Source organism: Blastococcus sp. SYSU DS1021, from assembly GCF_054050995.1.
Genome location: NZ_JBJHAL010000027.1, coordinates 1 through 57,671 on the forward strand (window position 1 = coordinate 1; position 57,671 = coordinate 57,671).

General features: G+C 74.3%; 49 protein-coding genes (1 of these 49 running past the window's edge). 14 read left to right on the plus strand and 35 right to left on the minus strand.

Annotation, left to right across the window (positions count from 1 at the left end; genetic code table 11):
* The 8 genes from ACI8AP_RS17520 to ACI8AP_RS17555 all read right to left on the minus strand — a co-directional run.
* On the minus strand, positions 1-1,927 hold a 1,927-nt coding region (locus ACI8AP_RS17520), incomplete at its 3' end, for a reprolysin-like metallopeptidase (RefSeq protein WP_456590639.1).
* A 129-nt stretch (positions 1,928-2,056) separates the two neighbouring features.
* A complete protein-coding gene (locus tag ACI8AP_RS17525; RefSeq protein ID WP_456590640.1) occupies positions 2,057-3,805 on the minus strand; it encodes a reprolysin-like metallopeptidase in 1,749 nt (582 codons plus the stop codon).
* A gap of 108 nt (positions 3,806-3,913) precedes the next feature.
* Complete coding sequence (locus tag ACI8AP_RS17530) at positions 3,914-5,317, minus strand: NAD(P)H-quinone dehydrogenase (RefSeq protein ID WP_456590641.1); 1,404 nt, start codon at positions 5,315-5,317, stop codon at positions 3,914-3,916.
* Positions 5,318-5,909: 592 nt separating this feature from the next.
* On the minus strand, positions 5,910-6,896 hold the full coding sequence (gene meaB, locus ACI8AP_RS17535) for a methylmalonyl Co-A mutase-associated GTPase MeaB (RefSeq protein WP_456590642.1): 987 nt from the start codon (positions 6,894-6,896) through the stop codon (positions 5,910-5,912).
* Positions 6,896-9,103, minus strand: a complete 2,208-nt coding sequence (gene scpA, locus ACI8AP_RS17540; protein WP_456590643.1) for a methylmalonyl-CoA mutase — start codon at positions 9,101-9,103, stop codon at positions 6,896-6,898. Before scpA ends, meaB begins: the two co-directional genes overlap by 1 nt.
* Positions 9,100-11,049: a methylmalonyl-CoA mutase subunit beta gene (locus tag ACI8AP_RS17545; RefSeq protein WP_456590644.1), complete on the minus strand. Its 1,950-nt coding sequence runs from the start codon at positions 11,047-11,049 to the stop codon at positions 9,100-9,102. Before ACI8AP_RS17545 ends, scpA begins: the two co-directional genes overlap by 4 nt.
* The gene (locus tag ACI8AP_RS17550) at positions 10,997-12,340 is read right to left on the minus strand and encodes an amidohydrolase (protein ID WP_456590645.1); all 1,344 of its coding nucleotides are present in this window, start codon (positions 12,338-12,340) and stop codon (positions 10,997-10,999) included. Before ACI8AP_RS17550 ends, ACI8AP_RS17545 begins: the two co-directional genes overlap by 53 nt.
* Complete coding sequence (locus tag ACI8AP_RS17555; protein WP_456590646.1) at positions 12,337-13,542, minus strand: glutamate--cysteine ligase; 1,206 nt, start codon at positions 13,540-13,542, stop codon at positions 12,337-12,339. Before ACI8AP_RS17555 ends, ACI8AP_RS17550 begins: the two co-directional genes overlap by 4 nt.
* Before the next feature lie 134 nt (positions 13,543-13,676).
* On the opposite strand from ACI8AP_RS17555, the gene ACI8AP_RS17560 reads away from it, so the two are divergent.
* From ACI8AP_RS17560 to ACI8AP_RS17585, 6 genes are all read left to right on the plus strand, one after another.
* Positions 13,677-14,486: a purine-nucleoside phosphorylase gene (locus ACI8AP_RS17560; RefSeq protein ID WP_456590647.1), complete on the plus strand. Its 810-nt coding sequence runs from the start codon at positions 13,677-13,679 to the stop codon at positions 14,484-14,486.
* On the plus strand, positions 14,483-15,301 hold the full coding sequence (locus tag ACI8AP_RS17565) for an NAD-dependent epimerase/dehydratase family protein (RefSeq protein WP_456590648.1): 819 nt from the start codon (positions 14,483-14,485) through the stop codon (positions 15,299-15,301). Before ACI8AP_RS17560 ends, ACI8AP_RS17565 begins: the two co-directional genes overlap by 4 nt.
* On the plus strand, positions 15,298-16,932 hold the full coding sequence (locus ACI8AP_RS17570; protein ID WP_456590649.1) for a phospho-sugar mutase: 1,635 nt from the start codon (positions 15,298-15,300) through the stop codon (positions 16,930-16,932). Before ACI8AP_RS17565 ends, ACI8AP_RS17570 begins: the two co-directional genes overlap by 4 nt.
* A gap of 147 nt (positions 16,933-17,079) precedes the next feature.
* Positions 17,080-17,535, plus strand: coding sequence for a DedA family protein (locus ACI8AP_RS17575; RefSeq protein ID WP_456590686.1), 456 nt, complete (start codon positions 17,080-17,082; stop codon positions 17,533-17,535).
* Positions 17,536-17,725: 190 nt separating this feature from the next.
* The gene (tatC, locus tag ACI8AP_RS17580) at positions 17,726-18,568 is read left to right on the plus strand and encodes a twin-arginine translocase subunit TatC (RefSeq protein ID WP_456590650.1); all 843 of its coding nucleotides are present in this window, start codon (positions 17,726-17,728) and stop codon (positions 18,566-18,568) included.
* A 248-nt stretch (positions 18,569-18,816) separates the two neighbouring features.
* Positions 18,817-20,889, plus strand: a complete 2,073-nt coding sequence (locus tag ACI8AP_RS17585; protein WP_456590651.1) for an acyltransferase family protein — start codon at positions 18,817-18,819, stop codon at positions 20,887-20,889.
* Positions 20,890-20,902: 13 nt separating this feature from the next.
* Here the strand turns inward: ACI8AP_RS17585 and ACI8AP_RS17590 are convergent, their stop codons facing one another.
* From ACI8AP_RS17590 to ACI8AP_RS17605, 4 genes are all read right to left on the minus strand, one after another.
* The gene (locus ACI8AP_RS17590; protein ID WP_456590652.1) at positions 20,903-21,328 is read right to left on the minus strand and encodes a DUF805 domain-containing protein; all 426 of its coding nucleotides are present in this window, start codon (positions 21,326-21,328) and stop codon (positions 20,903-20,905) included.
* Positions 21,325-22,215: a Gfo/Idh/MocA family protein gene (locus tag ACI8AP_RS17595; protein ID WP_456590653.1), complete on the minus strand. Its 891-nt coding sequence runs from the start codon at positions 22,213-22,215 to the stop codon at positions 21,325-21,327. The genes ACI8AP_RS17590 and ACI8AP_RS17595 overlap by 4 nt, the downstream gene beginning before the upstream one ends.
* Positions 22,216-22,217: 2 nt before the next feature.
* Positions 22,218-22,841: a uracil phosphoribosyltransferase gene (gene upp, locus ACI8AP_RS17600; protein WP_456590654.1), complete on the minus strand. Its 624-nt coding sequence runs from the start codon at positions 22,839-22,841 to the stop codon at positions 22,218-22,220.
* A 68-nt stretch (positions 22,842-22,909) separates the two neighbouring features.
* A complete protein-coding gene (locus ACI8AP_RS17605) occupies positions 22,910-24,421 on the minus strand; it encodes a DUF222 domain-containing protein (protein WP_456590655.1) in 1,512 nt (503 codons plus the stop codon).
* A 337-nt stretch (positions 24,422-24,758) separates the two neighbouring features.
* On the opposite strand from ACI8AP_RS17605, the gene deoC reads away from it, so the two are divergent.
* From deoC to ACI8AP_RS17625, 4 genes are all read left to right on the plus strand, one after another.
* On the plus strand, positions 24,759-25,754 hold the full coding sequence (gene deoC / locus ACI8AP_RS17610) for a deoxyribose-phosphate aldolase (RefSeq protein WP_456590656.1): 996 nt from the start codon (positions 24,759-24,761) through the stop codon (positions 25,752-25,754).
* A gap of 5 nt (positions 25,755-25,759) precedes the next feature.
* Positions 25,760-27,205 carry an aldehyde dehydrogenase family protein gene (locus ACI8AP_RS17615; RefSeq protein WP_456590657.1) on the plus strand — a complete coding sequence of 482 codons (1,446 nt, stop codon included), beginning with the start codon at positions 25,760-25,762 and terminating at the stop codon, positions 27,203-27,205.
* A complete protein-coding gene (locus ACI8AP_RS17620; RefSeq protein WP_456590658.1) occupies positions 27,202-28,071 on the plus strand; it encodes an aldehyde dehydrogenase family protein in 870 nt (289 codons plus the stop codon). The genes ACI8AP_RS17615 and ACI8AP_RS17620 overlap by 4 nt, the downstream gene beginning before the upstream one ends.
* A 108-nt stretch (positions 28,072-28,179) precedes the next feature.
* Positions 28,180-29,544, plus strand: coding sequence for a hypothetical protein (locus ACI8AP_RS17625; protein ID WP_456590659.1), 1,365 nt, complete (start codon positions 28,180-28,182; stop codon positions 29,542-29,544).
* A gap of 95 nt (positions 29,545-29,639) precedes the next feature.
* Here the strand turns inward: ACI8AP_RS17625 and ACI8AP_RS17630 are convergent, their stop codons facing one another.
* The 11 genes from ACI8AP_RS17630 to ACI8AP_RS17680 all read right to left on the minus strand — a co-directional run bounded on the left by ACI8AP_RS17630 (position 29,640) and on the right by ACI8AP_RS17680 (position 42,085).
* The gene (locus ACI8AP_RS17630; protein WP_456590660.1) at positions 29,640-31,136 is read right to left on the minus strand and encodes a DEAD/DEAH box helicase; all 1,497 of its coding nucleotides are present in this window, start codon (positions 31,134-31,136) and stop codon (positions 29,640-29,642) included.
* A 264-nt stretch (positions 31,137-31,400) separates the two neighbouring features.
* Positions 31,401-32,096: an MgtC/SapB family protein gene (locus ACI8AP_RS17635; RefSeq protein WP_456590661.1), complete on the minus strand. Its 696-nt coding sequence runs from the start codon at positions 32,094-32,096 to the stop codon at positions 31,401-31,403.
* Positions 32,097-32,101: 5 nt separating this feature from the next.
* Positions 32,102-33,175 (minus strand): adenosine deaminase, encoded by a 1,074-nt coding sequence (locus ACI8AP_RS17640; protein WP_456590662.1) that lies wholly within the window; start codon positions 33,173-33,175, stop codon positions 32,102-32,104.
* 13 nt (positions 33,176-33,188) lie between these two features.
* The gene (locus ACI8AP_RS17645; RefSeq protein ID WP_456590663.1) at positions 33,189-34,010 is read right to left on the minus strand and encodes an ABC transporter permease; all 822 of its coding nucleotides are present in this window, start codon (positions 34,008-34,010) and stop codon (positions 33,189-33,191) included.
* A complete protein-coding gene (locus tag ACI8AP_RS17650) occupies positions 34,007-34,918 on the minus strand; it encodes an ABC transporter ATP-binding protein (RefSeq protein ID WP_456590664.1) in 912 nt (303 codons plus the stop codon). The genes ACI8AP_RS17645 and ACI8AP_RS17650 overlap by 4 nt, the downstream gene beginning before the upstream one ends.
* Before the next feature lie 16 nt (positions 34,919-34,934).
* Positions 34,935-36,221, minus strand: coding sequence for a thymidine phosphorylase (locus ACI8AP_RS17655; RefSeq protein WP_456590665.1), 1,287 nt, complete (start codon positions 36,219-36,221; stop codon positions 34,935-34,937).
* Complete coding sequence (locus ACI8AP_RS17660; RefSeq protein ID WP_456590666.1) at positions 36,221-36,646, minus strand: cytidine deaminase; 426 nt, start codon at positions 36,644-36,646, stop codon at positions 36,221-36,223. Before ACI8AP_RS17660 ends, ACI8AP_RS17655 begins: the two co-directional genes overlap by 1 nt.
* Positions 36,646-37,932, minus strand: a complete 1,287-nt coding sequence (locus tag ACI8AP_RS17665) for an ABC transporter permease (RefSeq protein WP_456590667.1) — start codon at positions 37,930-37,932, stop codon at positions 36,646-36,648. Before ACI8AP_RS17665 ends, ACI8AP_RS17660 begins: the two co-directional genes overlap by 1 nt.
* Entirely contained in the window at positions 37,929-39,149 is a 1,221-nt protein-coding gene (locus ACI8AP_RS17670) for an ABC transporter permease (protein ID WP_456590668.1), read from the minus strand. Before ACI8AP_RS17670 ends, ACI8AP_RS17665 begins: the two co-directional genes overlap by 4 nt.
* Entirely contained in the window at positions 39,146-40,720 is a 1,575-nt protein-coding gene (locus ACI8AP_RS17675) for an ABC transporter ATP-binding protein (RefSeq protein WP_456590669.1), read from the minus strand. Before ACI8AP_RS17675 ends, ACI8AP_RS17670 begins: the two co-directional genes overlap by 4 nt.
* A gap of 300 nt (positions 40,721-41,020) precedes the next feature.
* Positions 41,021-42,085 carry a BMP family lipoprotein gene (locus ACI8AP_RS17680; protein ID WP_456590670.1) on the minus strand — a complete coding sequence of 355 codons (1,065 nt, stop codon included), beginning with the start codon at positions 42,083-42,085 and terminating at the stop codon, positions 41,021-41,023.
* Between the two features lie 298 nt (positions 42,086-42,383).
* Here ACI8AP_RS17680 and ACI8AP_RS17685 point away from each other — a divergent pair, with 298 nt between their 5' ends.
* Positions 42,384-43,640: a D-alanyl-D-alanine carboxypeptidase family protein gene (locus ACI8AP_RS17685; RefSeq protein WP_456590671.1), complete on the plus strand. Its 1,257-nt coding sequence runs from the start codon at positions 42,384-42,386 to the stop codon at positions 43,638-43,640.
* Here the strand turns inward: ACI8AP_RS17685 and ACI8AP_RS17690 are convergent.
* The 4 genes from ACI8AP_RS17690 to hisC all read right to left on the minus strand — a co-directional run bounded on the left by ACI8AP_RS17690 (position 43,543) and on the right by hisC (position 47,342).
* Complete coding sequence (locus ACI8AP_RS17690) at positions 43,543-44,523, minus strand: YihY/virulence factor BrkB family protein (protein ID WP_456590672.1); 981 nt, start codon at positions 44,521-44,523, stop codon at positions 43,543-43,545. The two genes, ACI8AP_RS17685 and ACI8AP_RS17690, sit on opposite strands and share 98 nt — an antisense overlap.
* A 37-nt stretch (positions 44,524-44,560) precedes the next feature.
* Positions 44,561-45,127: a 2'-5' RNA ligase family protein gene (locus ACI8AP_RS17695; RefSeq protein ID WP_456590673.1), complete on the minus strand. Its 567-nt coding sequence runs from the start codon at positions 45,125-45,127 to the stop codon at positions 44,561-44,563.
* Positions 45,124-46,149 (minus strand): tryptophan--tRNA ligase, encoded by a 1,026-nt coding sequence (gene trpS, locus ACI8AP_RS17700; protein WP_456590674.1) that lies wholly within the window; start codon positions 46,147-46,149, stop codon positions 45,124-45,126. The genes ACI8AP_RS17695 and trpS overlap by 4 nt, the downstream gene beginning before the upstream one ends.
* Before the next feature lie 83 nt (positions 46,150-46,232).
* Positions 46,233-47,342 carry a histidinol-phosphate transaminase gene (gene hisC / locus ACI8AP_RS17705; protein ID WP_456590675.1) on the minus strand — a complete coding sequence of 370 codons (1,110 nt, stop codon included), beginning with the start codon at positions 47,340-47,342 and terminating at the stop codon, positions 46,233-46,235.
* A 43-nt stretch (positions 47,343-47,385) separates the two neighbouring features.
* Here hisC and galE point away from each other — a divergent pair, with 43 nt between their 5' ends.
* Entirely contained in the window at positions 47,386-48,339 is a 954-nt protein-coding gene (gene galE / locus ACI8AP_RS17710; RefSeq protein ID WP_456590676.1) for a UDP-glucose 4-epimerase GalE, read from the plus strand.
* Positions 48,340-48,361: 22 nt separating this feature from the next.
* Here galE and ACI8AP_RS17715 read toward each other — a convergent pair whose 3' ends face one another.
* A complete protein-coding gene (locus ACI8AP_RS17715) occupies positions 48,362-49,696 on the minus strand; it encodes a hemolysin family protein (RefSeq protein WP_456590677.1) in 1,335 nt (444 codons plus the stop codon).
* 198 nt (positions 49,697-49,894) lie between these two features.
* Between ACI8AP_RS17715 and ACI8AP_RS17720 the strand changes: the two genes are divergently transcribed.
* Positions 49,895-50,698 carry a CAP domain-containing protein gene (locus ACI8AP_RS17720; RefSeq protein ID WP_456590678.1) on the plus strand — a complete coding sequence of 268 codons (804 nt, stop codon included), beginning with the start codon at positions 49,895-49,897 and terminating at the stop codon, positions 50,696-50,698.
* A 206-nt stretch (positions 50,699-50,904) separates the two neighbouring features.
* On the opposite strand, the gene ACI8AP_RS17725 is transcribed toward ACI8AP_RS17720, so the two are convergent.
* The 4 genes from ACI8AP_RS17725 to ACI8AP_RS17740 form a co-directional block, all read right to left on the minus strand.
* A complete protein-coding gene (locus tag ACI8AP_RS17725; protein ID WP_456590679.1) occupies positions 50,905-52,119 on the minus strand; it encodes an NADP-dependent isocitrate dehydrogenase in 1,215 nt (404 codons plus the stop codon).
* An 85-nt stretch (positions 52,120-52,204) separates the two neighbouring features.
* Positions 52,205-53,158: a malate dehydrogenase gene (gene mdh / locus ACI8AP_RS17730; protein ID WP_456590680.1), complete on the minus strand. Its 954-nt coding sequence runs from the start codon at positions 53,156-53,158 to the stop codon at positions 52,205-52,207.
* Positions 53,159-53,206: 48 nt separating this feature from the next.
* Positions 53,207-53,506, minus strand: a complete 300-nt coding sequence (locus ACI8AP_RS17735; RefSeq protein WP_456590681.1) for a DUF3017 domain-containing protein — start codon at positions 53,504-53,506, stop codon at positions 53,207-53,209.
* A 3-nt stretch (positions 53,507-53,509) separates the two neighbouring features.
* A complete protein-coding gene (locus ACI8AP_RS17740; protein ID WP_456590682.1) occupies positions 53,510-54,379 on the minus strand; it encodes a bifunctional methylenetetrahydrofolate dehydrogenase/methenyltetrahydrofolate cyclohydrolase in 870 nt (289 codons plus the stop codon).
* 98 nt (positions 54,380-54,477) lie between these two features.
* Here ACI8AP_RS17740 and ACI8AP_RS17745 point away from each other — a divergent pair, with 98 nt between their 5' ends.
* A complete protein-coding gene (locus ACI8AP_RS17745; protein ID WP_456590683.1) occupies positions 54,478-55,005 on the plus strand; it encodes a hypothetical protein in 528 nt (175 codons plus the stop codon).
* Between the two features lie 3 nt (positions 55,006-55,008).
* Here the strand turns inward: ACI8AP_RS17745 and ACI8AP_RS17750 are convergent, their stop codons facing one another.
* The 3 genes from ACI8AP_RS17750 to purN form a co-directional block, all read right to left on the minus strand.
* Positions 55,009-55,644, minus strand: coding sequence for a pentapeptide repeat-containing protein (locus ACI8AP_RS17750; protein WP_456590684.1), 636 nt, complete (start codon positions 55,642-55,644; stop codon positions 55,009-55,011).
* Positions 55,645-55,730: 86 nt separating this feature from the next.
* On the minus strand, positions 55,731-57,281 hold the full coding sequence (purH, locus tag ACI8AP_RS17755) for a bifunctional phosphoribosylaminoimidazolecarboxamide formyltransferase/IMP cyclohydrolase (RefSeq protein WP_456590685.1): 1,551 nt from the start codon (positions 57,279-57,281) through the stop codon (positions 55,731-55,733).
* Positions 57,278-57,671, minus strand: partial view of a phosphoribosylglycinamide formyltransferase gene (purN, locus tag ACI8AP_RS17760; protein WP_456590687.1) — the 3' portion only. It continues 80 nt past the right edge of the window; only the last 394 of its 474 coding nucleotides appear in the window; its start codon lies off the right edge, out of view; the stop codon is at positions 57,278-57,280. The genes purH and purN overlap by 4 nt, the downstream gene beginning before the upstream one ends.

Consider the following 57,671-nt stretch of genomic DNA (forward strand, 5'->3'; position numbering starts at 1 on the left):
CCAGCTCCCAGCCCAGCTGCCCCCACCGCGTACGGATGTCACCGTCGATCGCCCGGGCACCGGCGAACGGCGTCCAGTAGATCGACCCACCCTGGAAGTGCTGCAGACACCCACCGTCGCGCAGCCCACAGCGGGCATCGGCCACCGGATAGCCGTAGCGCCCCAGCTCCCAGCCCAGCTGCCCCCACCGCGTACGGATGTCACCGTCGATCGCCCGGGCACCGGCGAACGGCGTCCAGTAGATCGACCCACCCTGGAAGTGCTGCAGACACCCACCGTCGCGCAGCCCGCAGCGGGCATCGGCCACCGGATAGCCGTAGCGCCCCAGCTCCAAGCCCAGCTGCCCCCACCGCGTACGGATGTCACCGTCGATCGCCCGGGCACCGGCGAACGGCGTCCAGTAGATCGACCCACCCTGGAAGTGCTGCAGACAGCCGCCGTCGCGCAGCCCGCAGCGCACGGCGCTGGTCGGCTCGCCGAGCCGGCCGGCCGACCCGCCGAGCGACTGGTGCTTGGTCGTGATGGGCCCCTCGCCGACCGGTCCGTCGGCGGCCGTCCAGACGGTGACCGTCGCGCCCGAGTCCGTGGCCTCCGTCAGGCCGACAGTGAAGCCGCCGCCCAGCGTGATCGATCCGCCGGGCGTCAGCACCGTCTGCTGGTCCTGGTCCCACGAGGACTGCGCCGTCGGCGTGGCGTCCAGCAACAGCGAGGTGTCGCTGGTCGGCCCTGGTCCGTCGACGCGGACCAGGACCCCGGGGCGGAGGTCGAAGTTCGCCGCGGGGTCGGCGAGCCAGGCGTCCCGCCCGACCGCGGCGCGGTACTCGACCCAGTAGCGGCCGCTCTCGGTGTCCAGCGCCAGCACCCGGAGTCCGCTGCGGCCGCCCATCGGGGTGAGCGTGAACGTGCCGCCGCTGCCGGAGGCGGGCACCACCTGCGCGGCCGACGACGGCAGGAACCCCAACCGTGCGGCGTGCGGGGCGTTGAGGCTGCCCACCTGGTGCCACGAGGCGCCCATGACGTCGTACAGGTCGTGGTAGGCGACCGTGCGGCAGGGGGCTGCCTCGGGGGTCGCGTCGCACTGGCGCGCCGACGCGTGGCCGAGGCCGAAGTTGTGCCCGAGCTCGTGGGCCATCACCGACGTCGCCGTGTCCTGCACGTACGCGTATCCACCCGAGCCCAGGCCCGAGCCCACCGTGCCGAGACCGTAGGAGCAGTTCGCCGTTCCGCGTGGGACGTAGAGCAGGAGGTGCTTCCCGGCACCGGTGGTCCAGCCGATCGCTGCGGCCGCCTGCCTCCACATGTCCAGCGGCGCGCTGCAGCCCGCCGTCGTGCTGATCCAGTCGCGGCTGCCGGTCACCGCGACGGTGACGGCGCCGTTGCTCTGCTCGTGCCAGAACTGCCGCACCGGTCCGTCGACGGCGGCGACGACGTCGGCCAGCTGCCGGCTGTCCCGCGGCGCGCCCGCCGGCTGGACCATCACGACGGTGACCGCATGGGTGGGCACGACCGTCTCCGCAGGGGCGGTGGCGGCGGCCAGCACCTCGGTCCCGACGACCTCGCGAGCGGGTTCCAGCCCGTGCTCCACGGTCGCCTCGTCGGCGATGTGCTCCCCCACCGTGACCGCGACGGTCGTCCCCACGTCGAGGTGGGCCAGGTCCCCGGTGGGGACGCGGACCGATCCGCCGTCCGGCACCTCGATCCAGCTCAGCAGCCCGTCCTCGCCGTGCTCGGCGTGCGGATCGGTCAGCCCCGACGCCGGCTCGACGTGCTCGGGGTCCGCCCAGGCGCGGACGAGCTCGCCCACGACGGTGTCGGTGGACCCCTCCTCCGCGACGGCGGGGAGGGCCACCAGCAGCGGACCGAGGACGACGGCCGCAGCGGCCGGGGCGAGCAGCCGTGGGAACCACGAGCGGGCAGCGGAGGACAAGGCTCTCTCCTCGTCGAGGGGCAGTCGAGCTGTCATCGGCAGCCCACCCCCCGTTCTGAAGCGGGGTCGCGCTCCCGTCCCCGTCCAGGTGACCGGGTCCCGGACCGCCGGCGCGCCCCGCGACGCGGGTCAGCGACGCCGCGGGGCGCGCCGGAGGGTGCGCACGAGCAGCAGCGTCGCGGCCAGCAGCACGGCGGCGACAGCGGCGACGAGGGGCAGCGACAGCGCGGCGGGCGAATCGGAGGCGTCGGCCACCGGGTCCAGGGCGGTCGGCCGGGTCGACGAGGGGATCCGGACCTCGGGCGCCCAGAAGGCCTCCGGGGCCGGTGCGACGGCGGGCTGCGGCGCGGCCACCGGGGGCGTGCCCGCCCGCGGCGTGGTGGCGACCGCGTCCGCGGCGTCCGCGGCATCCGCGGCCTCCGCCGGCATCGTCGTCCCCTGGGGCAGGTCCGCCGCCGGCCCGGCGGCGCCGCCAGCGGGGCGGGGACCCGGCACGACGTCCAGCACCGCGCCGTCGTCGCCCACCTGCCGCACCGTGATCGTGAGGTCTCCCCCGGAGAGGGCCACGGCCGTCCCCACCGGGAGGGCGGACTGCAGGTCGCCCTCCCAACGGTCGGCCGGGCTGGGCGTCCCGTCCAGGAGCAGGGACGTGTCGGGGAACTGGCCGGCCCGCCGCACCAGCACCCCGGCGTCCAGGCGGTACACGTTGTCCCGGCCGGCCAGCCAGCGGTCCCGGCCGGTCGCGGCGCGGAACTCCACCCAGTAGCTCACGCCCTCGGCATCGACCAGCCGGAGGGCACGCGGCCCCGCTCCCCCGGCCCACGGGGCGAGCGTCACGGACGTCGCCGCGTCACCCACGGCGACGGTGCGCTGCGCCGCGGCCGGGAGGACGCCCAGCGCGGCGGCCTGGACGGCGTTGAGCGAGCCGAGCTGGGCCCAGGAGGCGCCCATGACGTCGTAGAAGTCGCGGTACCCGGCGGTGCGGCAGACCCCCTCCTCCACCGCGCCGTCGCACTGCGCCGCCGAGGAGTGGCCGAGGCCGAAGTTGTGCCCGAGCTCGTGGGCGATGACCGCAGCCCCGTTGTCGCGCACGTAGAGCCGCCCGCCGGATGCGGGGGACGCACCGACCTGGGCGAGGGCGTACGAGCATGCCGGCTGCGTTGCGGTCTCGCCGCTGAGCCGGAGCAGCAGGTGCTTGCCGGGGCCACCGACGAACCCGACCTTCCGGGCGACCTCGTCCCAGAGCGCCTCCGGGTTCGCGCAGCCGGCGGTCGTGCTCAGCCAGTCGTGCCGAGCGGTGACGCCGAGGGTCACGGCGCCACCGGTCTGCTCGGCCCAGAAGCGGGACACCGGTCCGTCGACCGTCGTGACGACGTCGCGGAGCCGTGTCCCGTCGGGCGTGGTCCCGGCCGGCGCCACCAGCACGACCGTGACCTCGTTGGTCAGGCCGCCCCGCGGCGCGGGCAGCGGTTCGGGCGCCGTCGCCGGGGGCGGGGCGAGGACGTCGCTCTCCAGCACGGTGCGGGCGGGCTCGTGGCCGTCCGCGCTGGCCTGGTCCTCGACCGCGCCCCCCACGGTGAGCGCCACGGTGGCGCCCGCCGGCACCCCGGCGACCTGGTCGGCGGGGACGCGGACCGCGCCCTGGGCGGTGGCGACCCAGCTCAGCCGCGTGCCGTCGTCGGCCCCCCCGCCGTGGTGGCCCTCCTGGCCCTCCGCCCACACGTGCACGAGCTCACCGACGAGGGTGGTCGTGCCGCTGTCGGCAGCGGCGACGGCCGGCGCGGCCACGGCGCCGAGGGCGGCGACGAGCAGGGCGCCGGCCAGCCCGAGGAGGCGGGAGGAGCGGCGGCCGCGGCGGAGGTCGTGGTCAGGAGACATCGACTCCTGAATCGGCGGCCGCGCGCCGGATCGGCACGGATCGCCGGATGTTGAGCCGAACTCCCGTCACACCCGCCGCAGGTGCCCCGGGTCCCCCAGGGCACCGGCTCAGGCCAGGTCGTCGGCCCCCATGAGACGGCGCCCGGCCTCGGTGATGGAACCCGACAGCGACGGGTAGATCGCGAAGGTCTGCGCGAGGTCGTCGACGGTGAGCCCCTTGGTCACGGCCAGGGCGATCGGCAGGACGAGCTCCGATGCCCCCGGCGAGACGACGACCCCGCCGACGATCACCCCGGTGGAACGCCGGGCGAACAGCTTCACGAAGCCGTCGTGCAGGTCGCTCATCTTGGCCCGCGCGTTGGTCGCCAGCGGCAGCCGCACCGCCTCGACGTCGGCGTTCTCGGCGAGCGACTTCTCCTGCACGCCGACGGTAGCGATCTCGGGGTGGGTGAAGACGTTGGCGGCCACCGTCTTGAGCTTGATCGGCGCCACGGCCTCGCCCAGCGCGTGCCACATCGCGATCCGGCCCTGCATGGCGGCCACGGAGGCCAGCTGGAAGACGCCGGTGACGTCACCGGCGGCGTAGATGCCCGGTACCGAGGTGCGGGAGACCCGGTCGACGACGACGTGCCCGGCCTCGGTCACCTGCACGCCGGCCCGCTCGAGCCCGAGGCCGGCGGTGTTGGGCACGGTGCCGACGGTCATGAGCGCGTGCGAGGCCTCGACGCAGCGCCCGTCGGTGAGCTCGACGGCGATGCCCTTCTCGGTGCGCCGCACGCCGGCGGCCCGGCCGCGCTCGAGGCGGCCGCCGCGGGACTGGAAGACCTGCTCGAGCACCTCGGCGGCGTCGGAGTCCTCCCCCGGGAGCACCCGGTCGCGGGAGGAGACGAGGGTCACCGGCACGCCGGCCTCCAGGTAGCCAGAGGCGAACTCGGCCCCGGTGACGCCCGACCCGACGACGACCAGGTGCTCCGGCGGCTCCTGGAGGTCGTAGACGTCGCGCCAGTCCAGGATCCGCTCGCCGTCGGGCTCCGCACCGGGCAGCACCCGAGGGTCGGCGCCGGTGGCGATGAGGACCACGTCGCCCTCGACCGTGTCCACGACCCTGCCGTTCCGGTCGAGGACCTCGACCTCGTGGGCGGCCAGACCGGGTTCGTCATCGGCGAGCCGGCCCTGCCCGGCGACGATCCGGACGCCTTCGGCCTCGAGCCGGGCGTGGATGTCGGCCGACTGGGCCATCGACAGGTTCTTCACCCGCTGGTTGGCCGCGAGCAGGTCCAGGCTCACGGTGGCGAGCTCCGCGCCGTGCACGCCGAGGACGGCGGAGTCGCGCACCGACGTCATGGCGCCGGCTGCCGCGATGAGGGCCTTGGAGGGCACGCAGTCGGTGAGCACGCTGGCCCCGCCGATGCCGTCGCGCTCGATCACGGTGACCTGCGCGCCGAGCTGCGCGGCAACCAGCGCAGCCTCGTAGCCGGCCGGGCCACCACCGATGATGACGATGCGGGTCATGGGTCCATCTTCCGTTGCCGGTCGGTCCGTCGCCGCCATTGTCCCCGGTGCGGCCCGGCTCGGCGTCACCGCCCGCTCCCGGCCGGGCGGATCGGCTGGTTAGGCGCGTCCGGATGGACCTCTACGCCGCCTACGGGTCGAACATGGAGCCGGCCCAGATGCTGCGCCGGTACCGTCGTCCCCGCACACCGGCACCGGCTGGATCCGCGGCTGGCGGCTGACGTTTGGCGGCGAAGAGCTGGGCTGGGAGGGTGCCCTGGCCACCCTGGTGCCCGCGGACGACGGCCCGGGCGAGGAGACGGCCGGCGTGTTCGTCGCCCTCTACGACCTGACCGAGGCCGACGAGAGGGCGCTCGACGCCTGGGAGGGCGCCGACTCGGGCCTCTACCGCCGGGGGCACACCTCGATGGCGATGTCGTCGCCTACGTCTACGTGCTCGACGCGTTCGAGGGCGGGCTGCCTTCGGCGCGCCGCCTGGGGCGATCGCCGACGCGGCGGAGGCCACCGGCGCACCCGACGACTACGTCCGCGAGCTGCGCGCCCGCGAGTGCCGTTCCATCTTCTGACCCGCCCGCTCCGCCGGGCCGCCTGCTCAGGCGGTGCGGAAGGTGTCCAGGATCCGCCGCGCGGCCAGGGCCGGGGTGAGCTCGCCGGCGAGCACCGCCCGCTCCAGGTCGGGGACGGCGGCGCGCACGCCGGGGTGGGCCCGGAGCGAGTGCTCCAGCCCGTCGCGCACCAGCTGCCAGGTCCAGCGGACCTGCTGGGCCCGCCGGCGCGCGTCGAACTCCCCCGAGACCTTGGCCCGCTCCTGGTGCTCGACCAGCTTGGCCCACACCTCGTCGAGCCCCTCGCCGGTGAGGCCGGCGCAGGTGAGCACCGGCACGTCCCAGCCGGAGCCGCGCCCGCGCAGCAGCCGGATGGCCTGCGACAGCTCGCGCGCGGCCTTCCGGGCGTCGGCCGCCGCCGGTCCGTCGGCCTTGTTGACGGCGATGACGTCGGCGATCTCGAGGATGCCCCGCTTGATGCCCTGCAACTGGTCGCCGGTGCGCGCGATGGTCAGGAAGAGGAACGAGTCGACCATCTCGGCGACGGTGATCTCCGACTGCCCGACACCGACGGTCTCCACCAGGACGACGTCGTAGCCCGCCGCCTCGACGACGACCATCGACTCGCGGGTGGCCTGCGCGACCCCGCCGAGCGTGCCGGAGGTGGGCGAGGGCCGGATGAACGCGTGCTCGTCCACCGCCAGCCGGGCCATGCGGGTCTTGTCGCCCAGGATCGAGCCGCCCGAGCGGGCCGACGACGGGTCGACGGCGAGCACGGCGACCTTCGACCCGCCGGCCGTGAGGTCCACCCCGAGCTGGTCGATGAAGGTCGACTTGCCCACGCCGGGCACGCCGCTGATGCCCACGCGGCGCGCTCCCCCGGCGTGCGGCAGCAGCTCGACGAGCAGCTCCTGCGCCTTCTCCCGGTGGTCGGCCCGCCGGCTCTCGACCAGGGTGATGGCGCGCGCCACCACCCGGCGGTCCCCGGCCAGCACCCCCTCGACGAGGGCCGGGACGTCGACCTCTCTCGCCATCAGTGGCCGAGACGCGAGGACAGCGTCCGCAGCAGCTCCTGCGCCGCCTCGGCGATGACCGTGCCGGGCGGGAAGACCGCGGCGGCGCCCATCTCCCGGAGCGCCGGCACGTCGTCGGGCGGGATGACCCCGCCCACGACGATCAGCACGTCGTCCGCGCCGAGCGCGGCCAACGCGTCGCGCAGCGCGGGCACCAGCGTGAGGTGACCGGCGGCCAGCGACGAGACGCCGACGACGTGGACGTCGGCCTCCACCGCCTGCCGGGCGACCTCGTCGGGGGTCTGGAACAGCGGGCCGACGTCGACGTCGAAGCCGAGGTCGGCGAAGGCGGTCGCGATGACCTTCTGCCCGCGGTCGTGCCCGTCCTGGCCCATCTTCGCCACCAGGATGCGCGGCCGCCGGCCCTCGGCCTCGGCGAACTCCTCGGCCAGCCGGCGCGTCTCCTCCATCGGCCCCGATGCTCCTGCCTCGTCGCGGTAGACGCCGGAGATGGTGCGCACCTGGCCGGCGTGCCGGCCGTAGACGACCTCCAGCGCGTCGGAGATCTCCCCGACGGTCGCCTTGGCCCGCGCGGCATCCACGGCGAGCTTCAGCAGGTTGGTCCCGAGGTCGTTGCCCCGGCGCCCCTCGGCGGCGGCGCGGGCGGCATCGGTGAGCCGGCCCAGCGCCTCGGTCACGGCGCGGCCGTCGCGGTCGGCACGCAGCTGCTCGAGCTTGGCCTTCTGCTGGGCGAGCACGTCGGCGTTGTCGACCTTGAGGACCTCGATCGCCTCGTCGGCGTCGACCCGGTACTTGTTCACGCCGATGACCGGCTGGCGGCCGGAGTCGATCCGCGCCTGGGTGCGGGCGGCGGCCTCCTCGATGCGCAGCTTCGGGATGCCGTCGTCGATGGCCTGCGCCATGCCGCCGTGCTCGGCGACCTCCTGGATGTGCGCCCAGGCGCGGCGGGCCAGGTCGTAGGTGAGCTTCTCGACGTAGGCCGAGCCGCCCCACGGGTCGACGACGCGGGTGGTCCCCGACTCCTGCTGCAGCATCAGCTGGGTGTTGCGCGCGATGCGCGCGGAGAAGTCGGTGGGCAGCGCGAGCGCCTCGTCCAGGGCGTTGGTGTGCAGCGACTGGGTGTGGCCCTGGGTCGCGGCCATCGCCTCCAGGCAGGTGCGGACGACGTTGTTGTAGACGTCCTGCGCGGTGAGCGACCAGCCCGAGGTCTGCGAGTGGGTGCGCAGCGAGAGCGACTTGGGGTTCGTCGCGCCGGCCTCCTTCACCAGCTTCGCCCACAGCAGGCGCCCGGCCCGCAGCTTCGCCACCTCCATGAAGAAGTTCATGCCGATGGCCCAGAAGAAGCTCAACCGCGGCGCGAACGCGTCGACGTCCATCCCGGCGGCCTGGCCGGCCTTGAGGTACTCCACGCCGTCGGCGAGGGTGTAGGCCAGCTCCAGGTCGGCCGTCGCCCCGGCCTCCTGGATGTGGTAACCGGAGATCGAGATGGAGTTGAACCGCGGCATCTCCTTCGAGGTGAAGGAGAAGATGTCGCTGATGATCTGCATCGAGGGCTTGGGCGGGTAGATGTAGGTGTTCCGCACCATGAACTCTTTGAGGATGTCGTTCTGGATGGTGCCGGTCAGCTGCCCCGGCGCCACGCCCTGCTCCTCGGCCGCGACGATGTAGAGCGCGAGCACGGGCAGCACGGCGCCGTTCATCGTCATCGAGACGCTCATCTTGTCCAGCGGGATGCCGTCGAACAGCTGGCGCATGTCCAGGATCGAGTCGATCGCGACGCCGGCCATGCCCACGTCACCGACCACGCGCGGGTGGTCGGAGTCGTAGCCGCGGTGGGTGGGCAGGTCGAAGGCGATCGACAGGCCCTTCTGCCCGGCGGCGAGGTTGCGCCGGTAGAACGCGTTGGACTCCGCCGCGGTGGAGAAGCCCGCGTACTGGCGGACCGTCCACGGCTGCGTCGTGTACATCGTCGGGTAGGGGCCGCGCAGGAACGGCGGCAGCCCGGGCAGGGTCTCCAGGAAGTCCAGGCCCCCCAGGTCGGCGGGGGTGTACAGCGGCGGGACGGCGATGCCCTCGGGGGTCTCCCAGGTCGCCTCCGCCACGCCGCGCCCGGTCGCCTCCTCGAAGGCCTTGGCCCAGTCGTCCGCCGAGGTGCCCGCCGACGGGGTGCCCAGCTCGACGTCGCCGAAGTCGGGGATCGCACTCATGCTCGGACCTCCAGCTGCTCGTGGACCGTCCGGAGCGCCGCGAGGGCGTCGCATCCGGCGAAGACGTACCCGTCGACGCCGTCGACGGCCAGATCGGGCTTGCCGGCCAGCCACACCTGCGTGGCGCCGGCCTGCTTGAGCTCCCCGGCCAGCGAGGCCGCGGTCTCGGCGTAGTCCTTGTCGGTGCCGCAGATGCAGGCCACGGTGGTGCCCGCCTCCGCCAGGCCCGATGCCCCGTCGGCGGCCGGCGTGGCGAGCCCACCGGCCTGGAACAGGTTCGCCGCGAACGTGGCGCGCGCGGTGTGCCGGGCGATCGGGCCGAGCGTGGCGAGGTAGACGGCGGGCCGCTCCCCACCCGCCGACGCCACCGCGTCGGCGGCGTCGCGCAGCTCCTCGAACTCCTGAGCGGCCCGCACCCGGGGCAGCCCGCCGGTGGCCGGCAGCACCTCGGCGGCCGGCCGGCGCTCGGGCAGCTTCTCGGTGAGGTTGGGGAACTCGCTGACGCCGGTGATCGCGTCCGCCCGCGTCGCCAGCCGCTTCGCGCGCGCGTCCCACGCCTGCGCGATCCGGTCACGGACGAGCCCCGAGGAGAGCGCCGCCGCCAGCCCGCCGGCCCGCTCGATCTCGGTGAACCAGGCCCAGGCCGCCCGAGCCAGCTCGTCGGTGAGCGACTCCACGTACCAGGACCCACCGGCGGGGTCGAGCACCCGGCCGAGGTGCCCCTCCTCCACGAGCAGGTTCTGCGTGTTCCGCGCGATCCGGCGGGAGAAGGCGTCGGGCAGCCCGAGCGCGGCGTCGAACGGCTGCACGGTGACGACGTCCGCGCCGCCGACCCCGGCGGCGAAGCAGGCCACGGTGGTGCGGAGCATGTTGACCCACGGGTCGCGCTTCGTCGTCATCACCGAGGAGGTGACCGCGTGCTGGCGCTGTGCGCGCGCCGCGGGCGAGGCGCCGCTGACCTCGCCGACCCGGTCCCACAGCCGCCGGGCGGCGCGGAGTGCGGCGATGGTCGTGAACTGGTCGGCCGAGGCGGCGTAGCGGAACTCGAGCTGGGCGATCGCGTCGTCGACGCCCAGCCCGCCGTCGGTCAGCGCCCGGAGGTAGGCCACCCCGGCGGCCAGCGAGCAGCCGAGCTCCTCGACCACCGAGGCGCCGGCGTCGTGGAAGACCGTGCCGTCGACGACGATCGCGCGCAGGCCGGGATGGGCCGCGGCGCGGCGGGCGACGTCGGCCAGCCCGGAGAGGTCCTGCTCCTCGCCCGAGGCGGCGTGCACCCCGAGCGGGTCGAGGCCCAGTGAGCCGCCGGGCGCGAGGTCCGTGCGGCCCTCGACGAGGTCGAGGAAGGCCGCGGCAGCGGCCGGTCCACCCCGCACGCTCACCGGTGCCAGGTCCAGGTAGACGTCGGAGAGGACGTCGCCGAGGGAGTCGACGGGAACGGCGCCCTCGCCCACGACCAGCCACAGCGAGGTGACGCCGTTCTCCAGGTCGGCGGCGATCGCCTCCCGGGTGACGGCGACGTCGGGGTGGGCGTGCCGCTGCCGGATGTCCCACCCGCCGGACGCGCCACCCTCGGCGCCGCCGGACGCGGTGACCTCGGTCGACCCGGCCGGCCCGCCGGCGGGGCGGGCTCCGCGAACGAACGGCGGCAGGCCCGGCACCCCGACGCCCGCGGGGAGGTCGCCGGCGTCTTCGGCGGTGTAGAGCGGCGCCACCGTCACACCCGGGGCCACCGGGCGGCGCAACGCGTCCTCGACCGGGTCGGGGAGGTCCTCGCGGCCGGCCTTGCGCAGCACGCCGGCGACCAGTTCGCGCCACTGCTCGCGGGTCACCGCGTCGAAGTCGCCCGCGAGCACCAGGTCGTCGGGGACCGCGTGCTCGGCCGGCACGTCGGCGTCAGCCGGTGCGCTTCCCGGACCGCTGCTGGTCTGCTGGTCGGTGGAACTCATCCTCGGGTTCCCGCCTCTCGTCCAGGGCTCGTCGGGCAGAAGTGTCTCCGGGCGCGGGTCGGCGCGTGCGAGGGGGTGCCTGGACGCCGGTCGCCGCGGGCTCGGCGTCGGCCTCCAGTGCCAGCAGCGCCGTGCGGGCGAGCAGCCGCACGCCGACGCCGAGGGCCCGCTCGTCGACGTCGAAGGTGCCCCGGTGCAGGTCGAGCGGGGCGCCGCCGCCGTGGGTGCCCAGCCGGGCCAGCGCGATCGGCATGACGTCGGCGAACCAGCCGAAGTCCTCCCCGCCCATGCTCTGCGGCGACAGGACCAGGCTGTCGGCGCCCACGGTGCCCAGCGCCGCCGTGCGCAGCAGGGCGACCGCCCGCGGGTCGTTCACCACCGGTGGCACACCGCGGATGTAGTCCACGTCGACCTGCGCGCCGGTCGTGGCGACGACCCGCTCCACCAGGGAGCGCAGCAGGTCCTCCGCGTCCTTCCAGGCCTCCCGGTCGAGCACCCGGACCGTGCCGCGGAGCGTGCCGCGCTGCGGGATGGCGTTGGCCGCGACCCCGGCGTTCACCGCGCCCCAGACCAGCGACATCCCCGCCCGGGGATCGACCTGCCGGGAGAGCAGCGAGGGCAGGTCGGTGATCAGCCGGCCGAGGGCGTCGACCAGGTCGACGGTGAGCTGCGGGCGGGCGGTGTGCCCGCCGGGCCCGGTGAGCGTGATGTCCATCCGGTCGCAGGCGGCGGTGATCGGACCCGTGCGCAGGCCGACCTTCCCGGCCGGGATCGACGGGTCGCAGTGCAGGGCGAAGGCGCGGGACGCCCCGTCGAGGACGCCGGAGGCGACGACCTCCGTGGCGCCGCCGGGCACGGTCTCCTCGGCGGGCTGGAAGACGCAGCGGACCGTGCCGGGGATGCCGTCCAGCGACGCGAGCGCGATGGCCACGCCGAGCACCACCGTGGTGTGCACGTCGTGGCCGCAGGCGTGGGCCAGCCCCTCGCGGGTGGAGGCGTACGGGACGTCCTTGAGGTCCTTCAGGGGCAGCGCGTCGATGTCGGCGCGCAGCACGACGACCGGGCCCTCGCCCGTTCCGACGTCGACGGTGAGCCCCGTGCCGGTGGGCAGCCGGCGCGGGGTGAGCCCGTGGTGGCGCAGCCGCTCCTCGAGGAAGGAGGTGGTCTCGAACTCCGCGTAGCCGAGTTCGGGGTGGGCGTGCAGGTGTCGCCGGGTGGCCGACAGCGCGGGCGCGTTGGCGGTGGTCCACTCGTCGACCGCGGCACCCAGCTTCTCCACGACGGGGGTCACGCCGCGTGCCCGTCCGCGCACTCGGCCGGCCCGGGCACCGGGCCGTCGGGGCGCCCCACCGGACCGCTCGCCGGCAGGCCGTCGCGCAGTTCGGCGAGCAGGCTGTCGACGACGGGGACCAGCTCGCCGTCGTGCTCCAGGGCCACGGCCCGCTGCCGCTGGTAGGAGGCGCCGACCTCCAGGATGCGCAGCACGTCGGCCAGCTCGGCCTCGCACTCCAGGCGCCTCGCGGTGGGCATCAGCTCCTCCACCAGCTCGGCGATGGCCTCGCGCACCGGCCGGACCGCGTACTGCTCGTCGACGACGATCTCGGCGTCCAGGCCGTACCGGGACGCCCGCCACTTGTTCTCGCGGACCACCCACTCCTCGGGGCGGGGCAGGGTGTAGCCGCGGTCGAGCTGGGTGTCGAACTGCTCGACCAGGCACTGCGCGAGCGCGGCGACGGCGCCGACCTCGTCGAGGGTCGGGAGGCCGTCGCAGATGCGCAGCTCGACGGTGCCGAAGTCGGGGTGCGGGCGGATGTCCCACCACACCTCGCGGACGCTCTCGATGCTCTTCGTGGAGATCAGCGTCTCCATGTACTCCTCGAACTCGCCCCAGCCGTCGAGCTGGAAGGGCAGCCCCGCGGTCGGCATGCCCTCGAAGACCTTGGTCCGGGCCGAGGCCAGGCCGGTGTCGCAGCCGACCCAGAACGGCGAGGACGACGACAGCGCCAGGAAGTGCGGCACGTACTGGCACAGCGCGTTGACGATCGGGATGACCTTCTCCGGGGCGCGGACGCCGACGTGCACGTGGACGCCGAAGATCTGCATGCGGCGGGCCAGCCACTGCATGCGCTCGACCAGCTGCTGGTAGCGCTCCTTGGGCGAGATCTCCTGGGACTGCCAGTCGGTGAAGGGGTGGGTGCCGGCGCACAGCACGCCCAGCCCCCGCCGGTCGGCCTGGGCGACCACCTCGGCGAGGGTGCCGGCGAGGTCGGCCTTCGCCTCGCTCACCGTGGTGCAGACGCCGGTGATGATCTCGACGGTCGACTGCAGCAGCTCGTGCTTGGCCTTGGGGTGCTCGTCGGCCCCGTCGGGACGAAGCGCCTCCAGGACCTCGTTGGCGCCGGAGGAGAGCTCACGGGTCTCCCGGTCGACGAGCTGCAGCTCCCACTCCACCCCGAGGCTGGCGCGTTCCGAGCTACGGAAAGGGATCTCCACCTCCGGAAGTCTAAGGACGCACGCGCCTCCCCACCCGGCGGCGGAGCGACGACCCCCTCCCCCCGGACCGGCCGGAGCCCTGCAGGCAGGCCGCTCCAGCACGTCGCCTGCGCCGGTTGCGTTAGCGTCCCTGCGTGAGCGAGCACCCCGCGACCGATCCCACCGCCCTGGCCGCGCAGGCAGCCGACGCCCTGACCACCGCGCTCGGGGGTCCGCACGACGTCGCCGTCGTCATGGGCTCGGGTTGGGCACCGGCGGCCGACGCGTTCGGCGAGACCGCCGGATCGGTGGCCATCGGCGACCTGCCCGGTTTCGCGGCCCCGACCGTCGTCGGGCACGGCGGCGAGATCCGCTCGGTCCGGGTGGGCGAGCGCAGGGTGCTGCTGTTCCTGGGCCGCACCCACTACTACGAGGGGCGCGGGGTGGAACCGGTCGTCCACGGTGTGCGCACCGCCGCGGCCGCGGGCGTGCGGACGATCGTCCTGACCAACGCCGCCGGCGGGCTGGCCCCCGAGCACCGGGTGGGCCAGGCGGTGGTCATCTCCGACCACCTGAACCTGACCGCCCGGTCGCCGCTGGTCGGCGCGAACTTCGTCGACCTCACCGACCTCTACTCCGGCCGGCTCCGCGCCCTGGCCCGGGAGCTGGACCCGTCACTGGTCGAGGGCGTCTACGCCCAGCTGCCCGGCCCGCACTTCGAGACGCCGGCCGAGATCCGCATGCTGCGCACCCTCGGCGCGGACCTGGTCGGCATGTCCACCGCGCTGGAGGCCATCGCCGCCCGCGCCGCGGGGGTCGAGGTGTTCGGCCTGTCGATGGTCACCAACGCCGCGGCCGGCATCACCGGCGAGGCGCTGAACCACGAGGAGGTCCTCGCGGCGGGCAAGGCCGCCGCCGGGCGGCTGGGGCAGTTCCTGGTGCAGCTCATCGAGCGGCTCCCGTGACCGGGCCGGTCCTCGTGACGGGGGCCGCCGGCCGGATCGGCACGGTCCTGCGCGGCGGGCTGCCCGAGCGCGGCTGGGCGGTGCGCAGCCTCGACGTCGTGCCGGTGCCCGAGCCGCGCCCGGGCGAGGAGCACCTCGTCGCCGACGTCACCGACCTGGCGGCGACGACCGACGCCGCCCGCGGCGCGTCGGCCGTCGTCCACCTCGCAGGCATCTCGGGCGAGTCGACGTGGGCGGCGATCGCGCACGCCAACATCGAGGGCACCTACTGCGCGCTCGAGGCGGCCCGGCAGGCCGGGGTCCAGCGCGTGGTGCTGGCCAGCAGCAACCACGCGTCCGGGTACACCGAGCGTCCGGCCGACGGCCTGCTCCGCGAGGAGGACGCGCCGCCGCGTCCGGACACGTACTACGGCGTCTCGAAGGTGGCGATGGAGGCCCTGGGCTCGCTGTACGTGGACCGCTACGGCCTCGACGTCATCTGCCTGCGGATCGGCAGCGCCTTCGCCGAGCCGACCACGACCCGCCAGCTCTCCACCTGGCTCTCCCCCGCCGACACCGTCGCCCTGGTCGAGGCCGCGCTCACCGCGCCGTCGCCGGGGTTCCGCGTGGTGTGGGGGGTCTCCGACAACACCCGCCGCTGGTGGGACCTCTCCGCCGCGGAGGCCCTGGGCTACCGGTCCACCGACGACGCCGAGCGGTACGCCGGGGCGCTGATCGGCGCCCACGGCGAGCCCGACCCCGCCGATCCGGTGCACCACCGGGTCGGGGGCGAGTACACGACCGCCGACTTCGACGCGGAGAACTTCACGGGATGACGCAGGACCTGCTCGACACCGCACGCGCCTGGGCCGAGGCGGACCCGCACGAGGGCGACCGCGCCGAGATCACGGCGCTGGTCGACGCCGGCGACACCGCCGAGCTGGCCCGCCGCTTCGCCGGTCCGCTGACCTTCGGGACGGCGGGGCTGCGCGGACCGCTGCGCGCCGGGCCGGCCGGGATGAACGCCGCCGTCGTCACCCGTGCTGCCGCGGGGCTGGCCTCCTGGCTGACGGCGTCCGGGCACGCGGGCGGCGGCGTGGTGATCGGGTTCGACGCACGCCGCCGGTCCGACGAGTTCGCCCGCATCTCCGCCGAGGTGCTGGCCGGGGCGGGCTTCGCCGTGCAGGTCATGCCCCGCCCGCTGCCGACGCCGGTGCTGGCCTTCGCCGTCCGCCACCTGGGGTGCGCGGCCGGGATCATGGTGACCGCCAGCCACAACCCGCCCGACGACAACGGCTACAAGGTCTACCTCAGTGACGGTGCGCAGCTGGTGCCGCCGGCCGACCGGGAGATCGAGGCCGCGATCGGCGCGGTCGGACCGGCCCGCGACGTGCCCCGGTCCGACGACTGGGTGACCCTCGACGACGGCATCGAGACCGACTACGTCGACGCCGTCGCCCGGGCGGTCGACCCCGGCCGGGTGCCGGCGGAACTGCGCACGGCACTGACCGTGGCCTACACGGCGATGCACGGCGTGGGTGCGGGGACGACGCGTGCGGTGTTCGCCGCCGCGGGGCTGCCGGCGCCGGTGAGCGTGGCGGAGCAGGACGCCCCCGACCCCGCGTTCCCGACCGTCTCCTTCCCCAACCCGGAGGAGCCCGGGGCGGTGGACCTGCTGCTGGCGCTGGCCGAGCGGGTGGGCGCCGACGTGGCGATCGCCGAGGACCCCGACGCCGACCGCTGCTCGGTGGTGTGCGGCGGGCGGCAGCTGACCGGTGACGAGGTGGGTGCGCTGCTCGCCGACTGGCTGCTGCGCCGCGGCGTGCGCGGCACGTACGCGTCATCGCTGGTGAGCGGCTCGCTGATGCACGCCGTCGCCGAGGCGCACGGCGCCCCGTCGGAGGAGACGCCGACCGGGTTCAAGTGGATCATGCGGGCCGGGTCGGAGGCGGCGCCGCTGGTGTACGGGTACGAGGAGGCGCTGGGTTACTCGGTGGCGCCGTCGGTGGTGCGGGACAAGGACGGCATCTCCGCCGCGCTCGCCGTCGCTCTGCTGGCGGCGGAGCTCAAGGCCGACGGGCGGACCGTCCTGGACCGGCTGGACGAGCTGGCCACCGAGCACGGCCTGTTCGTCACCGGGCAGCTGTCGGTGCGGGTGGAGGACCTCTCGGTCATCTCCGGGGCGATGGCGCGGCTGCGCTCGGCGCCACCGGCCACCCTGCTGGGCCGGCCGGTGGAGTTCGCCGATCTCGCCGAGGGGTCGCCGCCGGTGGACGCGGTCCGGCTGCTCGGTGACGGGGTGCGGGTGATCGTGCGGCCCAGCGGCACCGAGCCGAAGCTGAAGGCCTACCTGGAGACGGTCGTCCCCGTGCACGACGACGCCGGCCTGATCGCCGCCCGCGGCCGCGGCGCCGACGAGCTGGACCAGCTGCGCGCGGAGATGTCGGCCGCCCTGGGTATCGGATGATCGACTGGCTCCTCGACGTCCCCCGCTCGCCGTCTACCTCACGCTCGGCCTCGTCGTCGGGGTCGAGAGCATCGGGATCCCGCTCCCCGGCGAGACCCTGCTGGTGGCAGCAGCGCTGCTGGCCGGCAGGACGTCGTCTCGCCGGTCCTGGTCGCCGTGTCCGCAGCCCTCGGAGCGGCCGTCGGTGACTCGATCGGCTACCTCGTCGGACGTCGCCACGGGCACCGTCTGTTCGCCTTCCTCGCCCGCCGCTCCCCCAGGCACCTGGGGCCCGAGCGGGTGGAGTCGGCCGTGCGGCTGATGCAGCGCTACGGCGTATGGGCGGTCTTCTTCGGCCGGTTCATGGCCCTGCTGCGCATCCTGTCGGGCCCGCTGGCGGGCTCCCTGGGCATGCCCTACCGGACCTTCGCCCTGGCGAACTGGACCGGCGCATTCGTCTGGGCGGGAGTCACGACCGCAGTCGTCTACCTGCTGGGCGAGGCCGCCGAAGCCCTGCTGCGCGACTTCGCGTGGGGTGGCGCGATCCTGCTCGTCGTCCTCGCCGTCGTCCTGGTGCTGGTGGTCCGTCGCCGGAGGGCAGCCGCCGAGGACGCGCGCCCGTGACTCACCTCGCCGCCCCCGAGCGGCCGTCGCCCGGCCGTCCCGTTCAGCATCGGATCGATGCGTCACGCAACCGCCGGTCCTGCCTCCGCGACCCGGACCGGCGGGATCCGGTGAGCGCCCGTCGGCAGCCGCCGGCCGGGCTCGACGAGGGGACGGACCGGCACATGGCGGACGACACCGGGTGCATCCGGTGAGGAGCGCGACCACCCCACGCCGGGACGCCTCGGCGACGATGCCCCTGACCGCGCACCTGCGGGAGCTGCGCCGTCGCGTGGCGCTGGCGCTGGTGGCCGTGGCCATCGCCACCGCGCTGGCGTTCTGGTGGTACGAGCACGGGCTCGGCGAGCTCGTCCGCGCTCCCTACTGCGACCTCCCGCCGCAGCTGCGGTACACGGACGCATCGGGCGGGTGCGGACTGTTGGTGACCGATGTCTTCGGCGGTGCGCTCGTCCGCCTCAAGATCAGCCTCGTCGCCGGGGTCGTCCTCGCCGCGCCGGTGTGGCTGGGCCAGCTGTGGCGTTTCCTCGCCCCGGGCATGCGCCGGAACGAGAAGCGCGCGGCGGCCGGTTTCGTCGTGGCGGCGTCCACGCTGTTCGCCGTCGGGACGGTGCTGGCCTACCTGGTGCTCGAGACAGGGCTGCGATTCCTGCTCACGATGGCCGGTTCGGACGTCATCGTCGCACTGACCGCCCAGGACTACCTGCGGTACGTCACCACCCTGCTGCTGGCCTTCAGCCTCGCCCTGCAGCTACCACTGCTCGCGGTGTGCCTGAACCTGGCGGGGGCGCTGTCGCACCGTGCGATGGCCGGCGCGCGGCAGTGGATCTTCTTCCTGTCGCTGGTCTTCGCGGCGCTCGCGACGCCACCCGACCCGGTCACGATGGTGGTGCTCGCGCTGCCGATGTGCGTGCTGTTCGAGGGCGCCATCCAGTTCGCCCGGGTCGTGGACCGGCGGCGCGCGCGCCGGGCCGCGCAGGAATCGGTGGAGGACGACGAACCGTCCCGGTTGGATCCGCCGACCCGCGTTCCCTGATCCCGTCCGTCCGGGTGCCTGCGGCGGTGCTCCCCCGGTGTGCCGCGTGATGCCGGCTGCCACCCCTGCTGGGTGCGCGTGGGACGTGTGTGACCGGTCCCGAACCGGGTCCGCGCCCGCGGCCTATCGTGGGCCGGTCGTCCCTGGCCTGGCCGGGCCGACCGGCCCGCGGCATCCGCGGCGAGACCGAGCCGGACCCGCTCCGCTCCGCTCACAGAGTTGTCGACACCGGGGATCTGACGCACCACATGTCTGCACCGAGCATCCCGCTCTCCCAGGGCGGTACGTCCGCGGAGCCACGGCGGTACCGGACCGAGATCGACGGCCTGCGCGCCCTGGCGGTCTCGCTGGTCGTCGGCTACCACGTGTTCAGCGGTCGGGTGTCCGGTGGCGTCGACGTCTTCCTGGTGCTCACCGGCTTCTTCCTCGTGCACACCCTCACGAGCCAGCTCGAACGGTCCGGGACCGTGCGCCCGCTGCGGGCGGTCAGCCGCACCCTCGGCCGCCTGGTCCCCTCCGCGGCGCTCGTGCTCGCCGGGACGCTCCTGGCCAGCGCGGTGGTCATGCCCAGCACCCGGTGGCGAGAGATCGCCGGCCACCTCCTCGCCTCCGCGACGTTCACCGAGAACCGCCGCCTGGTCGCCGAGGCCGCCGACTACTCCGCCAGCAACGTGCTGGCCAGCCCGATGCAGCAGTTCTGGTCCCTGTCCATCCAGGTCCAGGTCCTGGTCGCGGTGCCGTTCCTCGCGGCGGGCGCGGTGCTGCTCCTGCGCCGGTCCCCTTGGTCCCGGCACGGCCGGCGCATCGCCGTCGCCGCTGTGGTCGTGGCCACGGGCGCCTCGCTGGCGTACTCGGTCGTCGCGACGGCCGCGGACCAGCAGGCCGCGTACTTCTCCACCCTGCCGCGGGTGTGGGAGCTGGGCGCGGGGGCGCTGGTGGCGCTCCTGCTGGCCGGGTGGCGCCCGCACCGGCACGTGGCGACCGCGCTCGGCTGGGGTGGCCTCGTGGCGCTCGTGGCGTGCGGTGCGGTGCTCGACGGGGCCCACGAGTTCCCCGGGTATCAGGCCGCGTGGCCCGTGCTGTCGGCCGTCGCGGTGATCGTCGCCGCCGACGCCGCCGGACGGGCGGGCGCGCACCGGGTCCTGTCCTCCCCCGTGGCGCGCTGGCTGGGCTCCCGGTCCTACGTCCTGTACCTGTGGCACTGGCCCATCCTGGTGCTCTACCTGGTGCACACCGGCCGCGAAGCGCCGTCGATCAAGGGGGCCGCGGCGGTGATCGCGCTGTCCCTGCTGCTCAGCGAGGCGACGTACCGGCTGGTCGAGCGGCCGGCGGGCGCACGGCTCCGGTCCTGGCGGCCCGCCGCGGCGGTGGTCGCCGTCGCCGCGGTCAGCGCTCCGCTCCTGCTGGCCGGCGCGGCCACCATCGTCTGGATGGACCGGGAGGCCGACCGCGTCGCGGCGCTGGTGGACGACCCGGCGTACCCGGGGGCGGCGGCGCTGGGCAGCAACTTCTGGGAAGCCGGTCCCATCGGGGGTGCCGACCCGTTGCCGCCGATGACGCTGATCCGCGACGACTGGCCCGGCCCTCCCGACCACGCTTCCTGCACCACGGACGTCCTCGAGAGCGAACCCGTTCCCGCCGAGATGGAGAGGTGCGTGATCGGGGACGACGACGCCTCGCGCAGGGTGGTCGCCGTCGGCGATTCGCACGTCGCGCACTGGGTCACCCCGTTGACCGCCATCGCCGAGGACCACGGGTGGCAGGTCATCTCGATGCTCCGCGGCGGCTGCAACCTCTCGACGGAGTCGGAGTTCATCCAGGAGGGCTGGACGGACTACGAGGAGTGCGCCGCCTGGCGTTCCCGGCTCACCGACCAGATCCTCTCGCTGGAGCCGGACCTGGTGATCGCCCTCGGCACCCGCACCGCCGCCGGCGAGGACAGGGAGTGGCTGCCGGAGGGCCATGTGGCCGCGTGGCAGCCGCTTCTGGAGTCGGGCATACAGGTCATCGGCCTGCGCGACAGCCCGCGGCACACCGTGGACGTCCCCGACTGCATGGCCGAATGGGGCGATACGTCGCCGAGGTGCCAGGCGCCGCGGTCACTGGTGTACGACGACGACCTGTTCGACTCACCGCCGGCGGAGCTGCCCGGGGGCGTCAGGCTGCTCGACACCAGCCCTTACTTCTGCGTCGAGGACGTGTGCCCGGCGCTGATCGGCAATGTGCGGGTGTACATGGACTCCGCGCACGTGACGGCGACCTACATGCGCACCGTCAGACCGCGGTTCGAGACCGACCTCCTGGCGCTCGTCGGCTGGTGATCGGCGGGCCGGCTCAGCCGGGGGGCGGCCCGTAGCGGTTGACGCGCGGCTCGCTGCCGAGGAAGCCGATGGTCACCAGCAGGACCAGCCAGCCGATCCCGGGCAGCAGGTGCCACAGCAGCCACCAGGCGGAGTGGTCCCGGTCGTGCAGTCGCGTGACCATCGCGGCGATGTTCGGCACGAGCAGCACCAGCGCCGAGATCGCCGTCACCGGTCCGCCCTGGTCCGGGAACGGCCAGAGCAGGTCGAACCCCCCGTCGCGGCTGATGCGCGGGTAGCTGTCCGGGAACCAGGTCGCGTCGATCGAGGTGGCGACGAGCCCGAGCACGGCGAAGACCAGGACGTAGCGCTGCCACCAGTCCCGCCGCCGGATCCGCCCGGTGGGCAGGTACCAGTCCAACGGGGTCCACGAGCGCCGCGCCGGCGGGGCGCTGGTCATCCGCGGACGGCTTGGCGGCAGCCGGAGTCCAGCGCCCGGGCGGCCGTCGCCAGCACGGCGACGACGTCCCGGCCGAACCCCACGTCGCAGGGGTGGGTGCCGCCGGCGATCGCGGCGGAGGTCAGCTCGTCGACGGCGACGGAGAACGCCTCCACCGGGGCCTCGACGTCGGGCAGGAGGACGAGCCGGCCGGCGTCCCCGTGCACGAAGAACTCGATGCCGGTCGACATGGACGCCACCGTGTGCGAGAGCGTCACGGTCGACGCCGTCCCCGACTCGTGCGTGAGCACCAGGTGGACGGTGTCCCGGAGCCCCGGGCCGGCCTGCACCGCGACGACCGGCCCCAGCGCCGGCACCAGCACCGACAGCGCGTGCGGGCCGATGTCCCACAGCGCCCCGTGCTCCTGCCGCCACGGCGAGGCCGCGAAGGGCGTGCCGGCCAGCGAGGAGAGCCAGGAGCCGGCTCCGCCGGCCAGGCGGGTGCGCGCGGCCTGGGTGAGCCAGGTGGAGGTCGCCGTCTGGAAGCGGAAGGTGAAGAAGACGACGGAGGCGACCCCGGCGGCGCGCACCGCGTCGACCACCCGGTCGGCCGCTGCCACGTCGAGCGCGATCGGCTTCTCCAGCAGCAGGTGCTTGCCCGCCTCCGCCGCGCGCACCGCGAGCGACGCCTGCACGTCCGGCGGCAGCGCGATCGCCACGGCGTCGACCTCGGCCAGCAGCGCCTCGACGTCGCCGTGGCCGGGGACCTCGAACTCCGCGCCGAGCGCCTTCGCCTTGGCGAGGTCGCGGCCCCACACGCCCACCAGCTCGGCCGACGGGTGGCCGGCGAGGGCGGTCGCGTGCACGGCACGCGCCCAGTGACCGGTGCCGAGGATTCCGAAGCGCACGGTCAGACCGCGCCGAACTGGCGGTCGCCGGCGTCACCCAGGCCGGGCACGATGTAGGCCTTGTCGTTGAGCCCCTCGTCGATGCTGGCGGTGAAGACGCGCAGCGGCAGCCCGCTCTCCTCCAGCCGGCGGATGCCGTCCGGAGCGGCGAGCGCGCACAGCACCGTGATCGAGGTCGTGCCGCGCGCGGTGAGCAGCTGGCAGCAGTGCACGAGGGATCCGCCGGTGGCCAGCATCGGGTCGAGGACGAAGACGTCGCGGCCGACGAGCGACTCCGGCAGCGAGGCCATGTAGGCCTCCGGCTGGAAGGTCTCCTCGTTGCGCGCGAGCCCGACGAAGCCCATCTGCGACTCCGGCAGCATCCCGTGCGCGGTGTCGGCCATGCCGAGGCCCGCCCGCAGCACCGGGACGATGAGCGGCGGCGCGGCCAGCCGGTAGCCGGTCGTCGTGGTGACGGGGGTGGTGATCGGCTCCTCGGCCACCGCGAGGTCGCGGGTGGCCTCGTAGACCAGCATCTGCGTGAGCTCGCGCAGGGCGGCGCGGAACATGGCGTTGTCCGTGCGCTCGTCCCGCATCCGGGAGAGGCGGGCACGGGCGAGCGGGTGGTCGACGACGGTGAGCTGCACGCCGGACACCGTATCGGCACCCGGCGCTGCGTTCGCCCGGTCACTGGGGGCGCCTTCCGACCTGGCGCTCAGGCGGCCACCAACGGGTTGCCACGGGCCTCGGCGGCCAAGCGAGGCCGCAGGTCCCGGTTCCCCATCAGGACACCCACGGCCCAGGCCATGTCCATGCGCTCGCCCCCCGCGCGCATCGCGTCGGGCAGCGGCGGCTTCCCGTCCGGGAACAACGGGTCCGCCGACGCACCGGGGGCACCGGCCGCCGGTCGCGGGGACGGCCGAGGCTCCGGGCGGCGGGCGGCCAGCTCGTCGACCGGCTGCACGCCGACGAAGGCCGCCTCGGCGGGGACCTCGGGGCTCCCGGCCAGACCCGCCAGACCATGGGTGAAGGCGGCGTCCGCGGCGCCCCACACCCGCCGCCCGTCGGGGGCGAGCGCGACCAACCGGCCGTCGCGCCGGGTCAGCACCAGGTCCAGCTCGTGCACCGATCCGTGGTCGACGTCGCAGAGCAGCACCACGTTGTCGAGGTCCGTCCCACCACCGAACAGCCAGTGCCGCATGTGGTGGGCGTGCAGCCGTTCGATCCGCGTCTCGGTGCACCCCGGCCGGGCACAGCCCCCGTCCCGGCGCAGCAGCGCACGCCGCTGCGCGCGGGTGGCCAGCCGGCGCTTGCGGCCCACGCCGAGGACCTCCCGCCCGCACTCCAGCATGGTCACGACGGTCGCCTCGCAGAGCATCCGCCGGACCTCGGTCGCGTGCAGCGCCGGGCCGCCATCGAGGTAGGCCTGCCCGGCGGCAGCGTCGTCGGCGAGGACGGCGGCGTCGACGTGCACCACGACCTCGCGCCGGGGTGGGTCACCCGGCCGCCGGTCGGCGTGGTGGGCGGCTCCGGCGAGCCGGGCGACCGCCGTGCAGCGCCGGGCCCCCGTCCGCTCCCGGGCGCACGCGATCTCCTCCCGTTCCAGGTCCTCGTCCCGCTCCAGGCCTCCGGCCACGCCCGCTTCCCGCTCCGCGGCTGCCCGCTTCGCCGCGGCGCGGTCCCGACGGGCTTCGCGTTCGGCCAGCGAGTCGACCGCCGCGAGGAAGTCCGCACCTTCCTCGGGCGCAAGGCGCATCCGTACGACGAGCATGCCGTCGTCGTCCCACCAGTGCTGGAACTGCCGCTTCAGTGCGATGGTCCCCTCGTCGGCGCGGTCCGCCCGCCGCCACGAGCGGACCAGGCGTTCCACCTGCGAGGCCGTGGCCTCGAGCGCCGTCTCCAGCAGCTCCCGCTCGGTGTCGGGCTCCGCGACGCGGGTCAACGCCCGGACCTTGGAGTAGGACAACCGCCCCTCGGCGAAGGCGGCGGAGATCAGCGGCAGCGCACCGAGACCCCGGGCGACCCGGACGTGCTCCCGGGCCGTGCCCGGGGCCATGCCGCACTGCCAGGCCAGCCAGTGGGCGCACGACAGGATCCCGACCGCGCGCCAGCCCTCCCGCCGATCGAACTCGGCCACGAGCCGCAGCCACGCGGCGGTGGCGGCGGCCAGCCGCACCGCGCCGGACGCGATCTCGCGTGCCAGTTCCGGCACGGACTTCTCCACCACGACGCCTCCTTCGGACGTGTGATCGAAGCGTAGGAGCGGGGGGTGACATCTCCGGCCCAGCAGGCACGTTCCCGCGCGGGAGCGCCCGACGGACGGGGCGCCACCCCCAGCAAGGGGGACGTTCCCGCGGGAACGCCCGACCGGGGGGTCCGCCACCCGGGTCCGAGGGGGCCGAGCGCGTTCCCGCGGGAACGCCCACCGGCGGGTCGGTCACTCGCGATCCGAAGGCCCCGAGCACGTTCCCGCGGGAACGTCACGAGCTCGGCTGCGGGTCAGGACCGCCCCTGCGGGTGAGCGCGTTCGGGGACCGGTCCCCCGGCAGGGGAGAATGGCCGGCATGACCCACGTGCTCGACCCCGACGCGCTGCCCGGGGCGACCCCCGCGGTGCACGCGCCGTCGCCGCCGTACGACGACGTGACCCGCTCCGACTCGGCCTTCCGCGCCTTCCTGCACGGCCTGCCCGGTGTCGACCAGGTGGGCGCCGAGGCGCGCGTCGCGCAGCTGGGCACCCGGTCGATCAAGACCACCTCGAAGGCGTGGGCGATCGACACCGCCATCTCGATGGTCGACCTGACCACGCTCGAGGGCGCCGACACCCCCGGCAAGGTGCGCAGCCTGGCCGCCAAGGCCAAGCAGCCCGACCCGTCGGACCCGACGACGCCGCAGGTCGCCGCCGTCTGCGTCTACGGCGACCTCGCCGGCGTCGCGCGGGAGGTGCTGGCCGGCACCGGGATCCACGTGGCCGCCGTCGCCACCGCCTTCCCCAGCGGCCGCGCGAGCCGTGCGGTGAAGCTGGCCGACGTCCGGGACGCCGTGTCGAACGGCGCCGACGAGATCGACATGGTCATCGACCGCGGCGCGTTCCTGGCCGGCCGCTACCTCGACGTCTACGAGGAGATCGTCGCGGTGAAGGAGGCCTGCGGGGACGCACACCTCAAGGTCATCCTCGAGACCGGCGAGCTGATGACGCTGGACAACGTCCGGCGCGCGAGCTGGATCGCCATGCTCGCCGGCGGCGACTTCATCAAGACCTCCACCGGCAAGGTGAGCCCTGCCGCCACACTGCCCGTCGCCCTGGTGATGCTGGAAGCGGTCCGCGACTTCCGCCTCGCCACCGGCCGGCAGGTCGGCTTCAAGCCCGCCGGCGGCATCCGGACGACGAAGGACGCGATCAAGCACCTCGTGCTGATCAACGAGACCGTGGGCCCCGACTGGCTGGACCCCGACTGGTTCCGCTTCGGCGCCTCCAGCCTGCTCAACGACCTCCTGCTGCAGCGGCAGAAGCTGCGCACCGGCCACTACTCCGGCCCCGACTACGTCACGGTGGACTGACAGCGATGACCAGCGTTTTCGAGTACGCCCCCGCGCCCGAGTCGCGGTCGATCGTCACCATCGCCCCCTCGTACGGCCTGTTCGTCGACGGCGAGTTCGTCGACGGCTCCGGCGAGCCGCTGAAGACGGTGAACCCGGCCACCGAGGAGGTGCTCGCCGAGGTCGCCACCGGCACCACCGCCGACGTCGACCGCGCGGTGCGCGCCGCCCGGAAGGCGTTCGAGAGGACCTGGGGTCCGATGCGCCCCGCCGACCGCGGCAAGTACCTGTTCCGCATCGCCCGGCTGCTGCAGGAGCGCGCCCGCGAGTTCGCCGTCCTCGAGTCGCTGGACAACGGCAAGCCGATCCGGGAGTCCCGCGACGTCGACGTCCCGCTGGCCGCGGCGCACTTCTTCTACCACGCGGGCTGGGCCGACAAGCTGGACTGGGCGGGCCTCGGGCCGGGACCGAAGCCGCTGGGCGTCGCCGGCCAGGTCATCCCGTGGAACTTCCCGCTGCTGATGCTCGCGTGGAAGGTCGCCCCGGCGCTCGCGACCGGCAACACCGTCGTCCTCAAGCCCGCCGAGACCACCCCGCTCACCGCGCTGCTGTTCGCCGAGGTCTGCCGCCAGGCCGACCTGCCGCCGGGCGTGGTGAACATCGTGACCGGCGCCGGCGACACCGGCCGCGCGGTCGTCGAGCACGACGACGTCGACAAGGTGGCTTTCACCGGGTCCACCGACGTCGGCCGGCAGATCGCCCGCGCGGTCGCCGGCACCCGCAAGAAGCTGACGCTGGAGCTGGGCGGCAAGGCGGCGAACATCGTCTTCGACGACGCCCCGATCGACCAGGCCGTCGAGGGCATCGTGCAGGGCATCTTCTTCAACCAGGGCCACGTCTGCTGCGCGGGCTCCCGGCTGCTGGTGCAGGAGTCGATCCACGACGAGGTCATCGCCAGCCTGCAACGGCGGATCGGCACGCTGCGGGTGGGCGACCCGCTGGACAAGAACACCGACATCGGCGCGATCAACAGCGCCGAGCAGCTCGCCCGCATCCGCGAGCTGTCGGACATCGGCGAGGCCGAGGGCGCGCAGCGCTGGCAGCCCGCCTGCGAGCTGCCCGAGCGCGGCTACTGGTTCCCGCCCACGGTGTTCACCGACGTCTCCCCCGCGCACCGCATCGCCCGCGACGAGGTCTTCGGCCCCGTGCTGTCGGTGCTCACCTTCCGGACGCCGGACGAGGCGGTCGCCAAGGCCAACAACTCCACCTACGGGCTGTCGGCCGGCATCTGGAGCGAGAAGGGGTCACGGATCCTGAAGATCGCCGACCAGCTGCGCGCCGGCGTGGTGTGGGCCAACACGTTCAACAAGTTCGACCCGACGTCGCCGTTCGGCGGCTACAAGCAGTCGGGCTACGGGCGAGAGGGCGGCCGGCACGGTCTGGCCGCATACCTGAAGGGTGCCGAGCAGTGAGCAGCGATCGTCTCGCCGTCCGCAAGACCTACAAGCTGTACGTGGGCGGCGCCTTCCCGCGCTCGGAGTCCGGCCGCACCTACGAGGTCACCGACGCCAGGGGCCTCTTCCTCGCCAACGTCGCGTGGGCGAGCCGCAAGGACGCCCGCGACGCCGTCGTCGCCGCCCGCGGCGCCTTCGCGAAGTGGTCGGGCGCGACCGCGTACAACCGCGGCCAGGTCCTCTACCGGGTGGCCGAGGTGATGGAGGGCCGGCACGTCCAGTTCTGCGAGGAGGTCGGCGCGGCCGAGGGCCTGTCGGCGTCCAAGGCGCGGGCCGCCGTCGACGCCGCCATCGACCGCTGGGTCTGGTACGCCGGCTGGACCGACAAGCTGGCCGCCGTCCTCGGCGGCGCGAACCCCGTCGCCGGGCCGTACTTCGACTTCAGCCTGCCCGAGCCCACCGGTGTGGTCGCCGTCCTCGCGCCCCAGCAGTCGTCGCTGCTCGGACTGGTGAGCGTTCTCGCCCCGGTGCTCGCGACCGGCAGCACCGCCGTCGTCGTCACCTCCAAGGAGCGGCCGATCCCGGCCGTCACCCTGGGCGAGGTGCTCGCCACCAGCGACGTACCCGGCGGGGTGGTCAACCTGCTCACCGGCGACGCCGGGGAGCTGGGCCCGTGGCTGGCCGAGCACGCCGACGTCGACGCCATCGACCTCACCGGCGCTCCGGCCGACCGCGCGATGGAGCTCGAGCGCGAGGCCGCCGGCACGATCAAGCGCGTCGTCCGCCCGCCGGCCACCGAGCCGGACTGGACCGTCGACCCCGGGCTGTCCCGGATGACCCCGTTCCTCGAGACCAAGACGGTGTGGCACCCGATGGGGATCTGAGCAGGCCGCAGGAGGCGATCCACGGCCGCGCCGGCCACATGATCGACCTCGGGGTCCCGCCGCGCGGCCCGGAGGTGCAACTCCGAGCCGACAAGGCAGGATGGTGCGGTGGCCAGGCCCAGCATCGTCCCCATCGCACTGACCCTCGACGACCGCACCGGATACACCCTGTGGGCTCCGCCGTGGGAGGAGGACGGCGAGGAGTGGCAGGCGTTCCTCGGCACGACCGAGGGTGACGGGGCGGGCGGGCGCGCCACGGTGCACCTCTTCCCGTCGCCGGAGAAGCTCGCCGCCTTCTGCCGCACCCGCACCGACCACGACCTGGCCGACCACCCGGTGTGGCCGGTCGTCGCCGGTCTGGACGCAGCGGACCTCACCCCGGACGAGGACCACCGGTACGACCTCGACGGGGTGTACGACGTCGCCGCCGAGGACCCCGACCGGTGGGCGGTGGAGGAGCTCGCCGCGACCGTCGACATCGTCAGCCGGCTCGCCGAGTGCCTGGACACCACCGAGGACGACGACGAGGAGCAGTTCGAGGCCGTCGCCGAGTTCGCCGCCAAGCCGGAGATCGGCTCTCTCGGGCTCGGCGTGGAGGCCTTCGCCGGGCGCTCCGGCGAGGACGCGTGGATCGGCGTCGGCACGGTCTTCGACGAGCTGTGGGAGGACGTCGTCGAGGAGCTCTCGGACCACTTCGACTGGACCGGCGGGGGCACCGCCACGATCGAGGAGTACCCCTCGGCCGCCGAGTCCGCGGACGACCAGCTCGGCGCCCTCGCCGACGAGGACCTGCCCGAGCAGGCGGAGACGGCCGCCGGCGCGCCCGCCGGTGCGACCGCCACCTCGGTGGCCGGCCGGCCGGGCGTGAGCACCATCGCACGCGGGAGCCGGGTCACCGCCTCCCCCGCCGCGGTCGCCGCCGCCGCCGAGTTCTGGGAGGCGGTCGGCATCCTGCCGGTCGAGATCGTGGTCCCCGAGGGCGCCGGGGTGACCCTGCGTTGCTACGTCGAGGACGTCGCCCGCTTCCTCGGCCGCGACGGAGAGGTGTTCGTCTTCGACACCCCGGCCGACCTGGCCCGCTTCTGCGCCGGCAACGAGCAGCACGACCTCGTCGAGATCGCCACCTGGCCCGAGGTCGCCGACACGGACACGCTGCCGCTGCCCGCCGAGCAGGACCGCTACGACCTCACCGAGGTCTCGGAGGTGCTGGCCGAGGTCGCCGATGGCGCCGCCGGTCTGGTCCCCCACCGGGCGCTCGTGCAGCCGGCCGAAGGGGTGCGGGACCTCGCCGAGTACGCCCGGCTCACCCGGGTCGACGAGCTGCTCGCCCCCACCTCCCCGCTGGGCCGGGCGGTGGCCCGCGCCGATCGGCAGCCCGACGAGCCCCTGGACGCGGCCGAGGCCGGGCAGCTGCGCCCCGCCTGGGACGAGGTCGTCACCGCCGTGAGCGGCGCCCTGGTCTTCCGCGACTGAGACGACGGCGGCCCGCCCCGGGAAACCGGGACGGGCCGCCGTCGTCGCCCCCGTCCGGAGGCTCACCGCGAGCGGTGAGGGGACGGGGTCCTCGTTCAGCCCTGGCGCGGAGGACGGCCCGAGCGCTCGCCGCCGAAGCGGCGGTCGCCGCCACCGGAGCGGTTGCGGTCGCCGTACGAGCGACGGGGGCCACCACGGGAACCGCCGGGGCGGTCACCCTCGCGACGCGGACGGCCGCCGGGGCCACCGCCACCGCGGCGCATGTCGCGCTGGGTGCGCTCCTTGGGCTCCACGGGGATGCCGGAGGCGACCAGCTCGAGGATCGGCCGGTCACCGGGCCGCGTGCGGTCCAGGGGCGGGTCCACCTTCGCGGTGCGGAACCGGCGCTTGGCCTGTCCCACCTGGTCGGGGAGGAGCAGCGAGACGACCACACCCGCGGCGCCGGCGCGGGCCGTCCGGCCCGAGCGGTGCAGGTAGGTCTTCGCGTCCGTTGGCGGGTCGTAGTGCAGGACCAGCGAGACGTCGTCGACGTGGATGCCGCGCGCGGCGACGTCCGTGGCCACCAGCACCGGCGAGCGGGCGTCGGTGAACTCCTCGAGCGCACGCTTGCGCGCCGACTGCGGCAGCCCGCCGTGGATGGCCTCGGCCTTGATCCCGGCGGCCTTCAGGTTCTCGGCCAGCCGGTCCACGCCTAGCTGGGTGCGGGCGAAGATGATCGTGCGGCCGGGGCGAGCAGCCAGCTCCGTGGCCACCTGCAGCTTGTCGCGGAAGGCGAGGCTGAAGGCGAGGTGCTCGGCCGGCGGGGCGTCGTCGCCGGCCCGCTTGACCTCGTGCCGGGCCGGGTCCTTGAGGTAGCGGCGGACCAGGGAGTCGACCTCGCCGTCCAGCGTGGCCGAGAACAGCAGCCGCTGGGCGTTCCGGTCGGTCTGGTCGAGCAGCTCCTTGACGACCGGGAGGAAGCCCAGGTCGGCCATGAAGTCGGCCTCGTCCAGCACCGTGACGACCACCTCGGCGAGGGTGGCCTCGCCCTGGCTGATCAGGTCCTGCAGCCGGCCCGGCGTGGCGATGATGACGTCCACGCCGCGGCGCAGCTGCTGGATCTGGCGGTACATGGGTGCGCCGCCGTAGACGGTGGCCAGCTGCACGCCGGTCGCCTGGCCCAGCGGCGCCAGGTTGTCGTGCACCTGCTGGGCGAGCTCGCGGGTGGGCACGAGGACCAGCCCGCGCGGGGCCCGACGACCGTTCTTGACCTCGGCGCCGATGCGGGCGAGCAGCGGCAGCCCGAACGCGAGCGTCTTGCCCGAGCCGGTGGCGGCCTTGCCCAGCACGTCACGCCCGGCGAGGGCGTCCGGCAGGGCCGAGGTCTGGATGGCGAACGGGCGGTGGATGCCGCGCCGCTCGAGCGCGGTCACCAGCTGCTGGGGCAGACCCAGCTGACCGAAGGTGGGGCCGGCCGGGGTCTCGGCGACGGTCTCCGCCGCGGCGTCCTCGGCCGTGTTGCCGGTGGTGTTCACGATGGTGTTCTCGGTGGTGTTCTCGACAGCGTTCTCGGTCGTGGACGACTCGAACGCGGCAGGGTGGACCAAAGTCATGCGGGGTGGGGCTCCGATACTGCTCGGAGCGCGTCCCGTGAAAGAGGAGGAGCACCGTGACGTACCGGCGTCCTCACTTGGCGATCGTCTGCGCCCAGGGATGGAACGCTGGATCTGCACGGATGCGCTCGTGCCCGGACAAACCGTCCGGGAGGATGACCGGCCTTGTGCCGGTGCACTTACCGTAGCAGCGGAGATCACGACGCGATTCCCGCAGGCCGGAGTGACGCCCCCCACCCGCGGCCGGCCCGTGCGCGCCGGCGGTCAGTCGCGGTCCTCGTCCTGGTGCCCGGCCGACACCGCCAGCACCCCCTCGAGGTCGGCCAGCCGGGCGGCGAGCGCGGTGACCGACCCCGCCCCCTCCATCGTCATCCGCACCGTGGCCTGCGGGCCGGCGCCGCCCCGCCGCTCGGCCTCGACCGCCGTGTCGAGGTGACGCACGGTGAAGCCCTGCTGCGTGCACTCGGCCAGGGCCCGGCGCAGCACGCCCTCGCCGTCCCGGTAGGTCAGCACCAGGGAGTAGGAGTGCGCTGCCCGCCCCGACAAGCGGCGGGCCAGCGGGGTGAAGGCGTAGGCCACCAGGAGGTGGCCGGCGGTCGCGACGACGGCGTACAGCCACAGCCCCGCGCCGGCGGCCATGCCGACGGCCGCGGTCAGCCAGACGACGGCCGCGGTGGTGAGCCCGCGGACGGCGTCGCGCCGGACGAAGATCAGGCCGCCGCCGATGAACCCCAGCCCGGAGACCACCTGCGCGGCGACGCGCGAGTCGCCGAACTCAGCCCGGCTGATCACCATGAACAGCGCCGCGGCGAACCCGACGATGGTCAGCGTCCGCAGCCCGGCCGCCTTCTGCCGCAGCTCCCGCTCGAACCCGATGAGCGCCGAGAGGAGGAAGGCCACCCCCAGGTCGCCCAACCGGTCCCAGGACTGCCCGGCCGCCTCGGCGAGCAGGACGTCCACCGCCGTCAGCCCCGCAGCGCGGCGTAGCCCGGGCGGACCACGTCGTCGAGAAGCCGCTGCCGCTCCTCCGCGGGCAGGAAGGCGCCGGCCAGCGCGCGCTCGGTCACCGTCTGCACGTCGTCCCACGTCCAGCCGAACGTCGTCGCCACCGCTGTGACCTCGCTGGTGACCGAGACGCCGCTCATCAGCCGGTTGTCGGTGTTGAGCGTGACGGCGAAGCCGAGCCGGTGCAGCCGGTCCACCGGGTGCTCGGCCAGCGAGGGGTAGGCGCCGGTCTGCACGTTCGAGGAGGGCGCCACCTCCAGCGTCACCTGCGCGTCGCGCACCCGCCGGGCCACGGGGCCGAGGGCGCCGTCCGCGGCGACCTCGTCGGCGATCCGCACGCCGTGGCCGAGCCGTTCGGCACCGGCGCCGTCCAGCGCTGCCTCGATGCTGGCGATGCCGGCGGCCTCCCCCGCGTGCACCGTCCGGTGCGCCCCCGCGCGGTCCAGCAGGGCGATGGCGGCGGGGATGCGGTCCGGCGGGAAGCCGATCTCCGGGCCGGCGAGGTCGAAGCCGACGACACCGGCGTCCCGGTAGCGGACGACGAGGTCGGCGACCTCCTCCCAGCGGTCGTTCTGCCGCATCCCGCACAGCAGCGTGCCGATCCGGATCGGCGTGCCCGCGGCGGCGGCCTCCCGGCTCCCCTGCGCATACCCGTCGAGCATCGCCTCGACGGCCGCCTCCATCGGCATCCCGGCGGTGAGCAGCTCGGGCGCCATCCGGACCTCGGCGTACACCACGCCGTCCGCGGCGAGGTCGAGCGCGCACTCCCGGGCGACCCGCGCCACGGGGTCCGGCGTCTGCATCACGGCGGCGGTGTGCGCGAACGTCTCCAGGTACTGCACGAGGGAGCCGGAGTCCGCGGCCTCGCGGAACCACCGGCCGAGGGATTCGGCATCGCCCGCGGGCAGGTCGCGGTAGCCGAGCTCGTCGGCCAGGTCGAGTACCGTCTGCGGCCGCAGCCCGCCGTCGAGGTGGTCGTGCAGCAGGACCTTCGGGGCGCGGCGGACGTCGTCGGCGGTGAGCGGAGCGGGCACGGGAGAACGCTACCTACCGGCCGTCCCGGTCCTGCCAGCGGAAGGTGCGCACGCACAGCAGCAGGCCCAGGACGCACCAGATCCCGAGCACCAGCGCGACGGTGCCGAGCTCCCAGGAGCCCGCCGGCTCCCGGGCGGCGAGGGAGTCGGGCAGGAACACCGACCGCAGTCCCTGGGCCAGCCACTTCACCGGGAAGACCGAGGCGACGTCCTGCAGCCAGCCGGGCACCTGGTCGAACGGCATGAAGACGCCGGAGACGAACTCCAGCACCAGCGCGATCGGGGTGACCGTCGCCGAGGCCGACCGCGCGTTGCGGGCGAGGGAGGAGACGGCGATGCCGAGCAGCGTGCAGGCCGCCGCGCCCAGCACTGTCACCCAGGCGAAGGTCAGCCAGTCCGCCCCGGTCGGCAGGTCGATGCCGAACACGAGCACGCCGACGACCAGCAGCGCGAGGATCGTCGCGATCGTCACGGCGACGACCTGCGCGACCTTGCCGACGAAGTAGGCGGTCTTCGGCATGGGGCTGCCGGCCAGCGCCTTGAGGGTGCCGTCGGAGCGCTCGCCGGCGATGTGGATCGCCATGTTCTGCAGGCTCGCCCCGACGATCCCCGCGGCGATGACGCCCGCCATGAAGTACTGCGGGAAGTCCACGCCGGAGCCGAGGTCGTAGTCCAGGACCGCGCCGAGCCCCAGCAGCAGGATGACCGGGAACAGCAGCGTGAAGACCACCGACTCACGCTGGCGGAAGAACTCCTTGAGCTCGACCCCCGCCCGGGTGCGGGAGACCCGGGCGACCGAGGGCAGCGCGGCGCGCCCTGGGGCGGTGGTGGTCACGAGCGGTCCCCGATCATCTTCAGGTACACGTCCTCGAGCGTCGGCCGGCTGACGGCGAGGTCGGGCACCTCGCCCGGGAAGCGCGCGGCGAGCTCGGAGACGAAGGCGGTCGGCGTGGCGGTCTCGGCGGTGCGCCGGGCGCCGGCCTCGGTCCAGCTGACGACGGCCGGCGCGGTGCCGCGGCCGCCGAGCGCGGTGGGGACGGCGACCTCGGCCAGCTGCCCGTGAGCGATGACCCCGACCCGGTCGGCCAGCTCCTCGGCCTCGTCGAGGTAGTGGGTGGTCAGGAGCATGGTGGTGCCCAGCTCGCGCAGCGACCGGATCAGCGCCCAGAACTGGCGGCGGGCCTCGGGGTCGAACCCGGTGGTGGGCTCGTCCAGGAACAGCAGCCGGGGCCGGCCCACGATGCCCAGCGCCACGTCCAGCCGGCGCCGCTGCCCACCCGAGAGCGTGCGGCCGCGGGCGCCCGCCTTCTCCGTGAGACCGACGAGCTCGAGCACCTCGTCGGGGTCGCGGGGATCGGCGTAGTAGGACGCCTGCGCCGACAGCAGCTCGCGCACCGAGAGCTGGCTGTCCCCCGCACCGGACTGCAGCACGATGCCGAGCTCGGCCTTCCAGCGGCGCCCGCCGCGCGCCGGGTCGACCCCGAGCACGCGCACCTCACCACCGTCGCGATCGCGGTAGCCCTCGCAGATCTCGACGGTCGTCGTCTTCCCCGCGCCGTTGGGACCCAGCAGGGCGAAGATCTCCCCACGGTGGATGTCGAGGTCCAGGCCGTCGACGGCCGCGCGGTCGCCGTACCGCTTGACCAGGCCGCGGATGGAGATGGCTGCGTCCGGGTTCAACGGCTCCCTCTCGGGGCCCGCCGCGAGCGTGCGAGTGGTGGGGAGGAGGGAGTCCTTCTGCACGAGAGACCAGTGTCCCCTACGAGCCTGCGGTGATGCGGTCGAGGACCAGCGGGAGCGGCTCGTCACCGGTGTCGACGCCGATGGCCCCCTCGAGCGCCTCGAGCGCCCGCGGGATGCGCGCGGCGTCGTCGGTGTGCAGCTCCAGCAGCGGCCGGCCGGCGGTCACCTGCTCCCCCACGCCGGCCGTCCAGGTGATCCCCGCGGCGGCCGACACCGGGTCCTCCTTGCGGGCTCGGCCGGCGCCCAGCCGCCAGGCGGCGACGCCGAGCGCGTAGGCGTCCAGGCGGGTCAGCATGCCGGTGGCCGGCGCGGTCACCACGTGCGTCTCGGCCGGGCGCGGCAGCGGGGCGTCGGGGTCGCCGCCCTGCGCGGCGATCATCCGCCGCCACACGTCCATGGCCCGCCCGTCGGCCAGCGCCTCGGCGGGGTCGACGTCGTCGCGCCCGGCACCGGCCAGCATCTCCCGCGCCAGCGCCAGGGTCAGCTCGACGACGTCGGCCGGGCCGCCACCGGCGAGCACCTCCACCGACTCCGCGACCTCCACGGCATTGCCCGCGGCGCGGCCCAGTGGCCGGTCCATCGCCGTCACCAGGGCGACGGTGCGCACCCCGGCCGCCTCCCCGAGCCCGACCATCGTGCGGGCCAGCTCGCGCGACGCGGCGGGGTCCTTCATGAACGCCCCGGAGCCCGTCTTGACGTCCAGGACCAGCGCGTCGGCGCCCTCGGCGATCTTCTTGCTCATGATGGAGCTGGCGATCAGCGGGATCGACTCGACGGTGCCCGTGACGTCGCGCAGCGCGTAGAGCAGCTTGTCGGCCGGCGCCAGGTCGTGGCCGGCGGCGCAGATGACCGCGCCCACGTCGCGCAGCTGCGCCAGGTAGGCCTCCTCGTGCACGTCGGCCCGCCACCCGGGGATCGCCTCGAGCTTGTCCAGCGTGCCGCCGGTGTGGCCGAGGCCCCGGCCGGAGAGCTGCGGCACGGCCACCCCGCAGGCGGCGACGAGGGGCGCCAGAGGAAGGGTGATCTTGTCGCCGACGCCACCGGTGGAGTGCTTGTCGGCGGTCGGCCGGCCGAGGGACGACAGGTCCTTGCGCTCGCCGGAGTCGATCATCGCCTGGGTCCAGGACGCGAGCTCGTCGGCGGTCATCCCGCGGAAGAACACCGCCATGAGCAGCGCGCTCATCTGCTCGTCGGGGACCTGACCGGCGGTGTAGGCCCCGATCACCCAGCGGATCTGCTCCGTGGTGAGCGGCACGCCGTCCCGCTTGGCGCGGATGACGTCGATGGCGTCGTGACCGGCCATCAGCCCTGGCCCCGCTCGGCGGCAGCCGTCAGGTCCTCGGGACCGAAGGCGTCGGGCAGCACCTCGCGCATCGGCACGATGCCGAGGGACACCGTCTCGATCAGCATGTCGGCGCCGCCGTGCTCCCAGAGCAGCTGCCGGCAGCGGCCGCACGGCATGAGCGGCTGACCGTCCCCGCCGACGCAGGCCACCGCGACCAGCCGGCCGCCTCCGGTGCGGGCCAGGTCGCTGACCATCCCGCACTCGGCGCACAGGCCCAGCCCGTACGAGGCGTTCTCCACGTTGCACCCGGTGACGACGCGGCCGTCGTCGACCAGCCCGGCGACCCCGACCGGGAACCTCGAGTAGGGGGCGTAGGCGTGGGTCATGGCCTCGCGGGCCGCGGTCCGGAGGGCATCCCAGTCGGGCTCGGGCAGGTCGGGCACTAGTGCTCCCCTCGTCGGTACACCAGGCCGTCCGCCTTGGGCATCCGCAGCCGTTGGGAGGCCAGCGAGAGGACCAGCAGCGTGGTCAGGTGCGGGGTGAAGAAGACGATGCCGTCGGGCAGCTCGTCGATGGTCAGGAAGCCGACCAGCGCGACGGCGGCGAACACCACGGCGAGGCCCGCGGGCACCCAGCGGCGGCGCAGCGCCTGGTACACGGCCACGCCGACGAGCAGCAGGGCGACCAGGAGCAGCAGCGCGACGACCGCCGTCCGGCTGCGCAGCTGCAGGGCGTCGGAGAAGCCGAACAGCCCGGCGCCGGCGGCCAGGCCTCCCGGCCGCCAGTTGCCGAAGATCAGCGCGGCCAGGCCGATGAAGCCGCGGCCACCGGTCTGCCCTTCGCGGTAGATGCCGGCCACGAACACGAGGAAGACACCGCCGAGCCCGGCCAGCGCGCCGGAGATGATCACCGCGATGTACTTCATCCGGTAGACCGGGACGCCGAGCGAGTCCGCCGCCGCGGGGTTCTCGCCGCACGACCGCAGCCGCAGCCCGAACGCCGTCCGCCAGAGGATCACGTACGAGATCGGGATGAGCAGGATCGCCAGCAGGGTGACCACACCGAGCCCGCTGGTGAGCCCGCGGAGCACCCCGGCGAGGTCGCTCAGCAGGAACCAGCCGGTGTCCTCCAGGTCGCCCAGCAGGTCGGGCCCGGAGGAGAGCACCGGGATCGAGAAGCTCGGCGGGTCGCCGCCCACCGACGGCGACTGCGTCGGGCCGCCCCCGGTGCCCTGGACGTAGACCAGTTCCGACAGGAAGCGGACGACACCCGCGGCGAGGATGTTGATCGCCACCCCGGAGATGACGTGGTCGACGCCGAAGGTCACCGTCGCGATGGCGTGCAGCAGGCCGCCGATGGCCCCGAGCACGGTGCCGCCGATGATCGCGCCGACCCAGCCCCACTGCCAGCCGGCCCAGCCGGCGCCCCAGGTGCCGAGGATCAGCATCCCCTCGAGGCCGATGTTGACCACGCCGGCGCGCTCGGAGTAGAGGCCACCCAGCGCCGCCAGCCCGATCGGCACCGCCAGCAGAAGCGCAGCCCGCATCGTCGACGACGAGGTCAGCGCCTCCTCGCCGGAGACCGCCCGCGTGACGGAGAAGACGAACAGCAGGCCGACGACCAGCCACAGGATCCTGCTGCCTCGGCCCCCGCCGGTGAGCCGGTCGGTGAGCGGGCCACGGCTGGGCCGGGTCGCGGTGCTGCCGCCGGCCGGGGTCGCGGTGGTCATGCGCGCGCCTCCTCGGAAGAGCCCGGGACTCCGGTGCGGACCCGGTGCCCGCCGTCCGGACCGGCGCCGGGGCCGGGACCGCCGGGGCCCGCACCGCCACCCGGGTCCGGCGGCGCGCCGGTCGCCTCGGCAGCGGACCGCTCGGCCGAGCGCAGGGCCAGCCGGCGGGCGACCTCGTTGGCGATCACGACGGCGAGCACGATCGTCCCCTGGATGATCGTCACCACCGACGCGGGGATGTCGGCGAACTGCAGCGGCAGCGCCGCACGGTCGAGGAACGCGAACAGCAGTGCCGCCAACGCGATGCCGAGGACGTTGTTCCTCCCGAGCAGGGCCACGGCGATGCCCAGGAAACCGAGCCCGGCGGTGAACTCGGTGCCGAAGGCGCGCGTCTCGCCGAGCAGGTCGGGCAACCCGATGAGCCCCGCGACGGCACCGGAGAGCAGCATGGTCGTGACGACCATGCGGCGGGCGTCGACACCGCTGGCGGTGGCGGCGGACGCCGAGATGCCGGTGGCCCGCAGGTCGAAGCCGAACCGGGTGCGCTGGACGAGCACCGCGATCACGATCCCCACCACGACGGCCACGACGAGGAAGCCGAACAGCTCCGTGCGCGGCTCGGCCAGCCCGAAGGCGCCGAGCACCCCGCCCAGCCCCGGGAACCACGCCGACTCCGGCAGCGGCGTCGTGGTGATGATCGACGCGCCCTCCGGGCTGCCCCGGAACGGGCCGGTGAGCAGGAAGGACGCCAGCCCGAGCGCGATGAAGTTCAGCATGATGGAGCTGATGACCTCGCTGACACCGCGGGTCACCTTGAGCACGCCCACGATGCCGGCCCAGAAGGCGCCGACCACCATGGCCACGACGATGACCAGCAGGACGTGCAGCGGGCCGGGCAGCGCCACGGCCGCACCGACGGCGGCGGCGACGACGGTGGCCAGCCGGTACTGGCCCTCGACGCCGATGTTGAACAGCCCCATGCGGAAGGCGATGGAGACGGCGAGCCCGGCCAGGAACAGCGGGACGGCGCGGTTGAGGATCACCACGATCGACTGCACCTGCTGCGAGGGCCGCTCGCCCAGGTCGACCATGACCTGCAGCGCCCGCAACGGGTTCTCCCCGATGAGGGCGATGACGAGGGCGGAGATCACCAGCGCCACGAGGACGGCGAGCACCGGGCCGAGCAGCGTCAGGCCGGTGCGGCGCAGGCGGTTCACGCGGCGCCCGCCGCGGTCCGGGCGCCGGTCATGTACCCGCCGAGCTCCTCGGGGGTGACCTGGCGGGGGTCCACGGTGGCCACGAGGCGGCCGCGGAACATGACGTGGAGGGTGTCGGAGAGCCCGATCAGCTCGTCGAGGTCGGCAGAGACCAGCACGATCCCCATCCCTTCGCCGCGGGCGTCCTTGAGCAGCTCCCAGATGACCGATTGGGCGCCGACGTCGACCCCTCGGGTGGGATGGGCGGCGATCAGCAGCCGCGGGCCGGCGCTCATCTCGCGGCCGACGATGAGCTTCTGCTGGTTGCCGCCGGAGAGCGCGGCGGCCAGCGTCTCGGGGCCGGGCGCGCGGACGTCGTACTCGCGCATGATCCGCTCGGTGTCGGCGCGGGCCGCCTTCCGGTCGATGAACGGGCCCCGGGCCGCCGGCGGCCGGGTCTGGTGGCCCAGGATCCGGTTCTCCCAGAGCGGGGCGTCGAGCAGCATCCCCTGCCGGTGGCGGTCCTCGGGGATGAAGCCGATGCCGGCCTCGCGGCGGGCCCGCGTGCTCCACCCGGTGACGTCGTCCTCGCCGAGCCGGACCCTGCCGGCGGCGAGCGGGCGCAGGCCCATGATCGCGTCGACCAGCTCTGCCTGGCCGTTGCCCTCGACCCCGGCGATGCCCACGACCTCGCCCTCGCGGACGGTCAGGTCGACGGAGTCCACCAGCGGCCGCCCCATGTCCGAGGCCACGGTGACGCCCGACAGCCGGAGCACCGGGACCTCGCGCACGGTGGAGCTGCGGAGCTCCGGCGTGGGCAGCTCGGCGCCGACCATCATCTCGGCGAGCTGCTTGGCCGTGGTCGTGCGCGGATCGGCCTCCCCCACCGTGGTGCCCCGGCGGATCACGGTGATCGTGTCGGCGACCTTGCGTACCTCGTCGAGCTTGTGCGAGATGAAGATGACGGTGAGGCCCTCGCGCTTGAGCTCCGCGAGGTTGCCGAAGAGCTCGTCGACCTCCTGGGGCACCAGGACGGCGGTCGGCTCGTCGAGGATGAGAGTGCGGGCGTTGCGGTAGAGCACCTTCGCGATCTCGACCCGCTGGCGGTCACCGACGCCGAGCTCCTCCACCAGCGCGTCGGGGCGCAGCCCGAGGCCGTAGCGGTCGGAGATCTCCTCGATCCGGCGGCGGGCGCCGTCCCGGTCCAGCCGGCCGCCCTTCGTGGGCTCGCTGCCCAGCACCACGTTCTCCAGGACCGTGAAGTTGTCGGCCAGCATGAAGTGCTGGTGGACCATGCCGATCCCGGCCGCGATGGCGTCGGCCGGGCTGCGGAACTGCACGGGGCGGCCGTCGACGAGGATCGTCCCCTCGTCCGGCCGGTGCTCGCCGTACAGCGTCTTCATCAGCGTGGACTTGCCGGCCCCGTTCTCCCCGACGATGGCGTGCACCTCGCCGCGGCGGACCGCCAGCTCGATGTCCTTGTTCGCCACGACGCCGGGGAAGCGCTTGGTGATGCCGCGCAGCTGGACCGCGTAGGGCGATCGGGCCGCCTCGTCGCCGGACGTGGCGCCGGCGGCTGGAGCCTGGGCCATGGGTGGGCCTCTCTCTGACGGTGCGCCGCGCGGGCGGCGCTGGTCTCGATCCGGCGCACCGGTGACGACGCCGGTCGGGTCGTCGTCCCCCGGATGACCGGTGGTCGGGCGGGGTGACCGGGGTGCGGGCACCCGCCCTGCGCATGATGTCGCACCCTCGCGGCGACCGGGACCGCGCCCCCCGCGCCGGGGTCGGGGGCCCGCTCGCCACGACGGCGGGCCCGGGCGGGATGCCCGGACCCGCCGTCGGAGGGTCGCTCCGGTGCGCCGGCCGGAGCTGTCCGGCCGGCGCACCCGGCCTCACGGGGTCGTGGGGACCTCGATCTCGCCGGAGACGATGCGCTGGCGCCACTCCTCGAGCTGGCCCTGGATGTCGTCGATCTGCCCACCCGAGGTGGCCAGGCCGACGCCGTCGCTCTCCAGGTCGTAGACCAGGTCGATGCCGCCCTGGACGTTGCCCTCGGCGTAGTCGGTGATGAAACTCTCGACGGCGTTGTCGACCCGCTTGAGCATCGAGGTCATGATCACCGCCTGCAGCGCGGGGTCGTCGACCGTCTGGTACTGGTCGGAGTCGACGCCGATCGCCCGGTTGCCGGTCTGGGCCGCCGCCTGGAAGACGCCGGTGCCCGAGCCGCCCGCCGCGTGGAACACGATGTCCGCGCCGGCGTCGTACATGCTGCGGGCCAGGATCTGACCGCGGGCCGGGTCACCGAACCCGGAGAAGTCGCCGGCCGGCGAGATGTACTCGACGTCGACCTGGATGTCCGGGTTGACGGCCTTGGCACCGGCCACGTACCCGGCCTCGAACTTCTGGATCAGCGGCATCTCGACGCCGCCGACGAAGCCGACGTGCCCGGTCTCGCTCTTCAGCGCCGCCGCGACGCCGGCGAGGAAGCTGCCCTCCTCCTCGGCGAAGACGAGGCCGGTCAGGTTCTCGGTCTCGATCCCCTCCTCTTCCGTGCGGACGTCCACGACGGCGAACGTGGTGTCGGGGAAGTCCTCGGCGACCTCGCCGATCGAGTCGCTGTAGGCGAAGCCGACGGCGATGACCGGGTCGTAGCCCGCCTCGGCCAGGTTGGCCAGGCCCTCGACGCGGTCGGAGCCGTCGTCGTTGGGGCTGAACTCCTGGACCTCGCCGTCCAGCGCCCCGATGGCCGCCTCGACACCGGCGTAGGCCGAGTCGTTGAACGACTGGTCGCCGCGGCCACCGACGTCGTACGCGAGGCCGACCTGGAGGTCACCCGAACCGCTGCCGCCGCCGCTGTCGCCGCCGGCCGTGGGCTCCTCGTCGCTGGCACAGGCCGCCAGGGCCAGGCTGCCGGCCAGCAGCAGCGCCGCGGCCTTCGTCATCCGCGCTCGGCGCAAGACGATCTCCTCTCTGGGGGGAGGACCCACGCGTGGCGGGGTTCTCCCGGGGGTGTGGACTGCGGTGGCTCGCGGGCCCGCGTGGAGCGGGCCGTCGTGGGCCACGACCCAGGACGCTAACCGCGCGGACCCGGCACGCCCCAAACTCTGCGGCGGACTGAAACCCGATCGTTGCGAACCCTCATCCGATCGGGCCGCCTTCTCCCCGGAAGCCGTGTCCCACCTCACCTCCGCATAGCCTCCGGGCATGGGACGACGACGTGCGGCCTGTCTGGCGGGCGCCGTGACACTCGCTCTCGTGGCGGGCCCGGCCGGCCCGGCCGGAGCGACCCCGCCGCCGCCGACCACGACGGCGACCCCGCCTCGCCCCACGGTCGACCTCACCGCGCCGACGCCGACCGCCCCCCGCACGGGCCTGCCCCCGCGGGGCACCGCCCCGGACGGCAGCACGGTGGGCGGCGAGCGGCTGCGCACCCGCGGCCTCGTCGTCGCCGACGGCGCTCCCCCGCTCCCCGACGGCGTGGTCGCGTCCGGCTGGCTGGTCGCCGACGCGGGCACGGGGGCGGTGCTGGCCGCCCGCGACCCGCACGGGCGGTACTTCCCGGCGAGCACCCTCAAGACCCTGACCCTCCTGACGCTGGCGCACCGGCTCGACCCGGCCGAGGTGGTGGTGGGCACGGTCGAGGACGAGCAGATCGAGGGCAGCCGCGTCGGGCTCGTGGCCGGCGGGCGCTACCCCGTCCCGCTGCTCTTCACGGCGCTGATGCTGCAGTCGGGGAACGACGTCGCATCGGCGCTGGCGCGGGCGGCCGGCGGCGAGGCGGCCACGGTCGCCGCGATGAACCGGACGGCCGTGGAGCTGGGTGCCTACGACACGGTCGCCGGCACCCCGTCCGGGCTGGACGTCGCCGGCCAGTCCTCCTCCCCCTACGACCTGGCGCTGATCTTCCGCGCGCTCGTAGAGGACCCGGTCACCGCGGCGGTGCTGCGCACGCCGACGGCGGACATGCCGGCGGTCGGGGACCGGTTCCCGGGCTTCCAGATCCAGAACCAGAACCCGCTGCTGACCGGCTACCCCGGCAACCTCGGCGGGAAGACGGGGTTCACCGACGCCGCCCGGCACACGTTCGTCACCGCAGCCGAGCGCGACGGCCGCCGGCTCGTGGTGAGCGTCCTGGACACGGAGAACCGACCGCTGCGGGCGGCCGACCAGGCGGCGCTGCTGCTCGACTGGGGGTTCGCCGTCCCCACCACCGTCCCGGGGGTGGGGACGCTGGTCCGCCCCGCCGACCTGGCCCCCGCCACGCCGGCGGCGCCCGCCACCCCGCCCGCACCCTCCGCCCCGACCTCCCCGGCGCCGCGTCGCCCGATGCTCGCCGCGCCCGCGCCGCACGCGGCCGCGTCGCCCTGGGCCGTGGCCGCCCTCGCCGGGCTGGGGCTCGGCGCGCTGGGCGCGGTCAGCGCGACGGCGCGGCGGCGGCGACAGGCGCCCGCTCCTCCGGCTGCCGGCCGGCGCCCTCCACCGCGGGGAGGGTGGCGGTCCAGGCGGCGGTGAAGAACGCGAACCGGAACACGATGTTGATCCAGACCAGGATGCCGACGGCGCCGCCGAAGGCCGACGCGGTCACGCTCCCGGAGATGAGCGACAGGTAGAGGTTCCCGATCAGCTTCATGGCCTCGAAGCCCACGGCGCCGAACAGCGCCCCGGGCAGCAGCCGCCGCACGGGGTGCGGCGTGGCCGGGACCACCTTCAGCAGCCAGAGGAAGACGACGGTGTCGCCGAGGAAGGCCAGCGCCAGCCCCACCACGGTCGTGAACACCGCGAGCCCCGTCGCGTCCGTCAGCCCGAGCACGTCGAGGAACCACGACGTCGCCCCCGTGGCGACCCCGGTCAGCACGAGGCTCGCCAGCCCGACCGCGCCCAGCAGCACCAGCGCCAAGAGGTCCTGGACGTTGTCGCGGAGGAACTCCGGCTCGTCGGCGCGCCCCTTCCAGATGCGCTCCATGCCGATGCGCAGCTTGTCCATCGCCCGCAGCCCGGCGTAGACGAACCCCACGAGGCCGATCACGCCGACCACCTCGGCCGAGCCGACCGCCCCGCGCAGGTCCGCGACGATGTCCCGCCCGGTGCTGCCGGGGAACGCCTCCCGGATCGCCTCGTAGAGCTCCCGCTGCAGCAGCTCGTTCCCGGCCAGCACCAGCCCGATCACCGAGGCCACCAGCAGCAGCACGGGGAACAACCCGAGGAACACGAAGTAGGTGACGCCCGCGGCCATGAGGTCCCCCTGCGTCCGCCGGTACCGCCCACCGGCACGGGCCAGGTGGTCGAACCAGGGGGACCGCCGCCGAGCGGCGTCGACCGCCCCCTCGACGCGGTCCCACGTCCGCGCCGGCAACCCCTTCCGGGCGGGGGCGTCGCGGGGAGGGGCGGAGCTCACCGCCCGAGTCTGGCGGCTGGCCGCCGGGTGCGCGCCCTCAGCGCTCCCGGCCGGTCAGGGGGTACTCGCGGGCGACCTCCCAGGCGCCGGCCGCCGTCTGCTCGAACTCGGTGAAGTGGTCCACCCGGAACTCGGCGGAGAGGTCCTGCAGCCCGCAGTAGGCCAGCTCGAGCATGTCGGCCGGCACGTCGTGGGCGACGGTGACGTGCGGGTGGTACGGGAAGGAGAGCGAACGGGCGAGCGGACCCCGTCGGACGTCGTTGGCCAGCAGCTCGCAGTTGCCGATCCCCCGAGCGACGGCCACGAACACGACGTCGGAGACCGGCGTGAACGTGCCGGTACCGGCCAGGTGCATGTCGAACGGCGGGTGCGCGGCGGCGACGTCGGCGAGGTGCTCGGTGATGGTGGCGCGGTCGGCGACCGGCACCTCCGTCGGCGGGAGCAGGGTCACGTGCGGCGGGACCAGCGTCGCCTGCGGGTCGCCGACCTTGGCGCGCCAGTCGACGAGCAGGGACGCCCAGGGCTCGGGGATCGGCACGATCACCCCGAGCACCGCCGTCTCCGGCGGCGTCCCCAGCCGGCCGACGAAGGTGTCGTCGTTCATGCCACCGGCCCCGCGGGTGGCAGGAAGCCGACCCGCTCGTAGACCGTGGCCAGCGTGCGGCCGGCCACTTCCCGGGCGCGTGCCGCTCCCGCGGCGAGCAGGCGCTGGAGCTCGGCGGGGTCGGCCATCAGCTCCGCCGTGCGCCGCTGCACCGGGGCGAGGGCGTCGGTGACGACCTCGGCGAGCTCCTTCTTCAGGTCGCCGTACCCGCGGCCGGCGAAGTGCTCCTCCAGCTCCGCGGTGCTCCGTCCGGAGAAGGCGGAGTGGATGGTGAGGAGGTTCGTCACGCCCGGCTTGTTCTCGGGGTCGGCGACGATCTCCCGCCCGGTGTCGGTGACCGCGGAACGGATCTTCTTCGCCGTCACCTTCGGGTCGTCCAGCAGGTTGATGCAGCCGGCCGGGGGAAGGCTCTTGCTCATCTTCTTCTCGGGCGTCTGCAGGTCCAGCACCTTGGCCGCGCCCGCCGGGATGTAGGCCTCGGGCATCGTGAACGTCTCGCCGTACCGCCCGTTGAACCGGCCGGCCAGGTCGCGGGTGAGCTCCAGGTGCTGCCGCTGGTCCTCTCCCACCGGCACCCGGTGCGCCTGGTACAGCAGGATGTCCGCGGCCTGCAGCACCGGGTAGGTGAACAGCCCCACCGACGTCGGACCGACCCCCTCGCGGGAGCTCTTGTCCTTGAACTGGGTCATCCGGCCGGCCTCCCCGAAGCCGGTGAGGCACTGCAGCACCCAGGCCAGCTGGGCGTGCTCGGGCACCTGGCTCTGCACGAACAGGGTGCTGCGGGCGGGGTCCACGCCCAGGGCGAGCAGCTGTGCCGCCGACACCAGCGTGCGCCGGCGGAGCACGGCCGGGTCCGGCTGCTCGAGGGTGATCGCGTGCAGGTCGACGACGCAGTAGAAGGCGTCGTGGTCCTCCTGCATGCTCACCCACTGCCGGAGGGCGCCGACGTAGTTGCCGAGGTGGAAGGAGTCCGCCGTCGGCTGGATGCCGGAGAGCACTCGGGGAAGAGCCACGTCGGCCATCAAACCAGCCGGGACCGGCGCCCGTTCCGGGCTCCCCCGCACCGCCGGGACACCGGCCGCCGCAGGGGCGGGGTCGGTGCTGGTCAGCGTGCCGTGACCGGGAGGGCGTCGTCGAGCGCGGCGAGGAAGACGTCGTCCTCCTCCGGCGTGCCCACGGTGACCCGGATGCCCTCCCCCGCGAACGGCCGGGTGATCACCGCCCGGGCCTCCAGGGCAGCCGCGAGCTCGGCCGTGCGCTCCCCCGTCGGCAGCCACACGAAGTTGGCCTGGCTGTCGGCGACCTCCAGCCCCCGGTCGCGCAGCGCGGCGGTGAGCCGCTCGCGCTCGGTGACGACCGCGGCGCACCGCGCCCGCACCTCGTCCTCGCTGGCCAGCGCCGCGACCGCCGCCGCCTGGGCCACCATGCCGACGCTGAACGGCAGGTGGGTCTTGCGCACCGCCTCGGCGACCGCCGGGTCCTCGGCGAGCAGGTAGCCGACGCGCAGCCCGGCCAGCCCCCAGGCCTTGGAGAAGGTGCGGAGGACCGCCACGTTGGGCCTCCCGCGCATCAGCTCCACGCCGTCGGGGACCCGGGGGTCGGTGACGAACTCGCGATAGGCCTCGTCGAGGACGACCAGCGTCTCCGCGGGCACCGCGTCGAGGAAGCGCTCCAGCTCGGCTCGGCGCACCGCCGTCCCGGTGGGGTTGTTGGGGTTGCAGACGAACACCAGCCGCGTGGCGTCGTCCAGTGCGGCGGCCAGCGCCTCGAGGTCGTGGGTGTCGGGAGACCCGCCGGGCCGGCCGGGGACCAGCGGCACCTGGATCGCGCGGGCGTCGGCGACCCGGGCGAGCAGCGGGTACATCTCGAACGACCGCCAGGCGAAGGCGATGCTCGTCCCGGGGTCGTTGTACGCCTGGGCGAGCTCCTGGCAGATCGCCACGGCCCCGCAGCCGGTGGCGACCTGCGCGGGGTCGACCCCGTAGCGCTCGGCCAGCGCGCCGGTGAGGACGACGGCGCCGTTGTCCGGGTACCGGTTGGTCTCGGCGACCGCGGCGGTGACCGCCTCGACGACGGCGGGCAGCGGCGGGAACGCGACCTCGTTGCTGGCGAGCTTCACAGCGCGCTCGACGCCGATCTCGCGGGCCAGGTCCGCCGGGTTCCGGCCGGGCCGGTACGCGGGCAGCGACTGCACCGCCGGTCGGGCACTGACCACCAGATCCTCCGCTTCCCACGGGCCGTCCTTCTAAGGTGTGCCCATGCGCGTACTCGTCGCCGGCGGCGCCGGCTACATCGGCAGCGTAGTGACCGCCGCCCTGCTCGACCGCGGTCACGACGTCACCGTCCTCGACGACCTCTCGACGGGGCACGCCGACGCGGTGCCCGAGGGCGCGACGCTGGCCGAGGTGTCGCTGCACGATTCCGCGCCGGTGCTCGCCGAGGTCCGGCCCGAGGCGGTGCTGCACTTCGCGGCCAAGTCGCTGGTCGGGGTCTCCCAGCAGCAGCCGGAGGACTACTGGCACACCAACGTCGGCGGCTCGTTCGCGCTGCTGGAGGCAATGCGCGCGGTCGACTGCCGGCGGATCGTCTTCTCCTCCACCGCCGCGACCTACGGGGAGCCGGACCAGGTGCCCATCCGCGAGGACGCACCCACCCGGCCGACCAACACCTACGGCGCCTCGAAGCTCGCCGTCGACCACATGCTCACCTCGTACGCCGTCGCCCACGGGTTCGCCGCGGTGAGCCTGCGGTACTTCAACGTCGCCGGCGCCGCCTACGGGCTCGGCGAACGGCACGCCACCGAGACCCACCTCATCCCCATCGCCCTCCAGGTGGCGGCGGGGCAGCGTGAGTCGCTGACCGTCTACGGCCAGGACTACCCGACCCCCGACGGCACCTGCATCCGCGACTACGTGCACGTCGAGGACCTGTCGGACGCCCACCTGCTCGCGCTGCCCGCACCGGCGGCCGGCGAGCACCGCATCTACAACCTGGGCAACGGCACCGGCTTCTCCGTGCAGGAGGTCGTCGAGGCCGCCCGCACGGTCACCGGCCACCCCATCCCGGTCACCATCGGCGAACGGCGGGCCGGCGACCCGGCGCAGCTGGTGGCCTCCAGCGACCGCATCCGCGCCGACCTCGGCTGGGCGCCGAAGCACACCGACCTGGTCGGCATCGTGCGCGACGCCTGGGCGGTCGCCCGGTCCCGCTGACGCCCGACGCAGCGGGGCGCCCCTAGGCGGTCGGGGCCTCGCTGCGCTCGTCGTCCTCCGGGACGTCGGGGGCCGGGGGCGGGCCGACGCGCAGGCGGGCGATCCGCCGGCCGTCGAGCTCCAGCACCTCGATGCTGCGCCCCTCGGCCTCGGCGGTGTCCCCGACCCGGGGCAGCCGGCCGAGCTCGGCCAGGACGTAGCCGGCGGCCGTCTCGTACGGCCCCTCGGGCAGCCGCAGCCCGGTGGCCTCGGCGAAGTCGTCGAGGTTGAGGAGGCCGTCGACCTCCCGCGGCGCGTCGGGCGACTGCCGGGCCTCGGGCTCGACCTCCTCGTCGTACTCGTCGTAGATCTCCCCGATGACCTCCTCGATGAGGTCCTCGAGCGTGACGATGCCGTCGGTGCCGCCGTACTCGTCGACGACGATCGCCAGGTGCTGGTTGTCCCGGCGCATCTCGCTGAGCACCGTCAGGACCGCGGCGGTGCCGGGCAGCCTGGTGACCTCGCGGGCCAGGTCCCCCACGGTCGCCGCCCGCCCCGCCGGGTGGTTGGGCAGGAACAGGTCGCGCACGTGCACGAAGCCGACGACGTCGTCCTCGTCCTGGCCGACGACGGGGAACCGCGACCAGTTCGACTCCGCCACCAGCTTGGCCGCGCGACTGGCGGTCATCGACGCCTCGAGGAACTGCACCTCGGTGCGCGGCGTCATCACCTCGCGCACCTCGCGCTCGCCGGCGCGGAACACCTCGTCGATGAGCCGGCGCTCGTCGCTGCTGAGCGACTCGTGCGCGGCCACCAGGTCGCGCAGCTCCTCCTGGCTGATCGACTCACCGCTGGCCTTGGGGTCACCGCCGACCAGCCGGACGAGCCCGTTGGTCGACTTCGACAGCAGCCAGATGACCGGCCGGGACAGCTTGGCGATGGCGTTCAGCGGTGCGGCGACCATGAGGGAGAAGCCCTCGGCCCGCTGGAGGGCCAGCCGCTTGGGGGTGAGCTCACCCACGACGAGGGACACGTAGCTGATCGCGACGGTGACCAGGACCAGCGCCAGGGTGCCGGAGAGCCTCTGGCTCACGCCCTGGTCCTGCAGCCAGTCGGCCAGGGGCGCCGAAAGGGTGCTCGCACCGAACGCGGCGGAGAAGAACCCGGCGAGGGTGACCCCCACCTGCACGGCGGCGAGGAACTGGTTCGGGTCCCCGAGGAGCTTCTGCACCGCCTTGCCGCGGCGGCCACCCTGCTCGGCCATGGCCCGGACCTGCGACTCCCGCAGCGAGACCAGCGCGATCTCCGCGCCGGCGAACGCGCCGCCGATCAGGATGAAGACGACGACCATGACGATGTTGAGCCATACGTCGCTCACCGGCGGCGTGCTCCTCAGGGGTTCGGGATGGGGCGGACCGTTCCATGGTGCCGGGTCCATGCTGCCCGGCGACCGCGCCCGCACGCCCGGGAACCCCGGTCGGGTGCGTGAGTGTGCGCACTCCCAGGCGCTTTCGCCGCAGGGTGCGTACGGATAGTCTCTGATCGATAACGGATCGTGATCTTTCTGAGGAGCCGCATGCGCCACCGGCCGTCCGGCCCCCTGCTGCCCACCCGGCGGTCCCCGAGGGTGGGTCTCGCCGTCGCGATGGCGTTCGGCGCCACCGCCGTCGTGCTCACCGCCCCCGTGGTCTCCGGGCCGGAGGAGGCGCCCCGCCCGTTCGACCCGTCGTCCTCGGCCGGATCCGCTCCCCACTCCTCCACGTCGGTGGTGCCCGGCACCGCCCCGGCAGCGCCCGGGCCGTCGGGCGACACCGCCGCGGCGCCGGAAACCGGTTCCGGGCAGCCTGCGGCGGCCGTCCCCGAGCCGGCGCCCGAACCTGCGCCCGCGCCCGGTCACGGGGCTGCGCCGCCGTCCGCGCCCGCCGGCCCTTCCGCGTCGACCAGCCGGGCCCCTGCCCCCACGGCCGCCGCGGCGGCACCGCCCCCCGGCGCCGCGAGCGCGCCGGCGGCCCGGGGCGCCGAGGGCGAGGTCGTGGCCCTGGTGAACGCCCAGCGCTCTCAGGCCGGCTGCGGTCCGGTGGCGGCCGACGCCGGGCTCGCCGCGGTCGCCCGGGCGCACAGCGCCGGCATGCGCGACCGCGGGTTCTTCGACCACGTCGACCCCGACGGGCTCGACCCGTTCGACCGGGCCGACCGGGCAGGCGTCTCCGCCCGGGCGGAGAACATCGCGCGCGGCCAGGCCGACCCGGCCGCCGTCATGGCCTCGTGGCTGAACAGCCCCGGCCACCGGGCCAACATCCTGAACTGCGGGCTGACCCGGTTGGGCGTCGGTGTGGCGACCGGCTCCGGCGGGCCCTGGTGGACCCAGCTGTTCGGCTGACTCGCCCGGTCTCACCTACCCGCCTTGGCTGCGCACCCCGGCGAGCGCCGTCCACAGGCGGCGCGAGATGCGGCAGATCGGGCTCCCCGAGCCCTTCGGGAGCCCGGTTCGACGCATCTCGCCGCCGACCCGACCCCGGACGCGCAGCGGCCCCGTCCAGAGGCTCACCCCGAGCGTGCGAGGGGTGAGGAGGACGGGGTCCTCCTTCAGGCCATGGCCTTCTGCAGGTTGGTGTCGATGGCCGCCAGGAACTCCTGGGTGGTCAGCCACGGCTGGTCCTTGCTGATCAGCAGCGCCAGGTCCTTGGTCATCTGACCGCTCTCGACGGTGTCGATGCAGACCTTCTCCAGGGTCTCCGCGAAGCGGGTCACCTCGGGCGTGCCGTCCAGCTTGCCGCGGTGGGCCAGGCCCCGGGTCCAGGCGAAGATCGACGCGATCGGGTTGGTCGAGGTCTCCTTGCCCTGCTGGTGCTGGCGGAAGTGCCGGGTCACCGTGCCGTGAGCGGCCTCGGCCTCCACCGTGCGGCCGTCGGGGCTCATGAGCACCGAGGTCATGAGGCCGAGCGAGCCGAAGCCCTGGGCCACGGTGTCGGACTGCACGTCGCCGTCGTAGTTCTTGCAGGCCCAGACGTAGCCGCCCTCCCACTTGAGGGACGCGGCGACCATGTCGTCGATCAGCCGGTGCTCGTACGTGATGCCGGCGGCGTCGAACTTCTCCTTGAACTCGGCCTGGAAGACCTCCTCGAACAGGTCCTTGAAGCGGCCGTCGTAGGCCTTGAGGATCGTGTTCTTGGTCGACAGGTAGACCGGGTAGCCGCGCTGCAGGCCGTAGTTCATCGAGGCCCGCGCGAAGTCGCGGATCGAGTCGTCCAGGTTGTACATCGCCATGGCGACGCCGCCGCCGGGCGACTGGAAGACCTCGTGCTCGATCGGCGCGGACCCGTCGGCCGGCTGGAAGCTGATCGTCAGCGTGCCCTCGCCGGGGAACTTGAAGTCGGTGGCGCGGTACTGGTCACCGAAGGCGTGGCGGCCGACGACGATCGGCTTGGTCCAGCCCGGCACCAGCCGCGGCACGTTCTCCATGATGATCGGCTCGCGGAAGATGACGCCGCCGAGGATGTTGCGGATCGTCCCGTTGGGCGAGCGGTACATCCGCTTGAGCCCGAACTCCTCGACGCGCGCCTCGTCCGGCGTGATCGTCGCGCACTTGACGCCGACGCCGTGCTTCTTGATGGCGTTCGCGGAGTCGACGGTGATCTGGTCGTCGGTCGCGTCCCGCGCCTCGATCCCCAGGTCGTAGTACTCCAGGTTGACGTCGAGGTACGGGAGGATCAGCTGGTCCTTGATGAACTGCCAGATGATCCGGGTCATCTCGTCGCCGTCGAGCTCGACGACGGTGCCCTCGACCTTGATCTTGCTCACGCGTTCTCCTTGTGCGGTCACGGCCCCGTCCCGAGGCTCGCCCCGAGCGTGCGAGGGGTGAGGAGGACGGGGTCCTTCTACTTCTTCAGAGGTCGGCTACGTCGGCCTGCTTCGCGCGCACTGCTTCGGCGGCCTCACGCAGGCCCGCCACTTCGCTCTCCGCCAGGTCGCTCTCGACGACCCGCCGGACGCCTTCCCGGCCGATCTCGGCCTCCACCCCGAGGTACACCCCGGAGATGCCGTACTCGCCGTCGACCCATGCGCACACCGGCATGACGGCGCCGGAGTCCTCCATGACCGCCCGGGCCATGCGGGCGGCAGCGGCGGAGGGAGCGTAGTAGGCCGACCCCGTCTTGAGCAGGGCCACCACCTCCGCGCCACCGTTGCGGGTGCGCTGGACGAGGTGCTCGATGCGGTCCGGCGCCATCGCCTCGGCCAGCGGCTTGCCGTCGACGGTGCACCGGGACGGCACCGGGACCATGGTGTCGCCGTGCGAGCCCAGGGTCAGGGTCCGCACCGAGGAGACCGGGACACCGAGCTCCTCGGCGACGTTGTTGGTGAAGCGGGCCGTGTCGAGCATGCCGGCCTGCCCCATGACCCGCTGCTTCGGGAAGCCGGTCGCCAGCTGCGCCAGCGCGGTCATTTCGTCCAGCGGGTTGGAGACGACGATGACGACGGCGTCGGGCGAGGTCCGCGCGATGTTCTCCGAGACCTGGCGGACGATGCCCGCGTTGGTCTCGATCAGGTCCATCCGGCTCATGCCGGGCTTGCGCGGCAGACCGGCGGTGACGACGACGACGTCGGAGCCCTCGGTGCCCTCGTAGGAGCCTCCGCCGACGCCCACCACCTCGGTCTCGAACCCCTCGATCGGGCGCGACTGGTTCATGTCCAGCGCGAGCCCCTCGGGCTTGCCTTCCACGATGTCGGTGAGGACGACGGTCTCGAAGACGTCGTACTCGGCCAGTCGCAGTGCGGTGGTGGAGCCGTAGAAACCGGCACCGACCACGGTGACCTTGCCGTTCCTGGGCTGCTTCGCCATGGTCGCCAACCTAGCCCTGCCCGGCGCCCCGCGCCGCCCCGGGGGCGCTCACGTGCCGGGGATGGCCAGGGCGACGGCGGCGAGCGCGATCCCCGTCCCGGCCAGGAGGACGACGTCGACCGCCCGGCTGCGGACCGCGAGGAAGCCCACCCGCCGGACCGGCAGGAGCAGCCGCAGCAGCGCCGCGCCCACCAGGGAGGTCCCGACCACCACCAGCCCCCAGCGCCAGTGCTCGACGGTGACCAGCAGCAGCCCGATCCCCACGCCGACCAGTACCGCGAGCAGCGGCAGCTGCCGCAGCAGCCCGGCGAGGAAGGGCCGGCGGACGTAGAGCGGCGGGCGGCTCACGGATCAGGCCGACAGCGCCTCGGCTGCCGCGGCCTGCTCGGCGGCGAGCACCACGTTCTGCAGCAGCATCGCCCGGGTCATCGGCCCCACTCCCCCCGGATTGGGCGCGACGTGCCCGGCGACCTCGACGACGTCCCGGGCCACGTCGCCGGCGATCTTGCCGTCCACGCGGCTGACGCCCACGTCCAGGACGGCGGCCCCCGGCTTGACCATGTCGCCGGTGATCAGGCCCGGCACCCCGGCGGCGGCGACCACGACGTCGGCGGAGCGCACGTGCGCGGCGAGGTCCCGGGTGCCGGTGTGGCAGAGGGTCACCGTCGCGTTCTCCGTCCGCCGGGTGAGCAGGAGCCCGAGCGGCCGCCCCACGGTGATGCCGCGGCCGATGACGACGACCTCCGCCCCGGCGATCGGCACGTCGTAGCGGCGCAGCAGCTCGACGATGCCCACCGGCGTGCAGGGCAGCGGCCCGGCGACGTTCAGGACCAGCCGGCCCAGGTTCACCGGGTGGAGGCCGTCGGCGTCCTTGGCCGGGTCCATCGCCTCGAGGATGGCGCTCTCCTCGATGCCTTTGGGCAGCGGCAGCTGGACGATGTACCCGGTGCAGGCGGGGTCGGCGTTGAGCTCCTCCACCACGGCCAGCACGTCGGCCTCGGTGGCGGTCGCCGGCAGCTCGCGCTGGATGCTGGCGATGCCGACCTGGGCGCAGTCGGAGTGCTTGGCGTTCACGTACCAGCGGCTGCCGGGGTCGTCCCCCACCAGCAGCGTGCCGAGGCCGGGCCGATGACCGGCCGCGGTGAGAGCGGCCACCCGCTCGGTGAGCTCGGCGCGGATCGCCGCCGCGGTGGCCTTGCCGTCCAGGATCGTCGCGGGCACGCCGACAGTCTGCCGGAGAGGGTGCCGCCCACGTGGGTGCGGGCCTAGGGTCGGCAGCGGCGGGGCGTCGGTGCCCCGGCGACCTGCGGAGGAGCCCGATGACCGAGCGCTACCAGACCCCCACCGGCGCGTCCGCGTCGTCGGGGGCCGGACCGGCCACCACGCCGGCGTACTCGGACCGCCCCGTGGCGTTCCGCGGGCCGGAGAGCCTGGGCGGGCTGCTGCTGATCCTCGCCGGGATCGCCGCCGCCATCAGCCTGCCGCTGGACTGGCTGCGCGACCGCGACGCCAGCGGCTGGGCGCTGGTGCGCGATGCATTCGACGACCTCGGGGGGATCTTCGACGACGGCAGCTGGCAGCCCCTGGCCATCGTGCTCGGCGGCGGCCTGCTGCTCCTCCTGGGCATCGCCCTGTGGCTGCCGGCCCGCAGCCACCGGTTCGTCGGCGCGGTGGCGCTGCTGGTCAGCGGCGTCGTCACGGCCGCCGTGCTCGTCCCGCTGGCCGACGCCGGCTGGGACGTCGGTTCCTTCGGCCCGGGCTTCTGGTGCGGGATCGCCGTCGCCGTCCTGGGCCTGCTCGGCTCGCTCAAGGCGGTGCTGACCGGGCCCCGGTACCCGTCGAGGTAGCGCTCAGGTCTCGACGCGGGCGCCGTGGGCGCGGGCGAACTGCACCGCCTGGACGGCGTCGAGCCGCACGTCGGTCAGCTCGAAGGAACGCCAGTTCACCTCGTCGGTGGAGGCGCCGCGCAGGTCGGCGCCGCGCAGCTTCGCGTTCTGCAGCCGCGCCCGGTCAAGGTCGGCGCGGCTGAGATCGGTGCCGCGCAGGTCGGCGTCGGTGAGGTCGGCCTCCCGGAAGCGCTGGCCGGACAGCTCGAGCGCCGACAGGTCGACCCCGCGCAGCGAGGTCCACGACCAGTCGCAGTCGGTCGCCACCAGCGGCCGCAGCTGGGCTCCGAGGAACTGGGAACCGGTGAGCTTGCAGCCGTCGAACGTCGCGTCGAACAGCCGTGCCCGGTCGAACCGGCAGGAGAGGAAGGCCGTCCCCAGGTGCCGCGAGCCGCCCATGCGGACCCCGGTCAGGACGCACTCCTCGAAGACGCACCGGCGCGTGACCAGCTCCTCGAGGCCCGCGTCGTCGAACCGGCACCGGGTGAACGTGACGCCGTCGAGCTCGACCCCCCACCAGTCGACGCGCGCGAAGTCCTCCTCCTCGACGTGCGCACCTGCCTCCGGCGGCCGGACGTGCGGGCGGGCGGAGTGACGCATCAGTGGAGGCTCGATCCCGGTCGGTCGGCCCCTGCGCAGGGCCGCGCCGCGAGCGTGCGAGCGGTGGGAAGCACGGGGGTCCTCCTTCAGTGCGCGAAGTGCCGGGTGCCGGTCAGGTAGAGGGGCACGCCCGCGGCCGCGGCGGCCGCGACGACCTCCTCGTCGCGCACCGACCCACCGGGCTGGACGACGGCCCGCACGCCGGCGTCCAGCAGCACCTGCAACCCGTCGGCGAACGGGAAGAACGCGTCGGAGGCGGCGACCGCGCCGGTGGCCCGCTCCCCCGCCCGGGCGACCGCGAGGCGCGCCGAGTCGACCCGGTTGACCTGGCCCATGCCCACGCCGACGGTGGCCCGGTCGTGGGCCAGCAGGATGGCGTTGCTCTTCACCGCGCGCACCGCCCGCCAGGCGAACACGAGGTCGTCGAGGCCCGCGGCGTCCAGCGGCTCGCCGGTCGCCAGGGTCCAGGTGGTCGGGTCGTCGCCGGTGGCGTCGACGCGGTCCCGCGTCTGCAGCAGCAGCCCGCCGCTGATCGGGCGCGACTCCACGCCGGTCTCGGGCAGGTGCGGCAGCCGCAGCAGCCGGATGTTCTTCTTCCCCGTCAGCACCGCGACGGCGTCGTCGGTGAAGGAGGGCGCGACGACCACCTCGGTGAACACCTCGGCCACCTGCTCGGCCATCGTGAGGTCGACCTCGCGGTTGGCCGCGATGACCCCGCCGAAGGCCGACACCGGGTCGCAGGCGTGCGCCTTGCGGTGCGCGGCGGCGATGTCGGCGCCGACGGCGATGCCGCAGGGGTTGGCGTGCTTGATGATCGCCACGCACGGCTCGTCGTGGTCGTGGGCGGCCCGCCAGGCGGCGTCGGTGTCGACGTAGTTGTTGTACGACATCTGCTTGCCGTGCAGCTGCTCGGCGTGCGCCAGCCCCGGCCGGTCGGAGCGGTAGAGCGCGGCGGCCTGGTGCGGGTTCTCGCCGTAGCGGAGCACGTCGGCGCGCTCCCAGTTCCCGCCGATCCACGCCGGGAAGCCCGTCGCGTCGTCCGGGGCGAGCACGCTGCCCATCCACGAGGCGACGGCGACGTCGTAGGAGGCGGTGTGCCGGAACGCGGCGGCGGCGAGCCGCTGCCGCTCGGCCAGGGTGAAGCCGCCGGCGGACACCGCGGCGAGCACGTCGGCGTAGCGGGCCGGGTCGACGACGACGGCCACCGACGGGTGGTTCTTGGCCGCGGCGCGCACCATCGCCGGGCCGCCGATGTCGATCTGCTCGACGCACTCGTCCGGCGCGGCGCCCGAGGCGACGGTCTCGGTGAACGGGTAGAGGTTCACGACGACGAGGTCGAACGCCGCGACGCCGAGCTCCTCCAGCTGCGCGACGTGCTCGGGCCTGCGCCGGTCGGCGAGGATCCCGGCGTGCACGGCGGGGTGCAACGTCTTGACCCGGCCGTCGAGGCACTCGGGGAAGCCGGTGACCTGCTCGACGGGGGTGACCGGCACGCCGGCGTCGGCGATCCGCCGCGCGGTCGCGCCGGTGCTCACCAGCTCCACGCCGGCGGCGGCCAGCCCACGGGCCAGCTCCTCGACACCGGTCTTGTCGTAGACGCCCAGCAGGGCACGGCGGATCGGGGTGCGGTCGCTCATCTGGGGCTCTTCCTCGTCTGGCTCGGGCTGGTCTGTGGCGTGACGAACTCCGCCACCGTCTCCACCAGGAGCTCGCGCTCCACGTGCTTGATGCGTTCGTGCAGCGTCGCCTCGTCGTCCCCGGGCAGTACCGGCACCGCGCGCTGGGCCAGCACCGGCCCGGTGTCGACGCCGGCGTCGACCAGGTGCACGGTCGACCCCGTCGTGGCCACCCCTGCCGCCAGGGCGTCGCGCACCGCGTGGGCGCCGGGAAAGGCCGGCAGCAGCGCCGGATGGGTGTTAATCAGCCGGCCCTCGAACCCGGCGAGCACGGCCGGGCCGACGATCTTCATGAACCCGGCCGACACGACCAGGTCGGGCGCGAACCCGGCGATCCGGTCGGCCAGCGCG

Excerpts from the sequence above, each read along its gene's own strand:
- deoC (WP_456590656.1), top strand. The coding sequence starts at position 24,759 with ATGACCCACGTGCTCGACCCCGACGCGCTGCCCGGGGCGACCCCCGCG.
- purH (WP_456590685.1), bottom strand. The coding sequence starts at position 57,281 with ATGAGCGACCGCACCCCGATCCGCCGTGCCCTGCTGGGCGTCTACGAC.
- ACI8AP_RS17665 (WP_456590667.1), bottom strand. The coding sequence starts at position 37,932 with ATGACCACCGCGACCCCGGCCGGCGGCAGCACCGCGACCCGGCCCAGC.
- ACI8AP_RS17585 (WP_456590651.1), top strand. The coding sequence starts at position 18,817 with ATGTCTGCACCGAGCATCCCGCTCTCCCAGGGCGGTACGTCCGCGGAG.
- ACI8AP_RS17655 (WP_456590665.1), bottom strand. The coding sequence starts at position 36,221 with ATGGCCGGTCACGACGCCATCGACGTCATCCGCGCCAAGCGGGACGGC.
- ACI8AP_RS17745 (WP_456590683.1), top strand. The coding sequence starts at position 54,478 with ATGACCGAGCGCTACCAGACCCCCACCGGCGCGTCCGCGTCGTCGGGG.
- trpS (WP_456590674.1), bottom strand. The coding sequence starts at position 46,149 with ATGGCCGACGTGGCTCTTCCCCGAGTGCTCTCCGGCATCCAGCCGACG.
- ACI8AP_RS17630 (WP_456590660.1), bottom strand. The coding sequence starts at position 31,136 with ATGACTTTGGTCCACCCTGCCGCGTTCGAGTCGTCCACGACCGAGAAC.
- ACI8AP_RS17750 (WP_456590684.1), bottom strand. The coding sequence starts at position 55,644 with ATGCGTCACTCCGCCCGCCCGCACGTCCGGCCGCCGGAGGCAGGTGCG.
- scpA (WP_456590643.1), bottom strand. The coding sequence starts at position 9,103 with ATGAGTGCGATCCCCGACTTCGGCGACGTCGAGCTGGGCACCCCGTCG.
- ACI8AP_RS17545 (WP_456590644.1), bottom strand. The coding sequence starts at position 11,049 with ATGAGTTCCACCGACCAGCAGACCAGCAGCGGTCCGGGAAGCGCACCG.
- galE (WP_456590676.1), top strand. The coding sequence starts at position 47,386 with ATGCGCGTACTCGTCGCCGGCGGCGCCGGCTACATCGGCAGCGTAGTG.
- ACI8AP_RS17675 (WP_456590669.1), bottom strand. The coding sequence starts at position 40,720 with ATGGCCCAGGCTCCAGCCGCCGGCGCCACGTCCGGCGACGAGGCGGCC.
- mdh (WP_456590680.1), bottom strand. The coding sequence starts at position 53,158 with ATGGCGAAGCAGCCCAGGAACGGCAAGGTCACCGTGGTCGGTGCCGGT.
- ACI8AP_RS17615 (WP_456590657.1), top strand. The coding sequence starts at position 25,760 with ATGACCAGCGTTTTCGAGTACGCCCCCGCGCCCGAGTCGCGGTCGATC.
- ACI8AP_RS17720 (WP_456590678.1), top strand. The coding sequence starts at position 49,895 with ATGCGCCACCGGCCGTCCGGCCCCCTGCTGCCCACCCGGCGGTCCCCG.
- meaB (WP_456590642.1), bottom strand. The coding sequence starts at position 6,896 with ATGGCGAGAGAGGTCGACGTCCCGGCCCTCGTCGAGGGGGTGCTGGCC.
- ACI8AP_RS17530 (WP_456590641.1), bottom strand. The coding sequence starts at position 5,317 with ATGACCCGCATCGTCATCATCGGTGGTGGCCCGGCCGGCTACGAGGCT.
- ACI8AP_RS17590 (WP_456590652.1), bottom strand. The coding sequence starts at position 21,328 with ATGACCAGCGCCCCGCCGGCGCGGCGCTCGTGGACCCCGTTGGACTGG.
- ACI8AP_RS17695 (WP_456590673.1), bottom strand. The coding sequence starts at position 45,127 with ATGAACGACGACACCTTCGTCGGCCGGCTGGGGACGCCGCCGGAGACG.
- ACI8AP_RS17525 (WP_456590640.1), bottom strand. The coding sequence starts at position 3,805 with ATGTCTCCTGACCACGACCTCCGCCGCGGCCGCCGCTCCTCCCGCCTC.
- ACI8AP_RS17570 (WP_456590649.1), top strand. The coding sequence starts at position 15,298 with ATGACGCAGGACCTGCTCGACACCGCACGCGCCTGGGCCGAGGCGGAC.